The sequence below is a fragment of the Arthrobacter sp. ISL-65 genome (assembly GCF_018613795.1).
Lineage (GTDB): Bacteria > Actinomycetota > Actinomycetes > Actinomycetales > Micrococcaceae > Arthrobacter.
On record NZ_JAGGPN010000019.1, the window covers coordinates 114,943 to 158,597 of the forward strand.

Sequence of the window (43,655 nt, forward strand, 5' to 3'; positions counted from 1 at the left end):
GCCGTCGTACGTCGAAGCGAAATCAAAGTTACCCTGGCGGGTGATCCCCTCGATGGCCGGCGGCCCTGCCGCCGGAGCGGTGCTTGGGGCCGGCGTACCGGTACTCGGCTGGGCCGCAGCCGACGGCGGTGCGGTGGCTCCGGGGGTTGCTTCCGTTTGCGGTGCACCCTTGAAGAGGCTGCCGAGGTTGGTCACGGCAAAGATGAGTCCGACGATCAGGACGGCCGCGAGAAGGCCGCCAACGAGCCAACGCATGGAACGCGGCTCCTTCTGGGGCTCGTCGTCTTCATGGTCGTAATAGTCGGCTGCGGGAGCAGCGCCGGTGTGGGCGACCGCAGGGAAATTGCCCGCACGGCGGTCCGGCTCGTGCGCGTCGCTGCCCTCGTCGTCATACTCGTCTTCGGGGACGTAGTCATAGTCGTTCTCGGACCACAGCGACACCTTGGATGAGCTGCGGCCGTCACCGGCAGCCCCCGCGGAAGCTGCGGCTGCCGCACCTGCACCGGCGGCTCCACGTGCGGCGTTTCCGGAGCGGTTGTTTTCGCGTTGCAGGAGTGCCTGCTCAACGTTGTCGTGCTGGACGAACTCCTGGACGACGTCCTGCTCATAGCCCTTATCCGGCTGAATCGGGTGCGGCGCAGTGGTCTCCGGGACGCCCTGCCGGTTTCCGCGCGAACCAGCCGCACCTGCGGCTGCACCTGCGGCGGCCGCAGGCGCGGCACCCGCTGCCGGACCCGCGACGGGGCGGGCTGCCGGAAGCGGCGGCACGACGGGAGCCTTCCGGACCGGCGCTGTGGGGGCCTGCGGCGCAGGAGCGTGCTGGCCAAGTCCCTGCGGAGCCATGGCCCCGTGGGTGGACCGGCTGGCGGCGGGGCTCGGCGCGCTGGCAGGGTACTGCCCGCCCGGTCCGGACTGGCCTCCGCTGTAGTTGATGTACCCGGCTTCGACCTCGTCGTCTTCGTCGTAGGTTTCGGGTTCGTGGGAGCGCGCCTGCCCGAAGATCTCGCTGCCCAGGGTGTCCGTAAAGAAGGGCTCCACGTAGGGCGGGTTGGAAGCAACCACCAGGTCCAGCAGGTCAGCGGCGGAGGTGTGGTTGGTGATCAGGTAGGTCGTGGCGTCGCTGACACCAAGGTCCAAAATCTGCATGTTCCCGGGGCGCTCCCCCGTGGCCACTTCACGGGCACTCTGGGCCACCTGGTCGGCGTTGTACGGGCCGGCCACCAGGATGCTGACCGAACGGTTCAGCACCTGGTCCACACCGTCCAGCACCAGATCCTGGTCATGCGAGCTCAGCACTGTGGCCGTGACCTTGTAGCGGCCGCCAAGTACTGATCCGACATCGATCGGGTGGGACACGTGTTCCTCCTAGCCTGTCCGGGAAATGCTTCTGGCCCTGGCGATGCATCGCCTTGAAAGGCCTCCGGCGCGCCGGCGGACCCGTGGTCTGCAACTACCTTTGTTCCCCTCGATCCTAGCCGATGCTGTGCAGCGGCCGCGGAAGACGGGGCTGGCCGACTCCCTCCCGGGTTACTTTTTCTTCCTCCGCCGTGACGGGAAGTGGGGGTTCTGGCCGGGTCTTCCCTGGTAGGTCCTGCGGCCTGGAAGCGGGATCTCCCCGCGCAGGGCGTTCCTACGGGCCGTCCCGGGGACGTCCTCCTCAGGAAGGTAAGCCGCTGCGTCGTAATCTTCCGGTTCCCGGTGGGGCGCGGGCCCGGCGCGGAAGGAGGCAGAATCGAACTCGCCGGAAATCCGGGGAATCAGGCCGGTGTCCGAAGAGACCGTGGCGCGTTCCGGCGTCGGACGCCGCCGTGCAGCAGTGCCAGCGGATGCTCCGGCAGCCGAAGCCCCGGCGGTAGCCGCGGCAGCGGGAGCCGCCGCCGGTGCGCCGGAGCCCCCGCCAGAACCGCGGCCCAGCCGCCCAAGCAGCGGCCGCAGCAGGTCGCGCAGCTCGGTGACCCGGAACAGCTTCAGCAGCAGCAAGTACACGGCCAGCATGACAGGCCCGACGACGACGATGGTCGCCAGTGCGGCGGGCCGGCTGCTCCAGGCGAAGCCCACCGGGCTGTAGCTGCCCATAAGCCACAACGCGCCCACACCGGCAATGGCCGAGCCGAGGGCGGCGTAGCCCATGCGGATGTATGAGTTGATGATCCGCGGACCGTCCAGGTGCCCCAGCAGGCGGCGCAGGAAGATGGCGGAGACGACCACTGAGAGGATGTTCCCTGCGGTATAAAGGACGGCGATGGCGAAAATGATCTGGTCGAACGGCAGGAACTGAATGAAGAACGCGGCCACCACATTCACCAGGGCCAGCACCAGCTGGATGTAGAAGGGCGTGCGGGCGTCCTCGTTGGCGTAAAAGACCCGGGACATCATGAAGTTGGCGCTCATGAACGGGGTGCTCAGCGCCAGGATGGTGAGCGTCTGCGCCAGCATCACGCCGTCCGTGCGGGCACCGCCGGAGAAGAACATGCCCAGCGGCCCCGCGAGTGCGAACAGCGCCAGCGCACCGAACACCGTTGCAACCGCCATGGTCCGCAGCCCCTGCGACAGGGCTTCACGGAGCTCCGCACGGTTGCCGTCCTGCGAGGCGCGGGTCATCCGGTTGAACAGCACCGTTGCCAGGGAGAGCGCGATGATCGAGTGCGGGAGCAGGTACAGCTGGCTGGCCACTTCCAGGACCGCGTTACCCGGAAGCATGTCACCTGCGGGGTCGCCGGCCTCCTGCAGCCGGAGCCGCTCGGCTCCGGGGATGGTGGCGATGCGCATGACGTACAGGAACGCGAGCTGCCCGGCAGCTGCGGTCAGGAGCGTCCAAACGCTCAGTCTCGCGGCATGGCCCAGCCCCACCCCGCGCCAGCCAAAACGCGGGCGCAGCCCCAGCTTCAGCCGGAATACCGGGATCAGGAGGATGGCCGTCTGGGAGAGGACGCCGATAGTGGAGAACCCGGCGACGAAGAACGTCTGGGACGCGCCCCAGTTGTCCAGCGAATGCGGGTTGACATTGTTGGCACCGAAGATCCAGATGAACATGCCAAGGCCGGCAATGGCCACGATGTTGTTCATGATGGGTGCCCACATAGCCGGGCCGAAGGCCCCGTTGGCGTTGAGGACCTGCGTCAGCAGCGCGTACAGGCCATAGAAGAAAATTTGCGGCAGGCACCAGAAGGCGAAGGTAACAGCCAGTGCCTTTTGCTGCGGCGAGTAGCCCTGCGTGGTGAGTTCGATGACCGCCGGCGCCAACAGCGTGACCAGCAGGGTCAGGGACAGAAGCACGAGAACTGCCAGCGTGAGCAGCCTGCTGATGTAGTCCGCTCCCCTGTCCGGAGCCCTGCTGGCTTTGATGATCTGCGGGACCAGCACGGCATTGAACACCCCGCCGGCCACGAGCAGGAAGATCAGGTTGGGCAGGTTGTTGGCGTTGATGAACGTGTCATTAACAGTCGAGCCCAGGCCCAGCGCCGCGCCGAGCATCCAGGTCTTGCCGAATCCCAGCACACGGGACACCAGCGTCCCGGCAGCCATGATGGCGCTGGAACGGGCCTCGCCGGGCTGCGCGGCACTGGAGGCTGCCTCGCTGGCAGGCGCTACACCGGGCGGTGTTTCGCCCGGCTGCGCGGGCTGGTCGGAGGACGGATTGGCTGCTGACATCGTCTTCATCGTCTCACCCGGGCGCTGATATTGCGGCACGCACGGGGGTACCCGGCAGGCATTGCCGGACGGTCAGAGGTGCTCGGGAAGGACTTCGCGTGCCAGGTCGGCGATGCGGCGTTCATTGGGGAACGAAAGCTTGCGCGCAAGCTCGTGGATGGGAACCCAGGCAACATCAACCGCTTCCTTGTCAGGATCGTTTTCGATGGTGAGTTCGCCGCCGGTGGCGCGCAGCAGGTAGTGGTGCACTGTCTTATGCACGCGGTGCCCGCTGACGGTAAACCAATAATCGATGCTGCCCAGCGGGGCCAGAATGTCACCGTCGATGCCGGTTTCCTCCGCAATCTCACGGACCGCGGCTTCCTCGTTATTCTCCCGGCCCTCGGGGTGGCCCTTGGGCAGGCACCACTCCAGCCGTCCGCCCCTGTTAAGGCGGGCAATAATCGCTACCCTCAGTTCGTCGTCGGACGTGTCCACTACGACGCCTCCGGCAGAGACCTCCTCAACGGTGGGGAGCGAGGCCGGGGCCGAGTGCGGTGCAGGAGCGACGTGGGCACCGATTGCCGACGGCAACGGTGGGTTCGTCCTCCTGCCGGGAGCGCTCGGTACTGGATGGGCCATGCAGTCCACTCTAACGACTCTTGCCCCGGCGTGATGACCGGGACATGGCTTCCAGGTGGACTGCGTGTTACGGGCTTTGCCGGCTTCGTCGCACAATGACGGGATTTGGTGCGGTAGGGCTTGGTTTTCTGACAAGCTTAAGTAACTATGGCGCACGCACATCAAAAGACTGATCTTCACACCGTTGACTTCCAGGTGGACCCGGTGGTCCTGGAGCTCGGTCAGCGGTTCGTGGACGCCGGTCATGAGCTGTCGCTCGTCGGTGGCCCGGTCCGGGACCTCTTCCTGGGCCGCGCCTCCCCCGACCTCGATTTCACGACGGATGCGACGCCGGACCAGACCGTGGCGCTCATTAAGAAGTGGGCGGACAACTTCTGGGAGATCGGCCGCGCCTTCGGAACGATCGGCATGCGCAAGGCCGGCTTCCAGATCGAAATCACCACCTACCGCGCCGAGGCCTACGACCCCGAGTCCCGGAAGCCGGTAGTGGCCTTCGGTTCTTCCCTCACGGACGACCTGCTGCGCCGTGACTTCACCATCAACGCCATGGCCCTGCGGCTGCCCGCGCTGGAACTGGTGGATCCCTTCGGCGGAGTCCGCGACCTGCACGCCTCCGTGCTGGCCACCCCGGGCGCTCCCGAGGCATCCTTCTCCGACGATCCCCTGCGGATGATGCGGGCCGCGCGGTTTGCGTCCCAGCTGGGAGTGTCCGTGCGGGACGACGTCCGCGTTGCCATGACCCGGATGGCCGAGCGCATCAGCATTATCTCGGCCGAGCGCGTCCGCGATGAGCTGGTCAAACTCGTCTGCGGGCGGCACCCGCGCGTGGGCATCGACCTGCTGGTCGATACCGGCCTCGCCGAGTTCGTGTTGCCCGAGGTGTCCGCGCTCCGGCTCGAAGCAGACGAACACCACCGCCACAAGGACGTCTACCAGCACTCCCTCCAGGTCCTGGAGCAGGCGGCCGCCCTGGAGACTGGTTCCGACGGCGCGGTCCCCGGCCCGGACTTTGTCCTGCGGTTTGCGGCACTGATGCACGACGTCGGGAAGCCGGCTACGCGCCGGTTCGAACCGGGCGGCGCGGTCAGCTTCCGCCACCACGACATGGTGGGATCCAAACTGACGACGAAGCGGATGAAGACGCTGCGCTTCGATAACGACACCATCAAGGCGGTGGCCCGCCTCGTGGAACTGCACATGCGCTTCTACGGCTACGGCGACGCCGGCTGGACCGACTCGGCTGTGCGCCGCTACGTGACCGACGCGGGGCCCCTGCTGGAGCGCCTGCACCGCCTCACTCGCTCAGACGTCACCACGCGCAACCAGCGCAAAGCCGAGCGGCTGTCCTTTGCCTACGATGACCTCGAATCCCGGATTGCGGCCCTCCGCGAGCAGGAATCCCTGGACGCGGTCCGTCCGGACCTGAACGGCGCCGAGATCATGGCCCTGTTGGACCTCAAGCCCGGGCCCGTCGTGGGCAGGGCGTACAAGTTCCTGCTGGAGGAACGGATGGAAAACGGCCCGCTCGACCCCGCCGACGCCGAGTCCCGGCTCAGGGCCTGGTGGGCTGAGCAGCCCGAAGCCGATGCTCCTGCTGCATCTGAGTCTCCCGACGATCCCGCTACTTCTGTGTCTCCCGGCTCTCCCGCCGACGTCGAATCTTCCCTAACCGAGGAGTCCAAGTGAACGCCGCCAACATCGCCCGACCCCAGCTCTGGATCCTGCGGCACGGCGAAACCGAGTGGTCCAAGAGCGGCCAATACACCGGGCTGACGGACCTGCCCCTGACGGTGGAGGGCGAGCAGCAGGCGGTCGAGGCGCGGAGGATCCTGGACAGCGTTGATTTCGACCTGGTCCTGACCTCTCCGCTGCGCCGGGCCCGGCGCACCGCGGAACTGGCCGGTTTTCCGGATGCCGTCCACGAACCGCTGGCCGTGGAATGGGATTACGGCGACTATGAGGGCATCAGCTCGGACCTGATCCGCAAGGACAATCCCGACTACCTGATCTGGACGCACGGGGTTCCCAACGGCGAAAAGCTGCATGATGTGGCTGCCCGGGCAGACAAGATCGTGGCCCGGGTCCTGGAGTCAGGGCTGGACAACGTCCTGATTGTGGCCCACGGCCACTTTTCCCGCATCCTCACCGCCCGCTGGCTGGAACTGGAACCTGAAGAAGGCCGGCACTTCATTCTGGGAACAGCAAAAGTCTGCACCCTGGGCTGGGACAAAAGGACGCCTGCCATTGTCCGCTGGGGCCTGTAAAAAATTTCCTTTGAATCTATTTTTCGAACTTCCGGAAAATAAGTAGTCAACCAGATCATTCTTGGTGTACTTTTATTCCTGACCCCAGAGCGATCTGCCAGGGTCATGGCGCACGGTGTCCGGCAAGTCAGCCGGCACCGGCAGAGCAGAAAAGGAGGTTGGGAAAATGATTACTTTGACTAGCGGATGGAAGATGACCATCACCGCGTTCCCGGCCTTCGTTGCTGACCCGCGCCCTCTTCACGGACTCGCCCGAGCCTAATTCTGACAGCCCTGCCGGTCTTCCACATGTGATGGGAGAGCAGGCGGGCCAGTGGCAGACAATTCTGCCACTTCCTCAGAAACCCGGCGGTCTGCCGTAGCGGAACCACGCGGTTGCGCAGCTTCCCCATAGTTCGGAACCCTGCTTCCTGTTGGGCTTGCCGCGCTGCCGTTTCGTGGGCCAATTGCCGCTTTTTCGGATCACATTTCCTTGCCGGGCATTTCTTTGCCTTTTTACGGCCATTTCTTGGCATCCTCGAATGGCTCTAATTTCCGCGCCCGGATTCTTTTCATCACTTTCTGAAAGGAGGTGAAAAAATTATGCTCCGCAAGCTCCAGGAGGTTTTCTCCGACCGCGATCCCAGCGGTGATGCCGGCCTTTCCAGCCCCGATGCCACAACGGTCCAGCAATCACAGTTCGACGGCCAGCTGCTGGACCAGAAACGGGAGGACGTCTACGTGCTCATGCACCAGCAGATGAGCGGCATGCGCTGAACCGCAGGCCCTTCGCAGTTCTTGCTCCGCGCCTTCGATCCAAAGAGGAGGATCCGGTGGGCCACATCGGTCAGCAGTTTCCACAGGGAGCCCGCGCGGCTACGCGCGGGCTCTCGCCTTTTAACGTGGGTAAGCTCGAGACCATGCAGGAGACACAGCCGCCGCCCGATCGAAAGCTCGCGCGCCTGGTGGTGCCGAGCCGCAGCGACCGGCTCCTGCGCAATTTCACCGAGCTAATCGGCGGGCCCCTGGGCCAGCGGTCTGCCCCGGGGGTGGTCGCGCCCGGCTTCTTCACAGTGGAACGCGTGCTGATCATCCTGACCGTGCTCGCCGCCCTCGCTGCCATCGCCGTCAAGGACTACTGCCGGGTGAATGGCTGGGAGACGCCGTCGCAGTTCTACGCGACCTGCTATTCGGACTTCCCGGAGCTGTTCCGCAACCGGGGCCTGGGCGATGGAGCCTTTCCGTTTTTCACTCCGGATGTCCTTTTCGAGTATCCGGTCCTGATGGGCCTGATTGCCGGCATCACGGCCCGCCTGGTGCCGGGCGAGGGAGTCACCGACTCCCGGATTCTCGGTTACTTCGATGTCAACGCGACCCTGATTGCCGCCGTCTGGATTGTCACCGTGCTGGCCACGGCCCGTATGGCCCGCCGACGGCCCTGGGACGCAGCCATGGTGGCCCTCGCACCGGGCATCGTCCTGGCCGGAGTGATCAACTGGGACATGTGGGCCGTGGCCATGCTGGCCCTCGGCATGTACTTCCTGTCCCGGGAGAAGCTGGTCCTGGCCGGCCTCCTGATCGGCCTGGGCACTGCCACCAAGCTCTATCCCGTCCTGGTTTTCGGCGCCATTTTCCTGCTGGCCCTGCGCACCGGGAAGATCCGTGCCTTCCTTATCCCGGCAGCATCTGCCGCCGCGGCGTGGCTCGCCGTCAATCTGCCCATTGCCGCGCGGGACCCGGCCGGCTGGAAGTACTTCTTCGAGTTCACGCAGGACCGTCCCGCCGGCTACAGCTCGCCTTGGTTTGCGTACAACCTGGTCGCCGGGCGGGTGCGCTGGACGCTCCTCACTCCGGAGGCCATCAACACGCTGGCCCTCAACGTGTTCGTGCTGGCCTGCGTCCTCATTGCGGTCCTGGCGCTCACCGCCCCGCAGCGGCCACGGATTGCGCAGCTGACCTTCCTGATCGTGGCGGCATTCATCCTCACCAACAAGGTCTACTCGCCCCAGTTCGTCCTTTGGCTGGTGCCGCTGCTGGCCCTCGCCCGGCCGAAGTGGCGGGATTTCCTGATCTGGCAAGGCATCGAGGGGCTGCACTGGGCGGCCATCTGGATGTATCTTGGCCAAGTGACCAGCGGCGGCGTCTCACAGCACAACATCGACATGCCGTACTACGTCCTGGCCGTCGCTGCCCATATGCTTGCAACTGCATATCTCATGCTGCGGGTCGCCTGGGACATCTGGGACCCCCGCTACGATCCCATCCGGCGGCACGCCATGGACGATCCACACGGCGGTCCCTTCGACAACGCCCCGGACAGCCTGCGGATCGACCTGCTCCGGCCCTCCGCGTCCCTGGTCCCGTGGCGGACGGTCGCCCGAGATGCCTGACGTCGCCGTCGTTGGTTCCGGACCTAATGGCCTCGCCGCCGCCGTCGTCATGGCGCGGGCGGGACTCAAGGTGCACGTATATGAGGCCGCGGACCAGCTCGGCGGGGGATCCCGGACGTCCCAAGTCATTGAGGAGAGGCACTGGCACGATGTCTGCTCGGCCGTTCACCCCATGGCACTGGCCTCGCCCTTTTTCCGGGCGTTCGAACTGCCGCGGCGGGTGGACCTTCAGCTTCCGCCGGTGCAGTTTGGGTCCCCGCTGGACGGTGGCAGGTCGGCCCTGGCGTACCGGTCGCTCGACCGGACCGCCGACGAGCTGGGCCGGGACGGCCGGGCCTACCGCAGGCTCATCGCTCCGCTGGTGCGGCACATTGACGGCATTGTACAAACCACGTCGGACCAGTTGCTGAGGGTTCCCGGCCACCCGCTGGCCGCCGCCGTCCTGGGACTGCGGACCCTTGAGCAGGGATCGCCGACGTGGAATTTACGGTTCCGGGAGGATAGGGCACCTGCCCTGGTCAGCGGTGTGGCCGCCCACGTCGTGGGGCGCCTGCCGTCACTGTCCGGGGCGGGGGCCGGCTTATTGCTCAACGCTTTGGCGCACAGCGGGGGCTGGCCCATCCCGGTGGGCGGATCGTCTGCGATCGCCGAAGCGATGGCCACGGACGTCGAGGCCCATGGGGGCGTGCTGCAGACGGGTTTCCGCGTCACGTCGCTGGCGGAGCTGGAACCGGCGAAAGCAGTGCTGCTGGACGTGGCGCCTCCTGCCCTCTCACGCATCGCAGGCAGCCGCCTGCCCGCCTCCTACCGGCGCGCGCTGGAGTCCTTCCGGTTCGGCAACGGCGCGTGCAAGGTGGACTTCATTCTGTCCGGGCCCGTGCCGTGGACCGCTGCAGGATTGGCAGGGGCCGGAACGGTGCACGTGGGCGGCACACGGGCGGAGATGACCGAAGCGGAGAACGCCGTGTCCCAGGGCCGGCACCCGGAGCGGCCCTACGTCCTGGTCTCGCAGCCATCCGTGGTTGACCCAAGCCGCGCGCCGGAGGGCAGGCACATCCTCTGGACCTACTGCCATGTGCCAGCGGGGTCCACGGTGGACATGGGCCAGGCCGTCATGGACCAGCTGGAGCGCTTCGCACCCGGGTTCCGTGACCTGGTGGTGCGGCACAAGGTCACGACGGCGGCCGAACTGGCCGCCTACAACGAGAACTACGTGGGCGGCGACTTCAGCGCCGGCCTCCTGGACCCCCGCGGCCTGATCCAGCGGCCGGTCGTCTCCCCCGTTCCATGGCGAACTCCCGCGCGTGGTGTATATCTGTGCTCCTCCTCGACGCCGCCCGGACCCGGCGTCACCGGCATGTCCGGGTTCCACGCGGCGAAACACGCGCTCAAGGACATATTTGGATTGGACGTCCCGGTCCTCGGCGTGTAGCCGGCGCTCCTCCCTTGGGCGCGAACGGAGACTTGAGCCCCGCTGACAGCGGGCGCACGGGGCCGCAAATGACCGTGTTCATGCGCTGAAGCGGGGCGGGGTTGCGGCGCAACTGTGGCGTGGCTGGCACGGGGCAGCCGCCGGGGGATAATAACGCAGTGGGGAACACTAAAAAACTTGCACTTGTCCTTGCCGGTCTCATACTCAGCGGCTCACTGGTGGCCTGCGACGACGGCCGCGGCGGCGCGGAAGCCGCGGCGAAGCAACTGGCCTCCGCCGTCGCCGGCCTCGACCTCCGCCCGGTTGCCTTTGACGGCCGCGACTCAGCAGTGGCCAACGACCAGCTCAACCAGGTCTTCAAGGCGCTGGCGCCGGCCAAGCCCTCCGTCGAAGCGGGCGAGCTGGCGCTCGACGGGGACACCGCCCGGATCCCGCTGAACTACAGCTGGAAGATTTCCACCGGCGAGTGGAAGTACACCGTCTCGGCCGACCTGCGGAAATCCGGCGACAAGTGGCTTACTGTCTGGTCGCCCGGGCTACTGGTCCCGAACCTGGCCGAAGGGGAGATTCTCAGCAAGGCCACCCAATCGTCCCCGCGCGCCGACATTCTCGGTGCCGGCAACCAGAAGCTCGTTACGCTGCGCGCTGTGATTAAAGTTGGCATCGACAAGCCCCAGCTGCGCGGCGCCGATGCCGCAGATTCAGCCACCAAGCTCGCCAAGCTGGTGGGCGTGGATTCCGCGGGCTACGTGCAGCAGGTGGCGGCATCCGGTGCGGAAGCGTTCGTTCCGGCCATCACCCTGCGCAACACCAGCGACCGCGCCGTGACCGACGCAGAGATCGAGGCCATCCCCGGTGGGCGGGCCATCCCGGACGAACTGCCGCTGGCACCGACGCGGAACTTCGCCCGGGCTGTCCTTGGCACAGTGGGCGAAGCCAGCGCAGAGCAGATTGAAAAGTCCAACGGCACCCTGACCGCCGGTGACGTCATCGGCACCGGCGGACTCCAGCAGCAGTACGACGCCCAGCTCCGCGGCACGGACGGCACCGTCGTCCGTGTGCAGCGCGCCGATCTGACCCGGGAAGAGATTCAGGCCGCCCCCACGGACCCGCGGCGCACCGTCTTTGAGGTGCAGGGTGTTCCCGGCACGCCGTTGCAGACAACCCTCGACACGAAGCTGCAGCAGCTCGCCGAGGACACCCTTGCCGACATCAAGCCGGCGTCCGCCATCGTGGCGCTCCGGCCGTCCACGGGGGCGGTTCTGGCCGCCGCGTCCGGACCCGGAAGCAACGGCTACAACACCGCCATGCTCGGCCAGTACGCGCCGGGATCCACCTTTAAGGTGGTGGACTCCCTCGCCATGATCCGCAACGGAGCCACCCCCGATTCCACTGTCGAATGCACGCCCACGCTCACCGTCGACGGCAGGAAATTCAAGAACGCCGAGGGCTATCCCAAGGACTCCCTCGGATCCGTGACCCTGCGTGACGCCTTCGCCCACTCCTGCAACACCGCCTTCATTGCCGCCCGGGACAAGGTCACCCAGGCCCAGCTGGAATCGGCCGCCACCTCCCTCGGGGTAGCAGTGGAGGCGCCGAAGCTGGGCGCCGAGGCGTTTCTTGGCTCCGTTCCCGGGGAGGCCGAAGGGACCGAACATGCGGCAGCCATGATCGGCCAGGGCCGGGTGCTGATGTCCCCGCTGTCAGCAGCCGTGATGGCAGGCTCGGTGGCGAAGGGCTCGCCCGTGTCCCCGGTCCTGGTGCAGGAGACGGCTCCCGCAACGTCATCGGCCAGCCCGGCGCCGACGGCGGAAGGTTCCGCCCCGTCGTCGACCGTCACAGCGGAAGCCCCAGCCAAGACTGCCCAGACACCCGTCACCAAAGCGGAGGCCGCGGCCCTCTCAGACATGATGCGTGCAGTGGTGACCTCCGGCCACGCCGGATTCCTGGCCGACGTGCCCGGCGAACCCGTGGGTGCCAAAACGGGAACCGCCGAGTTCGGCAACGCCAACCCGCCCAAGACCCACGCCTGGATCATCGCCGTGCACGGGGACCTGGCGGTTGCCGTGTTCGTTGAGGACGGCGGGCTCGGCGCCACCACCTCCGGCCCGCTGCTGAAGAAGTTCCTGACGGCCGCCGGCTAACGCATCGCGCTGACGCCCGGCACGCTCCCACCCATCACGCTCGAGTTTTGTCCACTTGTCGCGACTTGAGGGCGCATGTGGGGACGATAGCTGTACAAAAACTCCGTCGGGCGGGGCATGGGAGAATTGCCCGGTGGCCCATATTGACGTTTCCGGCATTGACTACTTCCTCTCCGATGGCACCCAGCTGCTCAACGGGGTGACCTTCAAGGTCCCGGATGGCACCAAGACGGCGCTCATCGGACCCAACGGAACGGGCAAAACCACCCTGTTCCGCATCATCGCCGGTGACCTGACACCGGATGAAGGTGTAATCGGCCGCTCCGGAAACATGGGCATCATGCGGCAGTTTGTGGGGCAGGTCCGGGACGACTCCACGGTCCGCGACCTCCTCGTATCCGCCGCACCTCCGGCGCTGGCGGACGCGGCCCGCGCCGTGGATGAGGCCGAGCTCGCCATGATGGAGCACGACGACGAGCCCACCCAGATGCGGTACGCCCAGGCGATCGTGGACTGGGGAGACGCCGGCGGGTACGACGTCGAGACGGTCTGGGACGAGGTGTGCATGGCCGCTCTGGGCCTTCCCTTTGACCGCGCCCAGCACCGCCGCGCTTCCACGCTGTCCGGCGGCGAGCAGAAGCGGCTGGTGCTGGAGGCGCTCTTCGCCGGTCCCGACGAACTCCTGCTCCTCGACGAACCGGACAACTACCTCGACGTCCCTGGCAAGCGCTGGCTCGAGGACAAGCTCAACGAATCGAAGAAAACCGTCTTCTTCATCAGCCACGACCGGGAGCTGCTGAACAACGCCGCCGGCCGCATCGTCACGCTCGAGCCGGGCATCAACGGGGCCGGAGCGTGGATCCATGGCGGCGGCTTCGGGTCTTACGTCGAGGCACGGGCGGACCGTAACGCGCGCTTCGAGGAGCTGCGCAAGCGCTGGGACGAGGAGCACGCGAAGCTCAAGGAACTCGTCAACATGTACAAGAACAAGGCAGCCTTCCGCTCGGACATGGCCAACCGCTACCACGCAGCCCAGACCCGGCTGGCCAAGTTCCTTGAGGTCGGGCCGCCGGAAGCCCTGCCGATCGAGCAGAACGTCCAGATGCGGCTCAAGGGCGGCCGCACCGCCAAACGCGCCATCGTGGCCGAAAAGCTGGAGCTGACCGACCTCATGAAGGCCTTCTCTACCGAGATCTGGTTCGGGGACCGGGTGGGCGTGCTGGGCTCGAACGGCTCCGGCAAGTCGCACTTCCTGCGGCTGCTCGCCACCGGCGGCACCGATCCGGAGCGGGAACATCTCCCGGTGTCCGACGTCGAAATCGCCGAAGTGCCCCACGAGGGCACCGTGAAGCTTGGCGCCCGTATCCGTCCCGGGTTCTTCGCGCAGACCCACGTCCGGCCCGACCTGATGAACCGCACCCTGCTCGAAATCCTGCACCGCGGGGACGAGCACCGCTCCGGGCTCGGCCGTGAAGCCGCCGCCGGGGCGCTCGACGGCTATGGCCTTGCAGGACAGTCGGAGCAAAAGTACGAGTCGCTCTCCGGCGGTCAGCAGGCACGGTTCCAGATCCTGCTGCTGCAGCTTTCCGGTGCCACGCTGCTCCTGCTGGATGAGCCCACCGACAACCTCGACCTGCACTCGGCCGAGGCGCTGGAGCGGGCCATCGACCACTTCGAGGGCACAGTCCTGGCCGTCACCCACGACCGCTGGTTCGCCCGCACCTTCGACCGCTTCCTGGTCTTCGGCTCCGACGGCAAGGTGTACGAGTCCGCCGAACCCGTCTGGGACGAAAAGCGAGTGGAGCGCGCCCGCTGATTGAGCCGGTCGGTGGTTGATCTGTCGAGATAAGGTTTCGACAAGCTCAACCAGCCGGGCAGGCTCCACCGGCGGCGGCACTAGAGTTGTCGAATGACCTCAACCCAGCAGCTTGCCGGCCGGCAGGTCTCCGCCGCCGCCCTGGCCACGTTCATTATTTTCGGCGCGAACGGCCTGGTCTTTGCGAGCTGGGCAGCCCGCATTCCGGCTGTCACGGAGATCCTGGGGATCTCGTCCGGGCAGATGGGAACGCTGTTGCTGTGCACCGCCGTAGGCTCGCTGATCGCGCTTCCCACCGCCGGACACGTCATCACCCGCATCGGCACCGCCAACACTGTCCGGGCCAGCGGCTTCCTTGCCGCGCTGGCGGGTGTGGGAATCGCTGCGTCGCTGCTCGCCGAGTCGGTGCCCGGCACCGCCGCTTCGCTCTTCTTCTTCGGCATCGGGATCGGGTTGTGGGATGTGTCCCAGAATGTTGAGGGGGCCGACGTCGAGCACCGGCTCCGCAAGACCGTGATGCCCAAGTTCCATGCGGCCTTCAGCGGCGGCGCCTTCGTGGGCGCCCTGATCGGGGCAGGCCTGTCCGGTCTGGGTGTGGGCCTTCCCCAGCACCTGCTGGTCATCGCCGCCTCGGTGGCGGTGCTGACGTTCGTGGTCCCCCGCTACTTCCTCCCCCACACCGCTCCCGAACAACCCGCCGACGGCGAAGCCAAGGCGGCCCGCGGACCCTCGGCGTGGCGGGACGGCCGCACCCTGCTGATAGGCGTGGTGGTCCTCGGTGCCACCCTGACCGAGGGTGCGGGCAACGACTGGATCGCGAAGGCGGCCGTGGACGGTCTGGGAACCTCCGAGTCGACCGGCGCCCTCCTTTTCGCACTCTTCGTGCTGGCCATGACCGCCATGCGCTTCTTTGGCGGCACTGTCATCGACAAGTACGGCCGGGTGGCAGTGCTCCGGGGAAGCATGGCTGCCGCCGCGGCCGGCCTAAGCCTGTTCGTGTTCGCTGGGAACCTCTGGCTGGCTGCTGTTGGCGCAGCGCTGTGGGGAGTGGGGGCTGCCTTGGCGTTCCCGATGGGAATGTCGGCAGCGGCGGATGATCCGCGGCACGCGGCGGCCAGGGTGTCGGTGGTTTCCACCATCGGCTACGTCGCCTTCCTGGCCGGTCCGCCGCTGCTGGGCTACCTGGGGGACCTGACCGGAATCCACCTGGCACTGCTGGCCATCGGTGTGCCCATCCTGGTCGCCCTGCTGCTCGCCGGCGCCGCCAAACCCCTTCCCGTCAGGGAATGATCGTCCGGGAAGAAATCTCCCGTAACGCGAACACACCCTTGTACCGGGCGGTAGGGTGGGGAAATGCGACGAATGCTGCGCCGCGGACCCGGCTGGGTCGCCGCCCTCGACCGCACGCTGATGCGGGCCGTTTCCGGCTTTCCGGGCGGACACCATGACACATTTTTCCGGCGGCTCTCGGCTTCGGCCAACAAAGGAAAGCTCTGGTTTGGCGTAGCGGCCGTGGCTGCTGCCATTCCGGGACGGACCAGGCGCGCAGCGGTCCATGGGTTGCTGGCACAGGGTGTGGCGTCCGCCGTGACGAACCTCGTTTTCAAGACCCTGCTTCCCCGCGCCCGGCCGCTGCCTGAGCATCTGCCGGTCTTCCGCTTCGTCCATCCCCAGCCCACCAGTTCGTCCATGCCGTCGGGCCACTCGGCCTCAGCGGTGGCGTTCGCCTTGGGCACCGGAATGGTGCAGCCGGCATTGGGAGCAGTCGTGGCCCCCGTGGCCGCGGCCGTTGCGTACTCCAGAGTGCATACAGGCGCCCACTGGCCTTCGGATGTGCTGTTTGGTTCCGCGATCGGGGCCGGCGCGGCCCTCGTGACGAGGAAGTGGTGGCCTGTCCGGCCACCCATGCCGGCTACCTCCAGGCGGCGAGTGGAGGCGGCCAAAGTCTCTCGAGGCGAGGGCCTGAGTATCGTGGTGAACACCCTGGGTGGCTCATTTACCGAGGAAACTGCAGCAGCCCTGAAGAAAGTATTCCCGCTTGCGCATATAACTCTCATGGCACCCGAGGACGATCTAGCCCAGCGGATGGCGGAGGCAGCCACCATTCCGGGCATCCGCGCACTCGGAGTGTGGGGCGGGGACGGAACTGTGGGCACTGCCGCCGCAGCCGCCGTCGAGCATCATCTTCCATTGCTGGTGCTGGCCGGCGGAACCCTCAACCACTTCGCCCGGGACGTCGGCACGCCCTCCTTGGTGGAGGCGGCAGCCGCCGCGGAGAGCGGTGAAGCGGCGCTGGCCGACGTGGGCGCCGTCGCTGTTGAACGCGGTCTCGCGGACGATCCGGAAAAGGTGGAGCTCATCATGCTCAACACCGCGAGCATCGGACTGTACCCGAACCTGGTGCGGCGCCGTGAACAGCTGCAGCCCACCCTGGGGAAGCCGCTCGCCGGTGTCGTGGCGATGTTCCGTACCTTCGCCGTGGAGAAACCGATCACGCTGATCGTCAATGGCGTCCGGCACCGGCTCTGGATCATGTACCTGGGCCGCGGCCGCTACTACCCGCGGGACCACGCCCCGCTCGTCCGGCCGGTGCTGGACGACGGCGTGCTTGACATCAGGATGATGACCGCCGACGAGTCGTTCGCGCGGCTGCGCATGCTGTGGTCCGTGCTGACCGGCACGGTAGCCACGTCCCGGATTACCCACCTCGCCGAAGCCACCCGTGTGCGCGTGGAGTGCGGCACGGCCCCCATGGTGCTTGCGGTGGACGGCGAAGCCATGCCCGGCGTCCGGGCCGTTGAGTTCAGCCTGAAGCGGGCCGCCCTGCGCTACTACTCACCCAGTGAAGACAGTTGAGGCCTCATCCCACCGGATGACGCCCGGAAACCCTGATTAGCCCCTGAATCATCCCTGAGACCGGCGAATTCGGCAGGCGGCGTAGGTAGCGTGGAACGTGCACACCAGACAGCACGCCAGCAGCTATGCAAAGGAAAGCTTCCATGATTGAGGCAGAAGGCCTGACAAAGGTCTACGGCGACAAAACCGCCGTCGGCGGCGTCAGTTTCACCGTCCAAGCCGGCCAGGTCACCGGCTTCCTGGGACCCAATGGGGCCGGCAAGTCAACCACCATGCGCATGATCATGGGCCTGGACACCCCGACGGCGGGAACGGTCACCGTCAACGGTGTCCCGTTCGCCCGGCACGCGGCACCGATGCGGGAAATCGGGGCGCTGCTCGACGCCAAGGCAGTCCACACCAGCCGCTCAGCGTACAACCACCTGCTGGCCATGGCCGCCACACACAGCATCCCACGGAAGCGGGTGCACGAGGTCATTGATATGACAGGCCTCGCGGACGTGGCCCGGAAAAAGGTCAAGGGCTTCTCCCTTGGCATGGGCCAGCGGCTGGGCATCGCCGCGGCCCTCCTGGGCGACCCGCAGACCATCATTTTGGACGAACCCGTCAACGGCCTCGATCCGGAAGGCGTGGTCTGGGTGCGGAACCTCGTGAAGTACCTGGCCTCCGAGGGGCGCACGGTGTTCCTGTCCAGCCACCTCATGAGTGAGATGGCCCTCACTGCCGACCACCTGATCGTGATCGGCCGCGGAAAGATCATCGCCGACGCCCCCATCAAGGACATCATCACGGGCAAGGGGCAGAGCCGAACCCGGGTTCGCTCCGATCAGCCCGACCGGCTCATGCACGTACTTGCCGGAACAGGGGTCGCGGTGGAGCTGCAGGACCACGAACTCCTTGAGGTCACAGGCCTTGATCCCCGCCAGATCGCCCGCAGCGCCCTGGACAATCAGGTTCTGATCTACGAACTCACCCCGCTCCAGGCGAGCCTTGAAGAGGCCTACATGGAGCTGACCAAGGACGAGGTCGAATACCACTCGCTGATCACCACGGGAGCCCCGGTTTCCGCCCAGTCCGGAGGCAACTGACGCCATGAGCACATCGACTTCCACCCAGCCTGCCACCGCTCCCGGCGGCGCCGCCAACCGCAATGCAGCAAGCCCGGGGCCTGGCCCAAGCTTCTTCCGGGTCCTGAATTCGGAATTCATCAAGTTCCGCACGCTCCTGTCCACGGTGATCCTGCTCGCCTCGACGGCCGTCGTCATGGTTGGCTTCGGTGCCCTGTCCGCCTGGGGAACAGGACAGTTCGCGGACCAGGCCGGCTCCGACCCCGGGGCAGCCGAAGCCATCGCGGCACAGGGCGGCGACCTCGCCGTCACGGTCCCCACCTCCGGCGCGGCATTCGCGCAGCTGATCCTGGGCTCACTGGGCGTCCTGCTTATGAGCTCGGAGTTCACCACCGGCATGGCCCGTTCGACCTTCGCGGCGGTGCCCAAGCGGCTCCCCGCATTCATCGCGAAACTTGTGGTGGTCGTGGTCAGCGCCTTTGTCCTGACGGCGGTGTCCACCTACATTGCCGGCCTGGTGTCGGTGCCGATCCTGGACAACTTCGGCCTCAAGCTGGACCTTGCAAGCCCGCAGTCGGTCAAGCTGCTGCTCGTCACCAGCGCCTATGTGGCCGCGGTGGCCGCAATCGGCATGGCACTCGGTACGCTGCTGCGGAATTCCGCCGGCGGCATCATGGCCCTCGTGGGCCTGTTCTTCGTAGCACCGATCGCGTTCCAGCTCATTCCGGGCGACTTCTTCGAGGAGGCACGAAAGTACCTCCCCGGAAACACGATCACCCCGCTGACCGCCGTGGAGCACGTCCCGGACACGCTCGAGGTCTGGCAGGCGGCCCTCGTGCTGGGCGCCTGGGTGGTGGTGCCGGTGGTCCTGGCCATGATCCTGCTGAAGAAACGGGACGTCTAGCCGCGCCCAGGGTCTGCCCATGATTGATGCTGTTTCCGGAAAGGACGCGCCAGCCACCCCGGCTGACGCGTCCTTCGCCGAGCTTGCTGCCCGACGGCGGGGCCGGGTCCGGCGCTACCTGTACCGGCGTCCGCGGGTCATGGATGCCGTGGTGGTCGCCTGCTATGCGGTGCTGGTGGCGCCCACCGTGATCGACGCCGTGAATGCGGGCAGGTGGGCCGCGGTGGGGCTGCTTGCCACCGTTGCGCTGTCCCTGTTCCTGCGGCGCCGGCGCCCGGTAGCCGTGGTGGTGTTCATTGCGGCGGCCGAGGTTGGCGTGACCCTGCTTCATCCGTGGGGATCGAACGTGTCGGCAGGGCTGTGGTTCTCGCTCTACGCCGTGGCCGTGGTGCACACGCGCCGCTTTGCCCTGGTCACGATGGCCGTGGCCTCAACACCGCTGGCACTGCTGTACTTCCTCGCCGCGGTGGGCCCGCTCGAGCGGGAACTGCCCAGAACTCCCGCCTCACCCGAGGAGTTCCGGCTCGTGACAAGCATTGCGGCGGGAACCAGCATCGCATTCTCCAACATCATCGCCACCGGAATCGGCATTTCCGTCCGGCAGCGGCGAGAGCACGAGCAGGAAACTGCAGCGTGGGCGGCCCAGGCCGCCCGCCTGGGGTCGGTCAAAGAACGCAACAGGATTGCCCGGGAGATGCACGACGTCGTGGCCCACTCGCTGACTGTCATGGTGGCCCTGTCCGACGGTGCGGCCGTCGTGGTCCGCAGGGATCCGGAACGCGCAGCGGAGGTCCTGGCGGAACTGTCCAGGACCGGCCGCACCGCCCTGGCGGACATGCGCCGGGTGCTCGGGGTCCTGCGGGATGACGCGTCCGCCGGCCAGGCGCCCCGTGAGCCGCCCGCGGACGGCGCCAGCCTTGGGAAGCTGCTGGACGGCTTCCGGACCGCGGGACTTCCGGTCCATTACTCGCACACCGGCCCGGCGCTGCCGGAGGACGTGGCCTTGCAGCTGACCGTGTACCGGATCGTGCAGGAATCGCTGACTAACGTGCTGCGCTATGGCCGGGCGCTGAGCCGGGTGGACGTGCTGGTGGTGCGCGAGGATTCCACGGTCACTATTGAAGTGCTCGACGACGGCCGGGGCACCGTTGACGCAGGCCCGCTCGGCGGGGGCAGCCCCGGCGGCGCCCTTGCTGCCGCGCCGCTCGGAACGGGACAGGGCCTGACGGGGATGAAGGAACGCGCCGGAATCTACGGCGGTACGGTGGAGGCAGGCCCGGCCGCCGGCGGCGGTTGGCGCGTGCGGGCTGTCCTGGCACTAAACGGCGGCACGCTGAACGGCAATATGCGGACCCGTGCCACGCCGGCAGCACGCTGACCGGCAGGATGCGGGACGGCAACTTGGAGAACTGCAAATGGGGGAACAAAATGAACGAGTCCGGACGCCTCCGGGTCCTGCTGGCGGACGACCAGCCGCTGCTGCGGATGGGTTTCCGGCTCATCCTGGAGGGTGAGGACGGCCTCGAGGTGGTGGGCGAGGCCTCCGACGGGGCCGACGCCGTCCGCCAGGTGGGCCACCTCGATCCCGACGTCGTGCTCATGGACGTCCGGATGCCCACGCTCGACGGGATTGAGGCCACCCGCGCCATCATCGGTTCAGGCTCGCGTGCCAGGATCATCATCCTGACCACCTTCGACCTGGACGAGTACGCCTTCGCCGGTCTCCAGGCCGGCGCCTCGGCCTTTCTGCTCAAGGATGTGGCACCTGCTGAACTCGTCCAGGCCGTGCGTGTGGTGGCGAGCGGGGACGCCGTTGTGGCGCCCCGGGTCACGCAGCGGCTACTTGAAACCTATGTCCGCGGGGCCGGCCCCGCCGCCGCGTCGGATGGTCCGGGAACGGCGGCCCCGCCGGCCGCGGCTCCTGCTCCGCGCGACCCGCTGCTGGAGGACCTGACGCCCCGGGAAACCGAGATGCTGGAAGCGATGTCCGAGGGGCTGTCCAATGCGGAGATCGCTCACCGCTATTTCCTGTCCGAGGCCACCGTGAAGACCCACGTGCGGCGGATCCTGACCAAGCTGCACCTCCGCGACCGCGTCCAGGCCGTGGTGTACGCGTACGAAACAGGCCTGGTGACCCCGAGCAACCCCGACTACTGAACTGGCTATTCGGTGAAACAGGCACAGCTTCGGCACAGGGAGCCCCTATGCAGGCCATAGCCCGCTGGAGTTGGATGGTGCCATGACAACCGCATTCCGCATCCCCGGCGGACAGCAGCCACAGCACGAGCCGCATCCCAACCATGACCGCGGGCTCGAATTCGATCTTTCCACCCTGATGTCGCGACGTTCGCTGGGCATATTCCTCGGCGCCGGCACGGTGGCCGCGCTTGCAGCCTGCACGCCCGGCGGGCCGTCGGGATCGCCGTCGTCGGCTTCCGCCAGCGCAACCGCCACCGCCACTGCTTCGGGCACCACAACGACGACGGCGCCGGCAGCTTCCGCTACCGCCTCGGCTTCCGCCACCGTGACCCGGGCGATCGCCGAGTGCGGCGTGGAGATTCCGCAGGAGACGGCCGGGCCGTACCCGGGCGACGGATCCAACGGACCGAACGTCCTGGAAGCCTCCGGTGTGGTGCGGCAGGACATCACCTCAAGCTTCGGAACGTCCACCACGAAAGCGGACGGCGTGCCGCTGACCGTGACGCTGACCCTGCTCGACAACGCCAACGGCTGCGTCCCGCTGGCCGGTGCGGCCGTCTATGCCTGGCACTGCGACAAGGAGGGGCGGTACTCGCTCTACGATTCGGGGCTGGAAAACGAGAACTTCCTGCGCGGCGTGCAGGAGGCGGACGCCAACGGCCAGGTCAGCTTCAAGACCATCTATCCCGGCGCCTACAACGGCCGCTGGCCGCACATCCACTTCGAGGTGTTCGAGTCCATGAACAACGCCACGGCAGCCGGGCAGGTGCTTGCTGTCTCGCAGATCGCCCTGACCGACGCCGCCTGCCGGGAGGTCTACGGCTCCGCGGGCTACGAAACCAGCGCCCGGAATTTCCCCAACACCACGCTGCAATCGGACAACGTGTTCGGCGAGGACGGCGGCATCTACCAGCTGGCCACCATGTCCGGTGCCGTCTCCGGCGGCTACACGGCAGGGCTCAACGTCACCATCTAGGGCAACGCTAGACTCGGAGCCATGCCTCTCCATTCCTCCGCCGCAGAGCACATCCGGGACCTGGGCGACTACGTCAGCGCCTCGCCGTCGAGCTTTCATGCCGCGCACGAAGGCGCCCGGCGCCTGGCGGAGGCGGGGTTCACCGGCCTGGACGAGCTGCAGCCCTGGGATGCCACGGCAGGGAAGTTCTACGTCATCCGGGACGGTGCGCTCATCGCCTGGGTCACGCCCGGGGATGCCGGGCCCACCACCGGCTTCAACATCCTGGGCGCCCACACGGATTCGCCGTCGTTCAAGCTCAAGCCCAAGCCGACCACTGGCCGCTTCGGCTGGCTCCAGGCCGGCGTCGAGGTCTACGGCGGACCGCTGCTGAACTCGTGGCTGGACCGGGAACTGCAGCTGGCCGGGCGCCTCGTGATGCTCGACGGCACGCAGCACCTGACCGCCACCGGCCCGCTGCTGCGCTTTCCGCAGCTGGCCATCCACCTGGACCGCGCCGTGAATGAAGGCCTCACCCTCGACAAGCAGCAGCACATGAACCCGGTGTTCGGGCTCGGCGATCCTGGCGGAGAGGACCTGCTGGCGGTACTGGCCGAGCGGGTGTCCGGCGAGGGCTCGCCGGTCGATCCGGCCAAGATCGGCGGGTACGACGTCGTCATCGCGGACACGCAGCCGCCTGCGGTTTTCGGGGTCAGGAGTGAGTTCTTCGCCTCCGGACGCCTGGACAACCTCTCCGCGACGCACGCAGGCATCACGGCGCTGATCGCGCACGCTGACGCTTCCGACGGCGGCCCGGACGCTTCCGGCCAGACCGCACCGATTGCGGTGCTCGCCGCCTTCGACCACGAGGAAATCGGTTCGGCGTCCCGGTCCGGGGCCTGCGGGCCGGTGCTTGAAGACATTCTGGTCCGGATCTCGGACGGGCTGGGCGCCTCGGCGAGCCAGCGGCGGCAGGCGTTCGCGGCGTCGTTCTGTGTATCCGCGGATGCCGGCCACGCCGTCCACCCCAACTATGCCGAACGGCACGACCCGGTCAACCGCCCTGTCCTCAACGGCGGGCCGCTGCTGAAGATCAACGCAAACCAGCGGTACGCCACCGACGCCGCCGGGGCTGCACTCTGGGCACGGCTGTGCGGCGAGGCCGGGGTCCCGTTCCAGGAGTTTGTCTCCAACAACGTGATGCCGTGCGGCTCCACCATTGGCCCGCTGACGGCTACCCGGCTGGGTGTCAGGACCGTGGACGTGGGTGTTCCCCTGCTGTCGATGCACTCGGCCAGGGAACTCTGCGGCGTCGAGGATCCGCACCGCCTTGCCCGGGTGACTGAGCTGTTCTTCGGAGCCGCGGCACACGCCTAGCGAACACGGGACACATTTCCGCGCCGTTACAAAAGTGCCTCCCAGGCAACCTTTGCTGCCCTGTTGGGTGCGCGGTTGGAAAGGTGCCTCTTTTCGGTCGCCGTAAACTGTATCTTTGCACAGCCCGGACCAGCCCCTGGCTCCCTTAGTGTGAAACGCACAGTGTGGTCCCCGGCACAGCCTCCAGCCTTTGCCGCCCGGCCACCGCCCAAAACCTGCAATCAAAACGAGGATGGCGCAGCCATGCACGCTGACCAACAACTGTCGAAATCCCTAAAGCCCCGGCACCTGTCCATGATCGCCATTGCGGGCGTCATCGGCGCCGGCCTGTTCGTCGGCTCCGGCGCGGCCATCCAGCAGGCCGGTCCCGGCATCCTGCTGGCCTACATGGCCGCAGGCATCGTCGTCATCCTCGTCATGCGGATGCTTGGCGAGATGGCGGCCGCGAACCCCGAAACCGGATCCTTCTCCACCTATGCAGACAAGGCACTGGGCCGCTGGGCCGGCTTCAGCATCGGCTGGCTCTACGCGTGGTTCTGGATCATCGTGCTGGGCATCGAGGCCACGGCCGGTGCCGCGATCATGCACCGCTGGGTGCCCGGCATCGACCAGTGGGTCTGGGCCCTGGCGCTCATGATCCTGCTCACGCTGACCAACCTGGGCTCGGTGAAGTCCTACGGGGAGTTCGAGTTCTGGTTCGCCTCCATCAAGGTCACGGCCATCATCCTGTTCCTCCTTTTCGGCGTGGCGGCAATCCTCGGCCTGGTTCCGGGCGTTCCGGCGCCCGGCCTGAGCAACCTCACGGGCAACGGAGGTTTCCTGCCCAACGGCCCGGGAGCCGTCCTGGCCGGAATCCTCGTGGTGGTCTTCGCGTTCTTCGGGGCGGAGATCGCCACCATCGCCGCCGGTGAATCCGAAAACCCGGTTGAAGCGGTCAAGAAGGCCGTGAAGTCCACCGTCTGGCGCATCCTTGTCTTCTACATCGGCTCCATCGCGATTGTTGTCACGCTGCTCCCCTGGAACTCCGCCAACGTGGCCAAAAGCCCGTATGTCGCGGTCATCGAGCTGTTCGGCATCCCCGGCGCGGGAACCATCATGGACGTCGTGGTGCTGACCTCGGTGCTGTCCTGCCTGAACTCGGGCCTCTACACGGCCAGCCGCATGCTGTTCTCGCTCTCGCAGCGCGGTGACGCCCCGAAGTCCTGGACCCGCATCTCCAAGCGTGGCGTACCCGCCGCAGCGGTGCTGGCCTCCACCGTGGTCGGCTTCATCACCGTGGGACTGAATTACATCGCCCCGGACACGGTCTTCCTGTTCCTGGTGAACACCTCCGGCGCCATCGCGCTGTTTGTCTGGCTGGTCATTGCCGCGTCCCAGCTGGTGCTGCGCCGCCGGATGGGGGCCGCGGCCAAGGACCTGTCGCTGAAGATGTGGTTCTTCCCCTACCTCACGTGGCTGGCGATCGGCAGCATCGTGGCGCTGATCATCGGCATGGTGATCCTGGATTCCACCCGCGAGTCGCTCCTGCTCTCCGTGGCCCTGGCCGCCTTGGTGGTCGGCATCGGCGTCTGGCGCTACCGCAAGGGCGGTCCGGGCCGGGCTGGGGTGCCGGCAGCCTCCGGAACGTCCCTCGAAACCGCGGATGCGGGCGTGGGGTCCGGCCCGGCGTCGTAATCACGCCTCCACACTCTGCGCACTCTGAAGAACCATCCGCCCGGTTGGCCGTTCACGGCCTGACCGGGCGGATGTCTCTGTTTGGGGGTCAGCCCTGCCTGGGGGCGAACATGATGACGGCAACGCCAACGAGGCAGACGGCGGCACCGATGAGGTCCCAGCGGTCGGGCCGGAAGCCGTCCAGCAGCATGCCCCATGCCAGGGAGCCGACGATGAAGACCCCGCCGTACGCTGCCAGGACCCGGCCGAAATGGGCATCGGGCTGGAAGGCGGCAACAAAGCCGTAGAGCCCCAGCGCCACGATTCCGAGTCCGGCCCACCACCACGCCTTGTCCTCCCGCACGGCCTGCCAGATCAGCCAGGCTCCGCCGATCTCCGCAACGGCAGCCAAGGTGAAAAGGAGCACGGATTTCAGGATCGTCATTGCTCCAGTATTCCGCGCCGGGAGTTGTCCACAGCGCCGAGTCATATGACTGGCGCCGCCGCCCGATTCCCCCTAGATTCACAGCATCAGTGAGAGTCCGACAGAAATCTGGGGAAAATGTCGCAACAGCCACCTGTTTCCGCGCCCGCCGTGCCCGACCTTCCGGCGCATCAACCTGGAACACCTTCCGGCCCACAACCGGGCAATTCATTCTTCGATTTCCGCCTGCTTTGGACCGGCGCTGCCGCCGCCGCTGCCTCCTACGCCACGGTGTACCTGTTCAGCCTCGCAACCGTACTGCTGTCCCTCGCAGGCATTGCCGCCAGCCAAGGCAACCCGATTCCGGCACTGGGCGGAGCAATTGCCACGGAGCAGGCACCGGACGCCTGGTCCCAGCTGGGCCAGCTAACCGCCCAGTTGGTGGCCATGGCGCATTTTGGCAGCGTGGGTATAGCCGTCGCAGGTGTGGTGCCATTTCTTGGGTCCGTCCGGGGTGAGGGCCACCTCTATGCGGTCCCGTTGGCGGTGCTGCTGGTCAGCGCTGTGGGCATCTATCTGGCCAGCCGTTTGGCCGAGCTGCGGTTTCCATCCGCTGGCCGGCCGCAGCTCCTGCTTCAGTCCGCAGTCAGCGGCGCGGTTTTCGCACTGCTGGTCAACGGTGTGGCCGCGGCCGCTGCCGTCCGTTTCCCCGCCACGGGCGGATTCAACGTAGACCCCATCTCAGCAGCCGGCGGATGGTCTGTTTTGGTCGCCTTCCTTCTCGGTGCCGGGCTGTCTGCGCTGTCGCGGGCTGCCATATATTCGCGGCGTACGGCATCCGCTGGTACACCACTCCTTGGCGGAGAACTGAACCTGTCGCTGGCCGTCGTCGCTGTGCACGCGGCAGTTTTTTCGGTCATCGCCATTCCCGCGGCATGGATCACTGCGGCCGTCTCCGGCGGCTGGGCCGCCCTGTTGTCCGGTCCGCTGCTGGTGGGCAACGCGGCCGGTTACGGCCTTGTAGCCGGCCACCTCGGAGGCCTCCACATGCTGTCAGAAACGACGGCGATTTTCGGAGCACAGCAGAGCCGGAACGAGGACCAGACAATTTACGGTTTCGGTGCTGACGCAGCAGGAACGGATGCCGCGGTCGCTGCGTGGGCGGCGCTGGCACTGGCATTGGTCTGCGCGGTCATTTCCGGCCTTTGCGTTCTGCTGCGCAGGGGACCGGTTTCCAACGGGGACCTCCGGTCGTGGGCGCCCGTGCCCGCCGGGTTCCTCGTATTGGGGCTGCTGCTGCTGCCTCTCCTGACGGTGCGGGCAGCCTTTGATGCACCGGGACTCGCTGCTGGTCAGTACGTCCTGGCGCCTGCGTGGTGGTCGCCGGCCGTCTTCCTCGGCTGGGGGCTGCTGGTTGAGATTTCGGCACGCTTTCTGGCGCCCTACCTGGTGGCTGTCGTGCCGGCCAGGCTGCAGCGCCTGCTCCGTGTCCTGCCCGCCAGGCCCCAGGGCTATGCGGGAGCCGCCTACCCAGGCCCGGCAGCAGGCGGCGCGGCTGGGGAGATGCAGCCGACTACGGAAAGCCGGCCGGGTGTAGCCGGTCCTGCGGCACCCGCTCCTGCTGAACGGCAGCTTACGGCCAAGGGCAGGAAGCGCCTGCTGGTGTCAGCCGCCGTCGTTGGTGCGGTCATGGTGCTCGCAGTGGGTTCGGTGGTGACAATCAATGCGGTCAAGCCCGGCCCGGACCAGCCGGTGAAGGACTACGCCCAGGCACTCGTGGACGGCGATGCGCGGAAAGCCTTGGAAATTCTGGATCCCGACGTGCCCAATGAGGAGCGGACCCTCCTGACCAATGAGGTTCTCGGCGCCGCGGCGAACCGCATTGAGGGCTTCTCGATAATTTCCACCAGGATTTCCGGTGAGTCGGCGCAGGTTCGTGCCGAACTGAGGCAGGGAGGGCGCAAGTACGAGCAGACGTTCGCCCTCGTCAAGAACCAGCCCGAGCTTCTGGACGACCACTGGAAACTTGAGGCGTTCCCTCTGCAGCAGGTCACTGTTTCCGCCGATGTTCCCCTGGCGGCCGTCTCGGTCAACGGAGTACCTGTCGCCGCGGGCCAGAATGAGGCCACTGCTTTCGGCACAAACATCAGTCTCCCGGCGTTTCCCGGGTCCTATTCGGTAGGTCTTCCCGACAGCGAGAAGTACCTCTCAGCCGAGGACCAGCAGGTGGTGGTCTCGGGCGGGTCGCTGCCGCAGGCGCCCGGGACTGCCAGGCTCACGGTGAAGGCCTCGGATGCGCTTGTGGCGGAAACGTCCCGCCAGGTGGCCACTGCCCTTGCCGCGTGCGAGAAATCCACGGACATTGAACCGGAGGGATGCCCGTTCTCACGGTTTGCCTTCGGCGATGTCCGGAACGTTAAGTGGTCGATCACCGCGGATCCCGACTACGGGCTTAGCCGGTCGTTTGACGGCACTTGGCGCCTCAGCGGGGGTAAGGCCGGCGAGGCCACGGTGAGCTATGAGAGGAATGCCTCCTTCAGCAAGACGAACCCCGAGTGGGAGAAGGAGACCGACCAGGTGCAGTTCTATGTCAGAGGCAACGTCTCGGTCGAGTCGGACAAGGTGCTGGTGAGTCTTTCGCGCTTCTGACGCCGCGGTTTTCCACATAGCCGGGCTGCCACTTCCGGCGCGGCATTGGGGGCCAGTAGCGTTGGGGCTGTCCGAATCGCGGAACTCCTCCCCGATGCACTAAGATAGTGAAGTCTGTGCTGCGCCCTGACCCATTTTTTGGAAAAAGGCGTGCACGGCATCGCAAATGAACCTCCTGTTACGGAAATACCGTAACCGCTTAGCCCAAAGGAGGTGGGTTCACATATGCGTCCTTACGAATTGATGGTAATCATCGACCCCGAGGTCGAAGAGCGTACCGTAGAGCCGTCGCTTCAGAAGTTCCTGAACGTCATCACCAACGATGGTGGAACCATCGAAAAGGTTGACATCTGGGGCCGTCGCCGTCTGGCTTACGACATCAAGAAGAAGTCCGAGGGTATCTACGCCGTGGTGAACTTCACCGCGACGCCGGCTACCGCCAAGGAACTTGACCGCCAGCTGGGTCTCAACGAGACCATCATGCGCACCAAGATCATCCGCCCCGAAGAGCAGAAAGTTGTTGCTGAATAATTTCAGCTCGCAACTTTCATTCTTTACACCGCAGGAACGAACAAGGAGGCAGTAGATGGCAGGCGAAACCACTATTACGGTCATCGGTAATCTCACCAATGACCCCGAACTGAGGTTCACACCGTCAGGTTCGGCAGTAGCGAACTTCACCATCGCGTCCACGCCTCGCACCTTCGACCGCCAGTCCAATGAGTGGAAGGACGGGGAAACCCTGTTCCTCCGCGCTTCGGTCTGGCGCGAGGCAGCAGAGAACGTCGCCGAGTCCCTCACCAAGGGCACCCGCGTGATTGTTTCCGGCCGCCTGAAGAGCCGTTCCTACGAAACAAAAGAGGGCGAGAAGCGCACCGTTATCGAGCTCGAAGTCGACGAAATCGGCCCGAGCCTGCGTTACGCCAACGCCAAAGTCAACCGCACCCAACGTTCCGGCGGCCAGGGCGGTTTCGGCGGCGGCAACAGCGGCGGCAACAGCGGTGGATTCGGTGGCGGCCAGGGTGGAAACCAGGGCGGCAACACCGGAGGAAACTGGGGCGGCAACCAGCCCGCAGCGCAGGAAGACCCCTGGGCCACGCCCGGAGTCAGTAATGCGGGCGGCGGCTGGGGCAACGGCCCGGATTCCGAACCTCCCTTCTAAACAACAAAACAAAGGTCCGGCGCAGCATCCGCCACAGCGTTCCATATGGCACGTTAAGCGCACGCCGCGGTCGGACCACCACCATCCCGTGGATCATGATTCACGGGCTCCCTAGAATAGGAGCTCCACGATGGCTAAGGCTGAACTCCGTAAGCCCAAACCAAAGTCCAACCCCTTGAAGGCCGCTGACATCACAGTCATCGACTACAAGGACGTAGCATTGCTGCGCAAGTTCATCTCCGACCGCGGAAAGATCCGCGCCCGTCGCGTCACTGGCGTTACGGTGCAGGAGCAGCGCAAGATCGCCCAGGCAATCAAGAACGCCCGCGAAGTTGCCCTGCTGCCCTACTCCGGCGCTGGCCGGGGCTAAGGAAAGGGATTAACTAACATGGCAAAGCTCATTCTGACCCACGAAGTAACCGGTCTCGGTGCTGCTGGCGACGTTGTCGAGGTCAAGGACGGTTACGCACGTAACTTCCTGCTGCCCCGCGGTTTCGCCCTGACCTGGTCGAAGGGTGGCGAGAAGCAGGTTGAGTCCATCAAGGCTGCCCGTGCCGCCCGCGCGCACGCTTCCCTGGAAGATGCTCAGAAGCAGGCCGCTGCACTCTCCGCCAAGCCGGTCAAGCTGGTCGTCAAGGCCGGCGAAAGCGGACGCCTGTTCGGCACCGTCAAGCAGGCCGACGTCGCCGATGCTGTTGAGGCCGCTGGCCTTGGCAAAATCGACAAGCGCAAGGTTGAACTGCCGGCTCACATCAAGTCGGTTGGTTCCTACCAGGCCAACGTCCGTCTGCACGACGACGTTGCCGCTGTGATCGAACTCGACGTAGTCGCAGGCAAGTAGTAGATCCCGGCGTTCGCCGGATCACTCCGCAGTCCTGAACTGCTGACGGCCCCCGCCGTCGGACTCCTCCGGGAAGCCGACGGCGGGGGCTTCGTCGTTGTTAACGGCGGCTTGCGGCCGGCCGCCTACAGGCCGTGCAGGACCGTGGTGCAGTAGCGGTGGCCGGTGCCGATCAGCTCGGCGAGCACGGCTTCCTCGACGTCGGCCAGCTTGTTGATATAGAGGCAGCCGGCGCCGGTCTTGTGCTTTCCCAGACGGTCGAGGAGCGCGGCCGACTCCGGCGCATTCGTCAGGCCGTACAGCGAGAGGCTGGCTTTGCGGGGAGAAAACCCCCTGTTTTCCGCCATGGACGCAGTGTATTGGGCGGTTTGCGGGTAGGCGGAATAAAGAACGGACCTGCCCGGTTGACCGAGTAGATGCAAATGCATATACAGGGCCAATCAGAGGAGACCGTCATGGAGACCCGCCGCATTACCGTTCTGTCCGCCGGACTGGGAGTGCCGTCATCGACCCGCCTGCTGGCCGATCAGCTGGCCGCCGCCGCCACACGGGAGCTGGCTGGCGCCGGCTACGAGGTGACCACCGACGTCGTGGAGCTCCGCGATCTGGCCGTGGACATCGCCAACAACTTCGTCACGGGTTTTGCCCCGCCCCGGCTGGCAGAGGTGATCGCCGGCGTCGAGGCCTCTGACGGCATCATTGCGGTTTCACCGGTGTTCAGCGCGTCCTACAGCGGGCTGTTCAAGTCCTTCATTGACGTCCTCGACCCCAAGTCCCTGGACGGCAAAGCGGCCCTCCTGGGGGCCACCGGCGGCACGGACCGCCACCAGATGGTGCTCGACCACGCCATGCGCCCGCTCTTCAGCTACCTCCGCACGCGGACCGCCGCCACGGCCGTCTTCGCCGGCCCCCAGGACTGGGGAAACACGGACGACGGCGGAACCCCCCTTTCGGTGCGGATCGAACGGGCGGCGGCCGAGTTCAGCCAGCTTTTGGAAGGGGGCCAGCCGGGCCGCAAACCGGCCCTGCTGGAGTCACTGCCCTTTGAACAGCTGCTGGCCGGGATCTCAGGCGGGCGGTAACGCGAACTAATCGCAGCACCCGCTCGTTGTGCCGGACATGAAATGTCCCATTGATTCTTCAGACCTGGTCATGAGCGAACGCAGCGGCGTGGAAATTGACTACTGCCCGCAATGCCGGGGTGTGTGGCTGGACCGCGGCGAACTGGACAAAATCATCGACCGCATCAACGCCGGGGCGCCTGCGGCACCCGTTCCCCCTGCTCCGGCGTCGCCCGGCACGGCACCTCCGCCGCTGTACCGCAACTTCGAGCCGCGGCGTGACGAGCCGCGGCGTGACGAAGCGCGGCGTGACCAGCCGCGCTACGACGACCGGAACTACGGCAAGGGATACGACCGCGACCATGACCGCCGCCACCACAAGAAGGAGGAAGGCTGGCTGGGGGATCTGTTCGACTTCTGAATGGCTCCGGGCAGCCAGCGGTAATTAGTCGTCCAGCAGAGCGATGAATTCGCGGGCCTGCTTCATGGTGATGTCCGAGTGCCGGGTCAGCGCGGTGGCTGCGGCTTCGATGTTGCCGCTCTTAGCGAGCGTGCGGATGCGGCCGTAGATCTCGTCATTGAGCATGTTGCTGCTGACCTCCCGGGTGACATCGCCTTTGCTGGCAATGGCCCGGTACCGGTACGGGAACCGCTGCGGGGGCTCGTCGTCGTCCTCGGGTTCGCTCGATTCCTGGGCCGGTGAGGAGCGGAAAGGCTGCGGGTGGGCTGCCAGAGCGGCCACCGCGTCCCGCGATGCGCGCAAACCCTGCCCTGACGCCTCGTAGTACAGCTTGATCGCTGCCATGGCCTGGCCCTGGGCGATGAGCGCGTACAGCCGCCGGTGTTCATCCTCGGACAGCTTGGCTGCGGCTTCCCTTGCCAGCTCTGCGGACTCCGTCGGCGGTTTGGCCGGCTCCCTGACCGTCCGCCGGCGGCGGCCCAACGCGCGTGCTGTGAGGGCCACAGCCACAGCCACAGCCACGAGGATCAGGAAGGGGATCAGGAGCGATTCCATGGTTACAGCCGATCTACATATCGCTTGGCGGTCAAAAGGTTGGAATGGGTGGCCTGGCGCAAAAGCCTTATGGCCTGGAGCTTCTGACCGTTGCGCACCAATGTCTGCAGCTCCAGCGCCAGCTGCGGGTTCAGTGTGGTCCCGGTCGCAAGTGCCGCAGGGTACGAGCCGTGCGGGTAGTCGGCGTGGCCAGGCGGAAGTGCCTGTCGATGGTCATGCTGCTGGATCTGCTGTTGCCGGTTCTGGCTTGGCAGGGCCGCAGCCTCCAGGCGTGCCCGGGCCGCCATCGCTGCCTGAACCTGGGCAGCGTAGTGGGCTTGGGAACGCCTTGCCAGATCCAGCTGGTAGCGGTCCGCGTCGGACATGCCCCCGTCACGCGGCTTCAGTGCCGTAGCGAGAGCCCAGAGGGCTGCGGCGAGGATAAGGGCAGGAATCAAGACTGTCAGAACGTCGCCCATACCTAGAGCTTAACGCCAGATCCGCGTTATCCACAGCATATGCCCGGCTGCGCATGGTGCGGGCCGGCCCGTGATGCCGATCATGACCCTGAGCGAGATGATTCGTCAGCGCGGCATGCATACGGGGACGGTCCCGGACATATGCCGGTGATCAGAATCACAAGGTGGGAATGTAGGGAGCCAAAACGCCCCCCGCCGCTGTAGTTACCGGCCGGTATCCCCAGCGGACGGTTAAGGCTGTGGATGAAGGTTGGTACAAGAATTAATTTCATCCACAGGAAAATTCTGACGTTTTCGCAGGTCAGGCCGCATATATGCGCAAAAGAAAATTTCTATCCACAGCTTCCCCCACAGGCTGTGCACAAGCAGCCGTATCTTGTGCACACGTTATCCACAGAGGTGCGAAACCGCGGGCTTTGTGAGTGGGCAGCCGGGGGCTAACGTAGCGGAGACACCCCATTCGGGTGAGTTTTCCCTTCCGGCCTGAACACCGGAGCCCGCGGACAGCTGGACTCCGGAAGATTCGTGCTGCCCTGTGGAAAACCTGTGGATGAGGCGTCGCCGGGGTTCAATGGCCCGGACCAAAAAATGTCAGGGCCTGCTGGTGTAGTTGCATTAGCCCGGGCAGCAGACTTTGCTGTGCGGCCCACACACGGCACACGGCACATGCGCCGCAGTCCTCTTGCACGGACCGCGGACACAATGGAGGACGGCAGCTTTGTCAGTTACGCACCTGGACTCAATCGAAGGTACCCGCGGATCCGAAGGCAGTCGTAAACCTCCCCAGGACATCCCCGCCGAACAGTCCGTCCTGGGTGGCATGATGCTCTCCAAGGACGCCATTGCGGACGTGGTGGAGATCCTGCGTGGCCAGGACTTCTACCGCCCGGCCCACGAAACCATCTACGAGGCCGTCATCGACCTCTACGGCCGGGGAGAACCCGCGGATGCCGTCACGGTGTCGGACGAGCTGACGAAGCGCGGGGAGATCAACCGGATCGGTGGTCCGGCCTACCTCCATGAGCTCATTCAGACGGTACCCACGGCAGCGAACGCCGGCTACTATGCCGAGATCGTGGCCGAGCGTGCCGTGCTCCGGCGGCTGGTCAACGCCGGCACCAAGATCGTGCAGCTCGGCTACGGCCAGGACGGCGAAGTGGAAGACCTGGTCAACCAGGCCCAGGCGGAGGTCTACGCTGTCGCCGAACGCCGGACCGCGGAAGACTACGTCGTCCTGAAGGACGTCATGGAGTCCACGGTGGATGAGATCGAGGCCTCCGGCCACCGCGGCGAGGGCATGGTGGGCGTTCCCACCGGCTTCTACGAGCTGGACGAACTGACGCACGGGCTGCATCCGGGCCAGATGATCGTCATTGCCGCCCGGCCGGCCGTGGGTAAGTCCACCTTCGCGCTGGACTTTGCCCGCTCGGCCGCGATCAAGAACAACCTCGCCACCGTGATGTTCTCCCTCGAAATGGGCCGCAACGAGATCGCCATGCGCCTCCTCTCGGCCGAGGCCACCATCGGCCTGCAGGACCTCCGCAAGGGCACCATCAAGGATGAGCAGTGGTCCAAGATCGCCACCACCATGGGGCGTATGAATGATGCCCCGCTGTTCATTGACGACAGCCCCAACATGTCCCTCATGGAGATCCGGGCCAAGTGCCGCCGGCTCAAGCAGCAGCACGACCTCAAGCTCGTGATCCTCGACTACCTGCAGCTCATGAGCTCGGGCAAGAAGGTGGAGTCCCGCCAGCAGGAAGTCTCCGAGTTCTCGCGTGCGCTGAAGCTGCTGGCCAAGGAGCTTCAGGTCCCCGTCATTGCCCTGTCGCAGCTGAACCGTGGTTCTGAGCAGCGCCAGGACAAGCGCCCCATGGTCTCCGACCTGCGTGAATCGGGGTCCATCGAGCAGGACGCCGACATGGTGATCCTGCTGCACCGTGAAGACGTCTATGACAAAGAGTCACCGCGCGCCGGTGAGGCGGACATCCTCATCGCCAAGCACCGTAACGGCCCCACCAAGGACATTGTTGTGGCCTTCCAGGGCCACTACTCGCGGTTCGCCAACATGGCGGGGGATGCCGGAGGCGGTGGCGGCTTCTAGGCTGCGCTGCTAGTGCGGTTGTGACTGCAGCAGGTGGTTGGGCAGCCTGTTTCCCGGGGCTGCTGCCCTAATCTCCAGGAGCTCCCGCGCATGGGCGTGGAGCCGCTTGTCCTCCTCGGACACGGGGGTCCACGCAGGGATGGGGACCGAGGTGCCCTCGGAGTCGCGGGCAACCATCACGGTGAGGCAGTAGGTGGTCAGGTTCAGTTCATGGCCCTTGGGGTCCCCTGAGCGGACATGTACGGCAATGTGCATGCCCTTGGTGCCCGTATAGACCAGCCGGGCCTCCACCTCCACCACGTGGCCAATCAGCAGCGGCCGGTAGAAGCGGACTCCACCGGAGAAGACAGCCACCGTATCCCGGCCGCAGTAGCGCGAGGCGCAGACATATGCCGCCTCGTCGATCCACTTCATCACGATGCCGCCGTGGACTTTTCCGCCCCAATTCACGTCGGTGGGCGCCGCCATGAACCGGAGGACGACGCGCTCGGCGGTGCCGGCATCGGTATATTCCTGGGCGCTCATGGCTTCGACGATCTGCTCACGGATCCCGATCCGCGCCAGGGCGTGGTCCCGCTGTTCCAGCTCTTCCGCCGTTATCGGCTCGAACTGCTTTACCGGGATGGGTTTCCCGTCCTCGCCAACCGCCACAAAGATCACCATGCACTGGCTCCGCATGGTGGCCGGCCCACCCTTGGGGTCCCCGGACGAGACCACCGTCCGGATATGCATGGAGGAGCGGCCCGTATAGACGATAGTGGCCGTGACCTCCACCATGTCGCCGCTGTTCACCGGGTCTGCGAAGTGGATGTTTCCCACGTAGGCGGTGACGCAGTAGGACTTGGCCCAGCCCACTGCGGCCGCATATGCCGCCTTGTCCACCCACTCGAGCACCGTTCCGGCGTCAACGGATCCGCTGTGGCCCACGTCCATGGGGGCGGCAAGGAAGCGGAGGGTTACGGAGTTGGCGGCAGTCTCGCTCATGGTCGCAGTTTACTGACCGCTGTCCTGCAGTCAGATCCGGGCCTTCACAAACGCGCTCCCGCGCGCCATAAGAATGGGCGGTTTGTGCATCCGGCGTCATGAACGGGAAGAAGTCGCCCTGCCCCTATTAATAATGATTATCATTAGTGTTATGTTATCAAGACGACCCGTTCTTCCCGCCCGACTTCTTCCTGCCCGACCTACGACCCGTTGGCGCGGCCGCACGAGCGCATCCATCACCGGGCCCTTCACTCAACCGTTCACAAGGCCGCACGCAGTCCGGTTGGTGGCAGCCTGCGGAGCTGCCCTCCTCCTGTCCGGCTGCGCAGGAAGCCCTGGACAGGAGACGGCCGAAAGCTCTGCCAGCACGTCCCGGCGGGACGAAGCCGCGGAACCCACGGAGCTTCGCGCCCCTAATCCGCGCCTGGTCTACACCTACGCTGGCGGCGTCGGAGTACTGGACGCCGCAACCCTTGAGCCCGTGGCGGCGGACGTTGAGCTGGACGGCTACAACCGCATCAGTCCTGCAGGGGACGGCCGTCACGTCCTGGTGGCGGCGGACGACTCGTTCCGCGTCCTCGACGCCGGCGTCTGGACCGAGCGGCACGGCGACCACGGCCACTCCTACGCCGCCCAGCCCATGCTGACGGATCAGGCGTTCGAGGCGAGCAAGCCTGGCCATGTGGTGCGGCACGCCGGCAGAACTGTCCTGTTCAGCGACGGGTCCGGCAAGGTGGAGTCCTTTGAGTCGGCCGCTCTCGGAGAGCTGTCGGAGGACGGCCTTCCGGAGACGACGACCTACACGGCACCCGAGGCCCACCACGGCGTGGCGGTGGAGCTGGAGGACGGCAAGCTGCTGGTGACGGTGGGCGACGAGGACGCCCGCAATGCCGTGGCCCTCCTGGGGCCGGCCACGGGTTCTTCCGGGAGTGCGGGTTCTTCCAAGGAGACGGGCCGGGACCGCAAGGAGATCCTCCGCAGCCAGAACTGCCCCGGGGTCCACGGCGAGGCGGTGGCTGGCGAAAACACCGTGATCTTCGGATGTGAGGACGGGATGCTGGTGTTCAAGGACGGCAGGTTCTCCAAGATCTCCAGTCCTGACGCCTATGGTCGGCTGGGCAACCAGGCCGGTTCACCGGCGTCGCCCGTGGTGCTCGGGGACTACAAGGTGGACAAAGACGCGGTCCTGGAGCGGCCCACCAGGATTTCGCTGGTGAACACGGATACCAAGGCCCTGAAGCTGGTGGAACTCGGTACGAGCTATTCGTTCCGGTCGCTGGGGCGCGGGGCGGCCGGGGAAGCACTGGTCCTCGGCACGGACGGCGCGCTGCACGTCCTCAACCCGGTGACAGGCGCCACCGTGTCCACGATCCCCGTCGTTGCCGCCTGGCAGGAGCCCGAGGCGTGGCAGGACCCCCGGCCAACCCTGTACGTCCAGGGATCCACCGCCTATGTAACCGAACCGGCAACGCGGGAACTCCACGCCGTCGACCTGAAGACGGGCAAGACCGTCCGCACGGCAAGGCTGGCTCACACGCCGGATGAGCTGACGGGTGTCACCGGCTGACCAACTGACCGGCTGAACCAACAACAACCGGCCAAAAAACAGTAAAACAAAACGACGGCGGCCGCCCGCCGGGCACCGAAGTGCCGGGCGAGCAGCCGCCGTCGTCGTCGTATCCTGGACAGTCACCGCTCTGGAGCAGTGCTGCAGCCCGGGAAGGTTACGCGAGAACCTTGAGCTTGGAATTGCTGCGGCCGAACAGGGCTGCGTCCGCCGAGAGGCGGCCGGCTCCGGCAAGGGCGACGGCCGCTGCCCCGGCTGCAAGCAGGAGAACCAGCTCGTAGCCGCCGGTGGCGACGAAGACTCCGGCCGAGGCATGGACCAGGAAGAGGGCGCCAAGCATGTCCAGGGCGAGCAGGGCGGCGAAGACGCGGGTCAGTACGCCGAGGATGAGGGCGATGCCACCCACCAGCTCCAGGGTGGCGACGACCGGGGCGGCGACCTCAGCGGCCGGAACTCCCATCTTGGCGAAGGATGCCTGCGTGCCGGCGATGGTGAATTCGCTGAACTTCTGCCAGCCGTGCGCGGCGAAGAGGAATCCCGCGATCACTCGCAGGATCGTCAGGGCTGTGGTGGTCTGGGTGGTCTGGTTCATGGAGATTCTCACCGTTCGGTTCGATTGGGGGTTGTCTCTTTTGGGCACGCGGTTCGGAGCGTGTCGGGTGAAGCTTCCCTTCCACTGTCCCGAACTTTTGTTGAAGTGTCAACTAATGTGTCGTGGTTATCTTTTCGGCGGCGGCTAGGCTGGCTCCGTGCCCCCATCGCCTTCCGCCGCCGTTTCCACCCCCAAGCCCGACAGTCACGGCCGTGAAATCCTCCGGCTTGCCGTTCCCGCCTTCGGCGCGCTGATCGCGGAACCGCTGTTTCTGCTGGCCGACTCGGCCATTGTGGGACACCTGGGCGTTGCGCAGTTGGCCGGTGTGGGGCTGGCCTCGGCGGTGCTGCACACCGCGGTGGGGCTGATGGTTTTCCTGGCGTACTCCACCACCCCTGCCGTAGCGCGGGCGGTGGGGGATGGCCAAATCGGAAGGGCACTTGCTGCCGGGCGCGACGGCGTCTGGCTTGCCTTGTTACTCGGGACTGCGCTGGCGCTGGCTGGCTTTTTCGCCGCGGAGCCGATGATCGGGCTCATGGGGCCGAGTCCGGAGATCCGCACCTTCGCCGTGGACTACCTGCGCTGGTCCATGCCCGGGCTGGTCGCGATGCTGCTGATCTTTGCCGGCACGGGCGTGCTGAGGGGGCTGCAGGACACCCGGACGCCGTTGGTGGTGGCCACAGCGGGATTCACGCTGAACATCGTGCTGAACCTGGTGTTGGTTTACGGACTCGGACTGTCCGTCGTCGGATCTGCGGTGGGTACCAGCATCGCGCAGTGGGCCATGGCCGCGGTGTATCTGGTGATGGTGCAGCGCAACGCCCGTCACCACGGCGTCAGCCTGCTGCCCGACTGGCATGGGATCCGGGCCATGACCAAGGTGGGCTCCTGGCTCATGCTGCGCACCCTGAGCCTCCGCATCGCCATCCTCGCCACCGTGCTCGTGGTCACGGCCCAGGGTGCCGTGAACCTGGCTGCGCACCAGCTGGCCATGACAGTCTTCACCTTCCTCGCCTTCGCACTGGACGCCTTGGCCATCGCCGCTCAGGCGCTGATCGGCAAGGAGTTGGGAGCCTCCAACCCTGCCAAGGCGCGGATCCTGACCCGGACCATGATCCGCTGGGGTACCGGCTTTGGTGTGGCCACCGGCGTGCTGCTCGCCGTGGCGGCCCCGTTCGCAGGGGCCCTCTTCACGCCCGACGCCGGCGTCCAGTCGGTCCTGACCGCGGCACTGTGGGTACTGGCCGCGGGCCAGCCCCTCGCCGGGTACGTGTTCGTCCTCGACGGGGTGCTGATCGGGGCCGGCGACGCGAAGTATCTGGCGATTGCCGGCGTCGTGAATCTTGCGGTGTACCTTCCGCTGCTGCTGGCGGTGCCGCTGGCCCGGGCCGACGGCGCAGCGGCGCTGGTGTGGGTGTGGGTGGCCTTTTCGCTGGGCTACATGTGCGCCCGCGGCCTGACGCTGGGGCTGCGGGCCAGGACAGACCGCTGGATGGTGCTCGGCTCATAGCTTGCGGCCTGGATTCGCCCGCACAGCCTGGCGCACTAAACTGGAGCGGTGACTTCCCCCGCTAACCCTGCTGAATCTGACGTGCCTGCCCCCTCGGGGGAGCTGTGGAAGCCCGCCCTGCTGCGGGCCGCCGCCGCACTGGTCTTCGGTGCCGTGACCGTGTTCTGGGCGGCTCCTTCCGTGACCGGAATGTCGCTCGCGGGCGGGGTGTACCTGCTGGCCACCGGCCTGATCCTGCTGTGGGGCATTCCGCTGACCGGTTTCCGCCGCGAGGCGCCTGCCGGCCGCTTTCTTTCCGCCGCGGGAGCTGCCCTGACCGGCGCCGGCGTGGCCCTGCTGTTCCTGCAGGGCAGTCTGGTGTTCGCCGTGATTGGCGCTGTGGGGCTGGCCATGGCGTCCGCCGCCGAGCTGTATCTTGGCATCAGGTTCCGCGGGCGGCATGTCCTGGCCCGCGACTGGCTGGCATCGGGAATCATCGGGCTGGGCACGGCCGGCACCCTACCGTTCTTCCTGGGGCTTGGCCCGCACGCGCTGCTGGGCGTTGCCGGCGGCGGCGCCATCATCTCGGGCGTGCTCTGGATCCTGGCAGGCCTCTCGCTCCGGCACGATGCGCAGGCCGGCGCGTCAAAGGCCGTAAACTAGTACCAAGGGTTCTACTTCTTGTAGAACAGCCTTTGGCTGCCAGCACCCTTCATCACCAGCACACAGCATAGCGGGCAGGCCGCATCGCGCCGCCCGCACGGGAGGAATCACCTTGGCACACCAGAAACCAGGAGAACCGCGCAATCTGCGGACCTCGGTCAAGGGACCCCTGATGTTCTCCGCCTTCTGGGCTGTGGTGGCGTTCGTCGCGGTGCTGATCTTCGCCTCCGGCGGCAGTGCCCGTTCGCCGCGGTTCGACCTAGCCCTCACCGCCGCCGGCATCGCCTTCATTGTCACCCTCGTCATCGCCGCGATGCTGTCCATGAGCTATAAGGACAACGCCGCCCACCTGGGTAAAGGCTCCGGCGTGAACCTGAGCTCGGCCCGGAAGTCCTCGCAGGGACACGGCGGCCATGGGACTCAGGGAACCCAGCGCCATCCGGATGCCCCGGGTGCTGCGGGTACGGCTGGAAACGGTGAGTCCGGGCCCGACGGCGGAGCCTCCTAACGCCCGCGCCGCTGGCGCTGCTTACTCCCCGCTGGCGCGGCGCGCACGGTAGGCCGCGACATGCGCGCGGTTGGCGCAGTTTCCGGTGTCGCAGTACCGCTTGGACCGGTTGCGGCTGAGGTCGAGGACCGCCGCGTCGCAGTCATCGGCCGCGCACACCAGCATGCGGTCCATCTCCTTGCTGCGGATCACGTCCACCAGCGCCATGGCGGCTTCGGTGCCCATCCTGTCCGCCAGCGGGGCATCGTGCGTGGTGGCGTGCAGGTGCCAGTCCCACTGGTCGTGCTTGAGGAGCTGGGGGAGTGCGCGGGCTTCCCGCAGGAGGCGGTTCACAGTGGCCACGGCCGCATCCTCGTTGGAGGTCCACAGTGTTGCCAATTCTGCGCGCAGTGCGTGGACGCTGGCCAGTTCGGCGGCGTCGTGGGTGCGGGAGCCGGTAAAGCCCTCCTGCCGCAGGAACGCGTCGAGGTCCTCCACCGTAGCCAGGCTTTCCTCGCCATTAGCGGCAGAGTTGATGAGGTTCACCACGAAGCGCAGTGAGAGTTCCGTGTCAGGGGCAAAAACCACCTTGACTCCTTACAGTGCCGGGGCGTAGTGTCAGGACCAATACCCCACTTTACTCCTGACGGGAGGCATCCGTGCCCGCATCGAACAAGCGCGCCCACATGAGGCAGACGCCCTCCATCCCGTCGGCTTCCGCGCGCGACGCGGGCGCCGGGATGTACGTTGCAGCGATGGCAGGGACTCCGGCAGCCGACACGGCCCCGGCCTCCTCGGCAAAGGCCCCCGGCTTCCTTGCGTCAGGACTGGGCATCGCCCTCTTTTCGTCTGCCGTCTTCGGGCTTTCCGGCTCCTTTGCCAAGTCACTGTTGGAGACCGGCTGGACGCCCGGGGCCGCCGTGACTGCCCGGCTGACAGCGGCCGCACTCATCCTTGCAATCCCCGCTGTTCCGGCGCTTCGCGGGCGCTGGACCCAGCTGCGGTCCAACTGGGTCACGATCGCGCTGTTTGGCCTGATTGGCGTGGCTGCATGCCAGCTGTTCTACTTCAATGCCGTCGCCCGGCTGTCCGTTGGTGTGGCGCTCCTGCTCGAATACCTCGCCCCGGTGTTGATCGTCCTGTGGCTCTGGGTGGCCAGCCGGAAGCGGCCCCGCCCCCTGACAGTTGCGGGGACGCTGTTGTCCCTGGGCGGTCTCGTCCTCGTACTGGACCTCACCGGTGCAGTGAAGGTCGATGCCGTCGGTGTGTTCTGGGGCCTCGCCGCTGCCGTCTGCTTGGCCATGTACTTCTTCATCACGGCCAAGCAAAATGACACCCTGCCGCCCATCGTTCTCGCGTCGGGCGGTCTGCTGGTGGGCTCCGCGGTGATGTGGCTGACGGCAGCCACCGGACTCCTGCCCATGGCCATCAGCACGGCCGACACCAAACTCGGTCCGTGGACCACCCCCTGGTGGGTTCCGCTGGGCGGCCTCGTGCTGCTGGCCACCGTACTGGCCTACGTCTCAGGGATCATGGCTGCACGCGCACTCGGCTCCAAGGTGGCCTCGTTCGTATCCCTCACTGAGGTCCTGTTCGCCGTGATCTGGGCCTGGCTGTTGCTTGGCGAACTGCCCGGCCCCATCCAGCTCCTCGGCGGCGTGCTGATTGTAGGCGGGGTACTGTTCGTCCGGCTGGATGAGCTCCGGGGAGACAAAGCGGGGGACCAGGCAGCGGTGACTGGACCGCTTGACCTCGCGAACGACGTCGAACCCGTCCCCTAAGTCTTCAGTGACGGGCTGCTTAAATGCCGGAGGGCCGGACGCATGCTGCGTCCGGCCCTCCGCTGCGTTCCCGGTCTAGCCCTGGGAAGCGTCGGACTGCTGCTGGGCGTTGCGGGTTGCCTGCTGGCCCGCCTCTTCCAGTGCCTGCGCCACCCTGGCGAGGGCTGGAACGTGCTCGCTCTCCCACTTGCCGCGGAACTGCACCGCGTCCGGGCCCATCCATTCCGTGTTCGTGAGCAAGTTTGACAGGACGTTCTTCTGCCTCTGGATTTCAGTCGAACCAGCATTGAGCTGCCTGCTCAAGTTCCTCAGCTGTTCAACATCTGCACCCCACACATTTGCCATCAGGTTTCTCCTTTAATCAACGGACCCGATCCAGTCGGCATCCCCAGCGGCCTCCGGCTCGTCCGGAAGATCCATTGCCTCAAAACTATCCTTTTGCCCGAAACGGTGTCGATGGGCAGCGCTCCCCATGCAGTCCTCCCCATGGGCGGTGCCCTTCCGGGCGGGGTGAAAGGGTCGATCCTCGGCGCTCCAGAGCCTAGCATGGGGGTATGTGCCGGAATATCCGTACCCTCCACAACTACGAGCCGCACGCTACGTCCGAGGAGGTACACGCCGCAGCGCTGCAGTACGTGCGCAAAGTGAGCGGCAGTACCAAGCCGTCGAAGGCGAATGAGGAGGCGTTCGAGCACGCCGTGCACGAGATAGCACACGTGACCCAGCACCTGCTCGACTCCCTCGTTACCCACGCTCCCGCCAAGGACCGCGACGAGGAGGCGGCCAAGGCGAAGGCCCGCTCGGCCGTTCGCTTCGGTACTGCCTGACAGTCCGACGCCTACGTGGCCCCGCCACCCAAGTAAGTCGCAGCTGAGGGCGTTCCCAGCGCTGGGAACGCCCTCAGCTGCTACTCAGTTGGGTGTTGCTACCTGCCGAAGCGGCGGAGCCTCAGCGAGTTAGCCACCACCAGCACCGAGCTCGCTGCCATGGCCACGCCTGCGATCATCGGATTGAGCAGGCCGAGGGCCGCCAGTGGAATGCCCAGCGCGTTGTAGAAGAAGGCCCAGAAC

41 protein-coding genes (1 of these 41 running past the window's edge) are annotated in these 43,655 nt (G+C 66.3%); 30 read left to right on the plus strand and 11 right to left on the minus strand.

The annotated features are described in order from the left end of the window. The 3 genes from J7I85_RS08135 to J7I85_RS08145 all read right to left on the minus strand — a co-directional run. Positions 1-1,356, minus strand: partial view of an ABC transporter substrate-binding protein gene (locus J7I85_RS08135; protein ID WP_214849495.1) — the 5' portion only. 384 nt of this gene lie to the left of the window's left edge; only the first 1,356 of its 1,740 coding nucleotides appear in the window; the start codon lies at positions 1,354-1,356; the stop codon falls past the left edge of the window. Between the two features lie 171 nt (positions 1,357-1,527). Further along, complete coding sequence (gene murJ / locus J7I85_RS08140; RefSeq protein WP_214849505.1) at positions 1,528-3,651, minus strand: murein biosynthesis integral membrane protein MurJ; 2,124 nt, start codon at positions 3,649-3,651, stop codon at positions 1,528-1,530. A gap of 72 nt (positions 3,652-3,723) precedes the next feature. Continuing rightward, a complete protein-coding gene (locus tag J7I85_RS08145; protein WP_003800186.1) occupies positions 3,724-4,224 on the minus strand; it encodes an NUDIX hydrolase in 501 nt (166 codons plus the stop codon). A 195-nt stretch (positions 4,225-4,419) separates the two neighbouring features. Here J7I85_RS08145 and J7I85_RS08150 point away from each other — a divergent pair, with 195 nt between their 5' ends. The 16 genes from J7I85_RS08150 to J7I85_RS08225 all read left to right on the plus strand — a co-directional run bounded on the left by J7I85_RS08150 (position 4,420) and on the right by J7I85_RS08225 (position 25,329). Then, the gene (locus J7I85_RS08150) at positions 4,420-5,958 is read left to right on the plus strand and encodes a CCA tRNA nucleotidyltransferase (RefSeq protein ID WP_214849515.1); all 1,539 of its coding nucleotides are present in this window, start codon (positions 4,420-4,422) and stop codon (positions 5,956-5,958) included. Continuing rightward, complete coding sequence (locus J7I85_RS08155; RefSeq protein WP_102972578.1) at positions 5,955-6,536, plus strand: histidine phosphatase family protein; 582 nt, start codon at positions 5,955-5,957, stop codon at positions 6,534-6,536. The genes J7I85_RS08150 and J7I85_RS08155 overlap by 4 nt, the downstream gene beginning before the upstream one ends. A 582-nt stretch (positions 6,537-7,118) precedes the next feature. Continuing rightward, positions 7,119-7,292: a hypothetical protein gene (locus J7I85_RS08160; RefSeq protein ID WP_214849715.1), complete on the plus strand. Its 174-nt coding sequence runs from the start codon at positions 7,119-7,121 to the stop codon at positions 7,290-7,292. A gap of 143 nt (positions 7,293-7,435) precedes the next feature. Then, a complete protein-coding gene (locus J7I85_RS08165) occupies positions 7,436-8,905 on the plus strand; it encodes a glycosyltransferase family 87 protein (protein WP_214849525.1) in 1,470 nt (489 codons plus the stop codon). Beyond that, positions 8,898-10,337 carry an NAD(P)/FAD-dependent oxidoreductase gene (locus J7I85_RS08170; protein WP_214849538.1) on the plus strand — a complete coding sequence of 480 codons (1,440 nt, stop codon included), beginning with the start codon at positions 8,898-8,900 and terminating at the stop codon, positions 10,335-10,337. Before J7I85_RS08165 ends, J7I85_RS08170 begins: the two co-directional genes overlap by 8 nt. A gap of 158 nt (positions 10,338-10,495) precedes the next feature. Then, the gene (locus tag J7I85_RS08175) at positions 10,496-12,481 is read left to right on the plus strand and encodes a penicillin-binding transpeptidase domain-containing protein (RefSeq protein ID WP_214849541.1); all 1,986 of its coding nucleotides are present in this window, start codon (positions 10,496-10,498) and stop codon (positions 12,479-12,481) included. A gap of 133 nt (positions 12,482-12,614) precedes the next feature. Then, a complete protein-coding gene (locus J7I85_RS08180; RefSeq protein WP_214849553.1) occupies positions 12,615-14,297 on the plus strand; it encodes an ABC-F family ATP-binding cassette domain-containing protein in 1,683 nt (560 codons plus the stop codon). 93 nt (positions 14,298-14,390) lie between these two features. Continuing rightward, positions 14,391-15,587, plus strand: a complete 1,197-nt coding sequence (locus tag J7I85_RS08185; RefSeq protein ID WP_214849555.1) for an MFS transporter — start codon at positions 14,391-14,393, stop codon at positions 15,585-15,587. A 63-nt stretch (positions 15,588-15,650) separates the two neighbouring features. Further along, positions 15,651-17,153 carry a bifunctional phosphatase PAP2/diacylglycerol kinase family protein gene (locus J7I85_RS08190; RefSeq protein WP_214849562.1) on the plus strand — a complete coding sequence of 501 codons (1,503 nt, stop codon included), beginning with the start codon at positions 15,651-15,653 and terminating at the stop codon, positions 17,151-17,153. 143 nt (positions 17,154-17,296) lie between these two features. After that, entirely contained in the window at positions 17,297-18,241 is a 945-nt protein-coding gene (locus J7I85_RS08195) for an ABC transporter ATP-binding protein (protein WP_214849571.1), read from the plus strand. A 4-nt stretch (positions 18,242-18,245) separates the two neighbouring features. Further along, complete coding sequence (locus J7I85_RS08200; protein ID WP_214849573.1) at positions 18,246-19,124, plus strand: ABC transporter permease; 879 nt, start codon at positions 18,246-18,248, stop codon at positions 19,122-19,124. 19 nt (positions 19,125-19,143) lie between these two features. Then, the gene (locus J7I85_RS08205) at positions 19,144-20,502 is read left to right on the plus strand and encodes a sensor histidine kinase (RefSeq protein ID WP_214849575.1); all 1,359 of its coding nucleotides are present in this window, start codon (positions 19,144-19,146) and stop codon (positions 20,500-20,502) included. Positions 20,503-20,552: 50 nt separating this feature from the next. Further along, positions 20,553-21,281, plus strand: coding sequence for a response regulator transcription factor (locus J7I85_RS08210; protein WP_214849577.1), 729 nt, complete (start codon positions 20,553-20,555; stop codon positions 21,279-21,281). Between the two features lie 82 nt (positions 21,282-21,363). Continuing rightward, positions 21,364-22,299: an intradiol ring-cleavage dioxygenase gene (locus J7I85_RS08215; protein WP_214849582.1), complete on the plus strand. Its 936-nt coding sequence runs from the start codon at positions 21,364-21,366 to the stop codon at positions 22,297-22,299. Positions 22,300-22,320: 21 nt separating this feature from the next. Continuing rightward, a complete protein-coding gene (locus J7I85_RS08220; protein WP_214849591.1) occupies positions 22,321-23,655 on the plus strand; it encodes a M18 family aminopeptidase in 1,335 nt (444 codons plus the stop codon). 243 nt (positions 23,656-23,898) lie between these two features. Next, positions 23,899-25,329: an amino acid permease gene (locus tag J7I85_RS08225; protein WP_214849596.1), complete on the plus strand. Its 1,431-nt coding sequence runs from the start codon at positions 23,899-23,901 to the stop codon at positions 25,327-25,329. Positions 25,330-25,417: 88 nt separating this feature from the next. On the opposite strand, the gene J7I85_RS08230 is transcribed toward J7I85_RS08225, so the two are convergent. Continuing rightward, positions 25,418-25,753, minus strand: coding sequence for a YnfA family protein (locus tag J7I85_RS08230; protein ID WP_214849597.1), 336 nt, complete (start codon positions 25,751-25,753; stop codon positions 25,418-25,420). Between the two features lie 117 nt (positions 25,754-25,870). On the opposite strand from J7I85_RS08230, the gene J7I85_RS08235 reads away from it, so the two are divergent. The 5 genes from J7I85_RS08235 to rplI all read left to right on the plus strand — a co-directional run bounded on the left by J7I85_RS08235 (position 25,871) and on the right by rplI (position 30,384). Next, positions 25,871-28,381 carry a hypothetical protein gene (locus tag J7I85_RS08235; RefSeq protein WP_214849606.1) on the plus strand — a complete coding sequence of 837 codons (2,511 nt, stop codon included), beginning with the start codon at positions 25,871-25,873 and terminating at the stop codon, positions 28,379-28,381. A 225-nt stretch (positions 28,382-28,606) separates the two neighbouring features. Next, entirely contained in the window at positions 28,607-28,912 is a 306-nt protein-coding gene (gene rpsF / locus J7I85_RS08240) for a 30S ribosomal protein S6 (protein WP_003800148.1), read from the plus strand. Positions 28,913-28,967: 55 nt separating this feature from the next. After that, complete coding sequence (locus J7I85_RS08245; protein ID WP_214849621.1) at positions 28,968-29,543, plus strand: single-stranded DNA-binding protein; 576 nt, start codon at positions 28,968-28,970, stop codon at positions 29,541-29,543. A 130-nt stretch (positions 29,544-29,673) separates the two neighbouring features. Beyond that, positions 29,674-29,913 carry a 30S ribosomal protein S18 gene (rpsR, locus tag J7I85_RS08250; RefSeq protein ID WP_003800144.1) on the plus strand — a complete coding sequence of 80 codons (240 nt, stop codon included), beginning with the start codon at positions 29,674-29,676 and terminating at the stop codon, positions 29,911-29,913. Between the two features lie 18 nt (positions 29,914-29,931). Then, positions 29,932-30,384: a 50S ribosomal protein L9 gene (gene rplI, locus J7I85_RS08255; RefSeq protein ID WP_214849626.1), complete on the plus strand. Its 453-nt coding sequence runs from the start codon at positions 29,932-29,934 to the stop codon at positions 30,382-30,384. A gap of 125 nt (positions 30,385-30,509) precedes the next feature. Here rplI and J7I85_RS08260 read toward each other — a convergent pair whose 3' ends face one another. Then, positions 30,510-30,731 carry a DUF1801 domain-containing protein gene (locus J7I85_RS08260; RefSeq protein ID WP_251024065.1) on the minus strand — a complete coding sequence of 74 codons (222 nt, stop codon included), beginning with the start codon at positions 30,729-30,731 and terminating at the stop codon, positions 30,510-30,512. Between the two features lie 108 nt (positions 30,732-30,839). Between J7I85_RS08260 and J7I85_RS08265 the strand changes: the two genes are divergently transcribed. Beyond that, entirely contained in the window at positions 30,840-31,466 is a 627-nt protein-coding gene (locus J7I85_RS08265) for an FMN reductase (protein WP_214849628.1), read from the plus strand. A 37-nt stretch (positions 31,467-31,503) separates the two neighbouring features. Beyond that, positions 31,504-31,866 (plus strand): zf-TFIIB domain-containing protein, encoded by a 363-nt coding sequence (locus J7I85_RS08270; RefSeq protein WP_214849629.1) that lies wholly within the window; start codon positions 31,504-31,506, stop codon positions 31,864-31,866. 24 nt (positions 31,867-31,890) lie between these two features. On the opposite strand, the gene J7I85_RS08275 is transcribed toward J7I85_RS08270, so the two are convergent. Both J7I85_RS08275 and J7I85_RS08280 read right to left on the minus strand, forming a co-directional pair. Then, positions 31,891-32,460: a hypothetical protein gene (locus tag J7I85_RS08275; protein ID WP_214849631.1), complete on the minus strand. Its 570-nt coding sequence runs from the start codon at positions 32,458-32,460 to the stop codon at positions 31,891-31,893. A gap of 2 nt (positions 32,461-32,462) precedes the next feature. Next, on the minus strand, positions 32,463-32,918 hold the full coding sequence (locus J7I85_RS08280) for a hypothetical protein (protein WP_214849633.1): 456 nt from the start codon (positions 32,916-32,918) through the stop codon (positions 32,463-32,465). 718 nt (positions 32,919-33,636) lie between these two features. Between J7I85_RS08280 and dnaB the strand changes: the two genes are divergently transcribed. Further along, complete coding sequence (gene dnaB / locus J7I85_RS08285; RefSeq protein WP_214849645.1) at positions 33,637-35,022, plus strand: replicative DNA helicase; 1,386 nt, start codon at positions 33,637-33,639, stop codon at positions 35,020-35,022. Between the two features lie 9 nt (positions 35,023-35,031). Here the strand turns inward: dnaB and J7I85_RS08290 are convergent, their stop codons facing one another. After that, complete coding sequence (locus J7I85_RS08290; RefSeq protein WP_214849648.1) at positions 35,032-36,006, minus strand: acyl-CoA thioesterase; 975 nt, start codon at positions 36,004-36,006, stop codon at positions 35,032-35,034. A gap of 286 nt (positions 36,007-36,292) precedes the next feature. On the opposite strand from J7I85_RS08290, the gene aztD reads away from it, so the two are divergent. Then, positions 36,293-37,573 carry a zinc metallochaperone AztD gene (aztD, locus tag J7I85_RS08295; protein ID WP_308159431.1) on the plus strand — a complete coding sequence of 427 codons (1,281 nt, stop codon included), beginning with the start codon at positions 36,293-36,295 and terminating at the stop codon, positions 37,571-37,573. Between the two features lie 157 nt (positions 37,574-37,730). Here aztD and J7I85_RS08300 read toward each other — a convergent pair whose 3' ends face one another. Further along, entirely contained in the window at positions 37,731-38,165 is a 435-nt protein-coding gene (locus J7I85_RS08300; protein WP_214849662.1) for a DoxX family protein, read from the minus strand. A gap of 157 nt (positions 38,166-38,322) precedes the next feature. On the opposite strand from J7I85_RS08300, the gene J7I85_RS08305 reads away from it, so the two are divergent. The 3 genes from J7I85_RS08305 (at position 38,323) to J7I85_RS08315 (ending at position 40,825) form a co-directional block, all read left to right on the plus strand. After that, the gene (locus tag J7I85_RS08305; protein WP_214849666.1) at positions 38,323-39,675 is read left to right on the plus strand and encodes an MATE family efflux transporter; all 1,353 of its coding nucleotides are present in this window, start codon (positions 38,323-38,325) and stop codon (positions 39,673-39,675) included. A 48-nt stretch (positions 39,676-39,723) separates the two neighbouring features. Continuing rightward, complete coding sequence (locus J7I85_RS08310; RefSeq protein ID WP_214849670.1) at positions 39,724-40,317, plus strand: hypothetical protein; 594 nt, start codon at positions 39,724-39,726, stop codon at positions 40,315-40,317. Positions 40,318-40,429: 112 nt separating this feature from the next. Further along, positions 40,430-40,825 carry a hypothetical protein gene (locus tag J7I85_RS08315; RefSeq protein WP_214849673.1) on the plus strand — a complete coding sequence of 132 codons (396 nt, stop codon included), beginning with the start codon at positions 40,430-40,432 and terminating at the stop codon, positions 40,823-40,825. A 21-nt stretch (positions 40,826-40,846) separates the two neighbouring features. Here J7I85_RS08315 and J7I85_RS08320 read toward each other — a convergent pair whose 3' ends face one another. Next, a complete protein-coding gene (locus J7I85_RS08320; protein WP_214849676.1) occupies positions 40,847-41,392 on the minus strand; it encodes an ABATE domain-containing protein in 546 nt (181 codons plus the stop codon). 167 nt (positions 41,393-41,559) lie between these two features. Here J7I85_RS08320 and J7I85_RS08325 point away from each other — a divergent pair, with 167 nt between their 5' ends. Further along, a complete protein-coding gene (locus tag J7I85_RS08325; protein ID WP_214849711.1) occupies positions 41,560-42,585 on the plus strand; it encodes a DMT family transporter in 1,026 nt (341 codons plus the stop codon). 75 nt (positions 42,586-42,660) lie between these two features. Here the strand turns inward: J7I85_RS08325 and J7I85_RS08330 are convergent, their stop codons facing one another. Continuing rightward, a complete protein-coding gene (locus tag J7I85_RS08330) occupies positions 42,661-42,930 on the minus strand; it encodes a hypothetical protein (protein ID WP_214849679.1) in 270 nt (89 codons plus the stop codon). Positions 42,931-43,139: 209 nt separating this feature from the next. Between J7I85_RS08330 and J7I85_RS08335 the strand changes: the two genes are divergently transcribed. Beyond that, entirely contained in the window at positions 43,140-43,412 is a 273-nt protein-coding gene (locus tag J7I85_RS08335) for a DUF2277 domain-containing protein (RefSeq protein WP_214849682.1), read from the plus strand. The last annotated feature ends 243 nt before the right edge of the window (positions 43,413-43,655 follow it).

Bases quoted from the DNA above. Each gene is read 5' to 3' on its own strand.
- J7I85_RS08200 (WP_214849573.1), top strand. From the start codon at position 18,246: ATGAGCACATCGACTTCCACCCAGCCTGCCACCGCTCCCGGCGGCGCC.
- J7I85_RS08165 (WP_214849525.1), top strand. From the start codon at position 7,436: ATGCAGGAGACACAGCCGCCGCCCGATCGAAAGCTCGCGCGCCTGGTG.
- J7I85_RS08230 (WP_214849597.1), bottom strand. From the start codon at position 25,753: ATGACGATCCTGAAATCCGTGCTCCTTTTCACCTTGGCTGCCGTTGCG.
- rpsR (WP_003800144.1), top strand. From the start codon at position 29,674: ATGGCTAAGGCTGAACTCCGTAAGCCCAAACCAAAGTCCAACCCCTTG.
- J7I85_RS08265 (WP_214849628.1), top strand. From the start codon at position 30,840: ATGGAGACCCGCCGCATTACCGTTCTGTCCGCCGGACTGGGAGTGCCG.
- J7I85_RS08335 (WP_214849682.1), top strand. From the start codon at position 43,140: ATGTGCCGGAATATCCGTACCCTCCACAACTACGAGCCGCACGCTACG.
- rplI (WP_214849626.1), top strand. From the start codon at position 29,932: ATGGCAAAGCTCATTCTGACCCACGAAGTAACCGGTCTCGGTGCTGCT.
- J7I85_RS08215 (WP_214849582.1), top strand. From the start codon at position 21,364: ATGACAACCGCATTCCGCATCCCCGGCGGACAGCAGCCACAGCACGAG.
- J7I85_RS08205 (WP_214849575.1), top strand. From the start codon at position 19,144: ATGATTGATGCTGTTTCCGGAAAGGACGCGCCAGCCACCCCGGCTGAC.
- J7I85_RS08150 (WP_214849515.1), top strand. From the start codon at position 4,420: ATGGCGCACGCACATCAAAAGACTGATCTTCACACCGTTGACTTCCAG.
- J7I85_RS08270 (WP_214849629.1), top strand. From the start codon at position 31,504: ATGAAATGTCCCATTGATTCTTCAGACCTGGTCATGAGCGAACGCAGC.
- J7I85_RS08195 (WP_214849571.1), top strand. From the start codon at position 17,297: ATGATTGAGGCAGAAGGCCTGACAAAGGTCTACGGCGACAAAACCGCC.
- J7I85_RS08170 (WP_214849538.1), top strand. From the start codon at position 8,898: ATGCCTGACGTCGCCGTCGTTGGTTCCGGACCTAATGGCCTCGCCGCC.
- J7I85_RS08300 (WP_214849662.1), bottom strand. From the start codon at position 38,165: ATGAACCAGACCACCCAGACCACCACAGCCCTGACGATCCTGCGAGTG.
- J7I85_RS08325 (WP_214849711.1), top strand. From the start codon at position 41,560: ATGGCAGGGACTCCGGCAGCCGACACGGCCCCGGCCTCCTCGGCAAAG.
- J7I85_RS08290 (WP_214849648.1), bottom strand. From the start codon at position 36,006: ATGAGCGAGACTGCCGCCAACTCCGTAACCCTCCGCTTCCTTGCCGCC.
- J7I85_RS08280 (WP_214849633.1), bottom strand. From the start codon at position 32,918: ATGGGCGACGTTCTGACAGTCTTGATTCCTGCCCTTATCCTCGCCGCA.
- murJ (WP_214849505.1), bottom strand. From the start codon at position 3,651: ATGTCAGCAGCCAATCCGTCCTCCGACCAGCCCGCGCAGCCGGGCGAA.
- J7I85_RS08260 (WP_251024065.1), bottom strand. From the start codon at position 30,731: ATGGCGGAAAACAGGGGGTTTTCTCCCCGCAAAGCCAGCCTCTCGCTG.
- J7I85_RS08275 (WP_214849631.1), bottom strand. From the start codon at position 32,460: ATGGAATCGCTCCTGATCCCCTTCCTGATCCTCGTGGCTGTGGCTGTG.
- rpsF (WP_003800148.1), top strand. From the start codon at position 28,607: ATGCGTCCTTACGAATTGATGGTAATCATCGACCCCGAGGTCGAAGAG.
- J7I85_RS08330 (WP_214849679.1), bottom strand. From the start codon at position 42,930: ATGGCAAATGTGTGGGGTGCAGATGTTGAACAGCTGAGGAACTTGAGC.
- J7I85_RS08245 (WP_214849621.1), top strand. From the start codon at position 28,968: ATGGCAGGCGAAACCACTATTACGGTCATCGGTAATCTCACCAATGAC.
- J7I85_RS08235 (WP_214849606.1), top strand. From the start codon at position 25,871: ATGTCGCAACAGCCACCTGTTTCCGCGCCCGCCGTGCCCGACCTTCCG.
- J7I85_RS08220 (WP_214849591.1), top strand. From the start codon at position 22,321: ATGCCTCTCCATTCCTCCGCCGCAGAGCACATCCGGGACCTGGGCGAC.
- J7I85_RS08185 (WP_214849555.1), top strand. From the start codon at position 14,391: ATGACCTCAACCCAGCAGCTTGCCGGCCGGCAGGTCTCCGCCGCCGCC.
- J7I85_RS08160 (WP_214849715.1), top strand. From the start codon at position 7,119: ATGCTCCGCAAGCTCCAGGAGGTTTTCTCCGACCGCGATCCCAGCGGT.
- J7I85_RS08190 (WP_214849562.1), top strand. From the start codon at position 15,651: ATGCGACGAATGCTGCGCCGCGGACCCGGCTGGGTCGCCGCCCTCGAC.
- J7I85_RS08210 (WP_214849577.1), top strand. From the start codon at position 20,553: ATGAACGAGTCCGGACGCCTCCGGGTCCTGCTGGCGGACGACCAGCCG.
- J7I85_RS08225 (WP_214849596.1), top strand. From the start codon at position 23,899: ATGCACGCTGACCAACAACTGTCGAAATCCCTAAAGCCCCGGCACCTG.